The sequence below is a fragment of the uncultured Bacillus sp. genome (assembly GCF_958411575.1).
Lineage (GTDB): Bacteria > Bacillota > Bacilli > Bacillales > Bacillaceae > Bacillus > Bacillus spizizenii.
In genome coordinates this window covers 1-56,731 of record NZ_CATYRA010000007.1, presented here as the reverse complement: position 1 = coordinate 56,731, position 56,731 = coordinate 1, and the positions used below count along the sequence as shown (strand labels likewise).

Genomic DNA, 56,731 nt, shown 5'->3' with positions numbered 1-56,731 from the left:
CGCCTCTGCTTGCTGTCTTGCTTTTTGCGTTGCTGCTTTTGAAGGTTTCGTCTGGTATTTCAGCGGAATTTTTCCGTAATGCGTGAAGGTATTCCCTTTATTCAGCTGTTCCATGACATATTCACGGTAGTATTTAGATTTAGATATTAAGGTTTGCTTTGTTTTAGCCCCGACAAGGCCGTCAACCTCTTTTAACCCGAATTGATCCTGAAAGTTTCGAACTGCCCAGTACGTTCCCCATCCATAAACCCCGTCAATTTTTCCGTTGTAGTATCCGTTGTACTGAAGGCGCGCCTGGAGTTCGACCACATCGTCCCCAGTTGCCCCTCTTTGAATGACCTGATTCGAAAAGGCAGAGATGGTTTCAGTATTGATAAACGTCATTATTGTAAAGGAAAAAAGGATGAGACATGCCATAATCGATCCTTTGGACTTCATCTTTTCAAGCCTCCTACAGCAAATTTTTAAGTGTAATCGTATTTTCTGTAACGAGGTTATTTTTATACACTCTTTCCTTGTTATCCCTCAGAACATAAAATCTGTTTTGATAAATCGACACACAAAAAAGCCGCACGGTTACTGTGCGGCTTCTATACTTGCATCATATTGACGGAACGGGCTTTTTTCGCTTTTCGCAAACCAAACCACCATAAAAATAACATAAATGGAAACATATAATAAATCCAATTGCTGAGTGCTGTCAGGATAAAATCATACGATCCATGCAAAAGTGACGGGAGAGCTAAAGAAAGAATAAGCCACTTCACACGCGCCTTATCAGTGGAAAAACGGGCTTTCCCAAGGTAAAATCCCATAATAACTCCTATTAAGGCATGGCATGAAACAGGCAGGAGCGCCCTGACGAACGCATGCTCCACACCGTGGCCAATTAAATAAAGAATATTTTCGAGGGTTGCAAAACCGAGCGATACACTTGCCCCGTATACAATCCCGTCATAATGCTCATCAAAGTGGGCGTGCGGGTAAACACTGACCATCAGAATAAACCATTTTAATGATTCCTCCAAAAACCCTGAAGATAAAAAAGAAACGAAAAAGCTTCCGCCTCCCACATTCTCTTTTTCAAGCACGTACTGGATAAACATTGTGGGAAATACAAGAACAACCCCTAGAAAAAACGACCGAAGCACCATATGTACAGGTTCATTATCATACTGATCTTTTAAATAAAAATAACTTAACAGCGCGATGCCGGGAGCAATTCCTGCAGAGATGATTGCAAACATCAGGCAACCTCTTTCCTTTATATTCCTAAGTCTATCCTACCATGTTGTTTATGATTTTACATCTGTCTAACCTAAAAAAACAAAAAGAGCATACGAATTCATCATATGCTCTCTTCTTTAATGATTTTCTCTTTTTGCGATTTCCGCTGCGATATGTCCTCCGTGAAATCTGCCGTTTTCAATAAATATTTCATTTGCATTGTTCCCTGCAGCAATGACCCCGGCAATAAAAATACCTTTAACGTTCGTTTCCATCGTTTCTTCATTGAAAAACGGGCGTCCTGTTTCTTTATCAATTTCAACACCCATTTTTTCAAGAAATTCATGGTCAGGATGATAGCCTGTCATGGCAAATACAAAATCATTTTTAATGGTGATGAGTTTCTTTTCACCGGAGCGGAATACAACTTCACCCTCGGTGATTTTTTCGACACTAGCGCCAAATTCCATACGGATTGTACCGTTTCTGACGAGCGATTCAAATTCAGGCAGAATCCATGGCTTAATGCTTGGCGAATACTCCTTGCCCCTGTATAAAACTGTGACATGCGCTCCAGATTTTACGAGTTCAAGGGCAGCGTCTACGCTTGAATTTTTCCCGCCGATGACGACAACATCTTTATCAAAGTATGGGTGGCCTTCTTTAAAATAATGAAATACTTTTGGCAAATCCTCACCGGGTACATTCATATAGTTTGGATGATCATAGTAGCCAGTTGCAATAATACAATATGGCGTCGTGTAGGTTCCTTTTGACGTCTCTATAACGAATGTATTGTTTTCCGCTTTCGTCACTTTATGCACCATCTCAAACGCATTTACACGGATGTTTTTCCTTTTGACGACTTCCCGGTAATACGACAAAGCCTGAATTCTGACAGGCTTTCTGTTTTCCGTAATAAATGCCACGTCTCCGATTTCAAGCTTTTCACTTGAGCTGAAAAAGGTTTGATGCGTTGGATAATTGTAAATACTGTTAACGACATTTCCTTTTTCGATGACGAGGGCATCAATGCCAATTTGTTTTAGGTGAATGGCAGCAGATAGTCCGCAAGGTCCTCCGCCTATAATTATTGCTTTTTCTTGAATCATTTCCGTCAACTCCTGCGATTGGCAATTCACTTCATATTTTTCTATTTCCGAATAAAAAAATCTCCTATTTTATCATAGGAGATTTTTTATTTTTATGCAAATCATCAACTTATATCCAGCCTCTAAAACGCGAAGCTTCAGCCATTTTGCGAACGCCGACCATATAAGCAGCGAGTCTCATGTCAATTCTTCGGTTTTTAGCCATTTCATAAATATTGTTAAATGATTTGACCATCATTTTTTCTAATTTTTCTTCTACCTCTTCTTCACTCCAGTAGAAACCTTGGTTATTCTGAACCCATTCAAAATAAGAAACTGTTACGCCCCCGGCACTTGCCAGCACGTCCGGTACAAGCAGAATGTCCCGGTCTGAAAGAATTTTTGTTCCTTCAAGCGTTGTTGGCCCATTTGCCGCTTCAACAACAATTTTAGCCTGGATATTATGGGCATTTTCTTCTGTAATTTGATTTTCAATCGCAGCAGGAACGAGGATATCACAATCCAGCTCCAACAGCTCTTGGTTTGTAATGGTATCGTTGAAAAGCTTTGTTACGGTACCGAAGCTGTCGCGGCGGTCGAGTAAGTAATCGATATCGAGGCCTTCAGGATCATAAAGTCCGCCATACGCATCTGAAATGCCGACAACCTTTGCCCCTGCATCATGCATAAATTTCGCCAAATAGCTTCCCGCGTTTCCGAAGCCTTGGACAACAACACGCGCGCCTTTAATATCGATGCCTTTTTTCTTAGCCGCTTCCTTAATACAGATGGTTACACCTTTTGCTGTCGCAGATTCTCTCCCATGAGATCCGCCAAGCACAAGCGGCTTGCCTGTAATAAATCCAGGCGAATTAAATTCATCAATTCTTGAATACTCATCCATCATCCAAGCCATGATTTGTGAGTTTGTAAATACATCCGGCGCCGGCACGTCTTTCGTCGGGCCGACAATTTGGCTGATTGCTCTGACATACCCTCTGCTCAGACGCTCCAGCTCTCTAAACGACATATCCCTTGGATCACAAACAATTCCGCCTTTACCACCGCCATATGGAAGATCAATTATGCCGCATTTTAAACTCATCCAAATAGAAAGCGCCTTCACCTCTTTTTCTGTTACGTTCGGGTGAAAACGTATCCCGCCTTTCGTCGGACCGACAGAGTCATTGTGCTGCGCACGATAACCTGTAAAAATCTTTACTGAACCGTCGTCCATACGAACAGGTATTTTTACCGTTAATAACCTCATCGGCTCCTTTAACAGTTCGTACACTTCTTCGGGATATCCCAATTTTTCCAGAGCCTTATGTATTACGGTTTGGGTTGATTTTAATACATCAAGTTTGTCCTCTTCTGTATGACCGGTGTTTCGATCGGCTGCCATTTGAGTTAACCTCCTAGAATCTTCTGTTTCTCACATGCTCCCTTTCAGAGAATAGTATACACCTTCATATGATCTGTGCATAGAATAAACGTTATGTTTTTCCATGTTTTTTAACGAAAAAAACTGCTGTGAAATCAGCAGTTTTCCGTTGCATTCTTATGAAAAATGAGTCTGTATCGTCTCAACGGCATTACCGTCCATTATGAGCTTACCATACTCTTGCAAGCGATAAATCGTTAAAGTTGTCGGATTGCCGTATTCAGCCAGAACCGCCACAACCCCCTCAGCCGTATGTGACCCCAGGTCTTCAAGGCTTAAAAAGTACTGTCCGTCATAGTGGTAGACAGTTCCCCCATTGATACCGATTCGCTGTAAGCTTTCTGAAAGCTGAATGATATCTTCAAAGGAATGGAATTGATAAATGATGTCCGCACTTTCATCAAGCTTGACTTGCATTTCGATGTAATCATCATCATACTCATCGTCTTCTGAATCGGCGTCTTGGTTCTTTGTTACGATCACAACCATCCCTTGTGCTTGGAGAGAATACACTTCCACTGCAATCGGTCCATTCGCTTCAAAGCCGAGCTCTGTATTAGCTTCATTCATCATATCTTTAAATAACTGGTGGACTTTAAATGAGTCCTTCCAGAGGTCTTCTTTTGTCAATCCCCGGTCTGTCAAATCATCGAGGGTCAAAAAGATTTTGATCTTATTATAATTCAGACGCTCAAGCCGCATAACGTTCCCTCCTGCCTCTACTTGCACACAAATCATATAACACATTATATGAGATGATGAGTCATAGGTTCTTAATTGTTATCAGTTTACACTGAGTTCACTAGTAAGACAAGCACAATGCAGTTTTTATTACCTTATGGATTTTTTGCTTTTGAGAAGTTATTCCGGTGCACAAAGCGTCACAATGTGTGTTTCCGGCTTAGCACCTAAACGAAGAGGCACTTTTGTTGTTCCATATCCGTTGCTGATGAGATACGCTGCATTTTTAACAATGCCTGTTTTCCCGAGTTCATACGGGCCGAATTTTCCAAACCTAATCTGACCGCCGTGGGTATGTCCGCTGAATATCGCATCAATGCCGTCAGCTTCATTGATTTGTTCATGAATCTCCGGGTTATGACATATCAGAATATTCAGCTTGCCTTTGTCGAGTTCTTTAATGGCTTCCTCATAATGATCCATCTCCATCCTGATATCATCAACTCCGGCAATCGCAATCGTATGGCCGTTGTACGTAAACGGAACTGACTCATTCCTCAGAGTGATGACACCGTGCGCTTTGAATATGGAATACAGCTTATGCTGCCTGACTTCATAATCGTTATTCCCCCACACAAACACGACAGGGACCCCGAAAGCCGCGAGCCTTTTGATGTTTTCTTCGATTCTAGTACTAGGCACCCCGCCCTCGGCTAAATCACCGCCGATGATAACTAAGTGAGGGGTATGGCTTCGCGCTTTTTCTAAAAGGTCTTGATCGATGAGACGTTTGTGAATGTCCGAAATAAAAAAGATTGTAAGAGGCGGCTTGCCCTTCATTTTTGATAAAGGAAACGTATGTGTTTTCAAATGGTTTCCTTTTGCTGTTGAGTACATCTTTGCCGTCATTGCCGCTGCCGCCACAGTTAGCACACCGGCAAATTTCACTGATAGCTTCATAAAAACTCTCCATTCTTTTAGAACTTATCAATAAGACGGACAATAAAAAAAGACGTTTCTATCGTTTGAGAAAACGCCCGATTTTATTTACTTTCAAAATATAGATTAATGTCATATTTGTGCTTCATCATTTGAAAAACAGATTCTCTTGCCTTCCATTTATCCGGCTGCGGCCAAAGATCAGTGCTTTTCTGAATAATTTCGCATCTCAGTTTATGAAAATCGCCCTCAGCTTTTTCTTCCTTTTTCTTAAAATAATATGAAGTGCAGTATGCAAAAGCGGTTGCCATCATCCAAAATAAATAAAAGATATGGCTAAGCATTTCTTGAAGAACGAGCTGAGGCTCCGGGCTTTTGATCATGAGCATAATACATAATAGGCCTAAGCAAATGAGTGAAGTCCATCGCCATCTGCGGCATTGCGTTGCATAATTTTCAAATTTTTGTTTTCGTTTCACCAGCGCTTGGAGCATCTGTTTGGTCGGCGCGTCTGTAAACTGATCCAGCTGATTCCATAAGGTTTCCATACGCTTCACACCTTGTCCATTTTCATTGCTACAATATATGAGCGTAAAATTAAAAAAATACCCTATTCATCCATTAAGGGGATGTCCAAAACTTGTCCGGTGTAAACTTCATTTCCATTCAGATGATTATACGCACGAATTTTTTCTTCTCCCGACCGGCTTTTATAATACTTCATAGAAATGCGGTACAGCGTTTCTTTCTTTTGGACAGTGTGCTTGACAACGCGTTTTGGCTCAGATTGAACTGGTTCAGCCGGCTGCTGCTCTTGCGGTGCCGCTTCTTGTTGAGAAGAGGAAGCAGCCGCGGCGGTTGCTTCCTCCTTATTTGCTGAGTCTTCATTTTCCTCTACAGCAGGCTGTTTCTTACCAGTTGTTGTTTTTGCAGGGTCTTTTGCCTTTGTATCCTCAGACTTTTTTTTTGACTCTTGCTGCAATGCGGTCTCATTAGTTTCTTTGGTCTTTTTGGTATCTGCGGTGTCATTTTTATCCTCTGATTTCAGCACAACCTCATATTTGCTTTGACTGCTGTCGATAAAAACATCTTCATAATCGTCATGATTATCCGGGTGGTTTTTTAGATAAAATAAGCTGACTAACACGATAACCGGCACAAATACAAATAATACAGCGAGTACAGTGAATAATGGTGTTTTTGTTTTGCCTTGCTTTTTTTTCTGTTCTCTTTGATTTTTTACAGATTGTCTTGTCGGAAGGCTTTCTCCATCATCATCGAAATAATCGTCCGCCAATGCGGCGTTTTGATCTTCATAAAGATTCTGGGCTTTTCTTCTCTCTACTCTCGACATGTTCGTCATGTTTATCCCTCCTCACATGTTCAAAACGAATCTGACAGGCAAACACAGCATCAATGATAAAATGCGCCGTCACCGGAACAAATAAGTTACCGGTCCATTCATACATCAGACCGAGCAAAAAGCTGATTGCTGTTACCATGAAAAATAACAGCCATTTTGACAAATACCGAAAGTGTAGAACGGCAAATATAAGGCTGGCCGCCCATAGACCGATATGAGTCTGCAGCACTCCTCTGAATAACATTTCTTCCGCGAAAGCAATCAGAAGCGTTAAAAATATAATATGAGGGATTGACCTCTTACTGAATATTTTTTTATTGATTCCTCCGTCATCATATAAATGAGGCGGACACCATTTCATCACTGCCATATCGGCTAAAATAACAATAACCGAAATAGAAACGCCATACCATATGATTCGCATATCGCGAATATCCCAGAGCTTTAGTACGTCTCTTACATCCTCAAAAAAGAACAATCCCACTAAGGCTGCTGCGATAATGATCAAAAGCTGCGTCAAATATAACTGCTTGAGCATGTCACGATCAGAGATATGCTGAATGAAATCCTTTTGCTGTTTCAGTTCAGCTCACCTACAGTCTGCAAGCTGAATATCCGATGCAATTCCGAACTCCAGCTGTCTAATGGCGCCATTTTACTCCGTTCTCCTTTTTGTTCATACAAGGATAGATCAAAACCGCAATGTGAACAGCACGGAAAATTTCCGTCATCAGGCTCGTATGATTCATCAAAATAGGTTAACAGTGATTGCCTTAAACAGCCGTTACGCTGAAGCAGAAAAGATACACGGTGCATTTTTTCCAGCTTCAGCTCCATGCGATATGAAATTTCCTGTTTCATCAGTTCAATTGATGTTTTCCCCTGCATAAAGAGATGTATCATCATACGGGCCTGTGTCTCTCCGACACCATACTGCATTAATACGTCACGCAACCTTCTCTCATCCTGCTCATCCGTCTTTTCAAGCAAACGGATCCCATCGGCGATTTCTGCAGCTGTGACACTCTCCATTTGGATAATCTGCTCCTGTAATTCAAAATCACCTGGCGCCCGCAGCAAAATGCTGACACTCGGTTTTCCGTCGCGTCCCGCTCTGCCGATTTCCTGCATAAAAGCTTCAGCCGTCTGCGGGATGTGGAAATGAATCACATATCTGATATCAGGTTTATCGACACCCATTCCAAACGCATTCGTACAACATATCACATCAAGCTGATTATGGATAAACTGCTGCTGTATTAAAATCCTGTCGCCAGACTCCATACCGCCATGGTAAAAGTCGGCTCTGCTGCTCGTCTTGCTTTTAATTTCCCCCGCTAATTCTTCAGCCCATTTCCGTGTCGGACAATAAACAATTCCCGGTCCTTGCAGGTTTTCAACCAGCTGAATGACCCTATCTATTTTTTCGGCAGTATCCGCGGCATTTTCTACCCGAAATGCGATGTTTGGGCGGTTGACTGAGTTGAGATGCCGTTCGGCATGCTGTAGCTCCAGCAGGTTCGTGACATCTTGCAGCGTATCCTTTGTAGCTGTAGCAGTCAATGCCAGAACCGGAGGATGCCCAAGTTTTTTTCTCAGTTGTCCGAGCTTTGAATAGTCAGGCCTAAAGTCATGCCCCCATTCAGATATGCAATGAGCTTCATCAATAACGAAGAGGCTGATTGGGACGTTTTTCAATTTTTCCAATACATATGGCGATTGCAAAGCCTCAGGAGACAAGTACAAAAATTTATAACGATGAATATGTTCCAAAACGAATTGTCTTTCCTGCCTGCTAAGCATGCTATTCAAAGCGGCCGCACGTTTTTCCCCCCGTGCTTTTAGCTGCTGTACCTGATCCTCCATTAAAGAAAGCAATGGAGAAACGATTAATACCATACCGTCAAGCATGTAGCCAGGCAGCTGGTAGCAAAGCGATTTTCCTCCCCCAGTCGGAAGCATTGCAATGGTGTCCTTCCCGCTAAGTATGCTTCTAATAATGTCCTCCTGCCCTTTTTTAAAGGAAGTAAAACCAAAAAACTGATATAACGTTTGCTGTAATTTAGTCATATTGCTGCACCTGCTTTGTCAATGCCAGTCTGATTTGAAAGTAGCTGAACCGCTGCTCCAGCCCGTCTCGAATTTGTTTAATTTTGTTCGTCCGCATCCGTTTGGCAAACTCTGCAATTTGGAGCTGGTCCTCCGCTGATACATAGTCATCAATCATAAACGCAGGCTCGTGAAGAGAAATCTCGACAATATGGTCTTCGATCGTCGCTGTTTTCAGCTTTCTGATTTCAGCAATTCGATGTATGGGGATTCCTTGTTTGACCATCTGCCATGTTTTCCTCGTTGACTCTGTCAGGGCATTATCTAAATGCACATCAGAGAGGAGATCCTTTAACAAAGTATCTTCACACTCCGGGAGAGAATGAATAAAATAATGTACCGAAGCCCAAAACATGATGTAAACATACCATTCATCTTCTTTCAGCGTGTCAGCAAGCTGCCTGCTCGTATAACCGATCCTATCGTGCGAGGTTAAGGAGTAGACAAAAATTTGCGCTGCTTTGTCATCAACCTTCTGCAAATGCGCCTCCAGCATGGCAAAAAGACTGCTTGCCATCTCTATATGATCCGTATGCCGGGACAGGTATTTCTTGACCCAGTGATGTGTCTTAGAATCCTTTGTGACAGGGATATACTGCCTGCTCCCTTGCAGTTTATGAGATAAGACCTGCACAAGCAGCGAAAGCCTCTTCCAAAGCACGCCGGCAGCCTGCTGATAATAAGCGCCGTGGCAATGAACTGGCCAAGGCCGCTCACTAAGGGCGTGCCTTAATGCTGCTGCGCCGCTGGCTGTCACTTTGTATGTATCTGTTTCAGACATTGGTTCGAGATATGAAAGCTGTTCAAGCTTGGTGAGCGACGCTGAAATACCGGTTCTCGAACATTGCGCCGCCATTCCAAAGTATTTTGCAGTCTGAAATAAGCCGGCATCTTGAATGGTTTGTGACGATCTTTTGCCTTTGAATAGGTGAAAAACAGCGCTTCCCGACCGTTCTCCGTTTATTTTAAAAAGGCAATCGAGAACCATAATATCGAAGTAATTTAATGACAACCTATCCACCCACATTCTTTCCTGACAAAAATCGTTGATTTGCTCTCTTTATTTTAACAGATTTTAAACAGAAATCGACGTTTAAAGTCATCATTAAGGGGGATGTTATGTAGATAACCCCTTATGTGATAAGCATTCTCAATCATTTTTCTGTTGAAATGTGGCAGCAACATCATTACAATAAGTAAGAGGAATAGGTGTTAAATTGATTAAATATAAAGATTGATCCATTTGTTCCACCAAGAACAATCTGGGAGGTTTTATTCATGGCAAAGTACACAATCGTAGACAAAGATACATGCATTGCATGCGGCGCTTGCGGAGCTGCTGCACCAGACATTTACGATTACGATGATGAAGGCATCGCGTTCGTAACGCTTGATGAAAACAAAGGCGTTGTCGAAGTTCCTGAGGTACTGGAAGAAGATATGATTGATGCATTTGAAGGATGTCCTACTGATTCCATCAAAGTGGCGGATGAGCCATTTGAAGGCGACCCGCTTAAATTTGAATAGAAGAAACAAAAAAAGCTCCCCTGCGGGAGCTTTTTTATTTAATGGATATGTGCGCGTTGCTGTTCAATCCATGGCTTGAGCTTCATGAAAATAAGTGAGAATACAATCGTAATCACAATGCCTTTTATGATGTTAAAAGGAAGGATACCAGCGACGACCGCTGTTTTCAGCGCGCTGTCGGATAATGCCGGCGAATGTAAAAACCACGTGTATGCCGGGAGAATCAGAACATAATTTAAAATACTCATCAAAATGGTCATTGCTGCAGTGCCTAGAAGCAGGCTGACAGCCAAGCCCTTTGCTGAGTTCAGCTTTTTAAATAAGAAAGCAGTCGGCAATATAAAGAGTGTTCCTGCGATAAAATTCGCAATTTGCCCTACAGGAACTCCGGCCATGCTGCCCTGAATGATATATTGAAGAACGTTTTTTATTGCTTCTACGGCAATACCCGCCAAAGGTCCGTAAATCAGAATAGCAATAATAGCAGGCACGTCGCTAAAATCAATTTTTAAATAATCCGGAAGACCCGGAAACGGGAAATTCAACAGCATCAAAACAAATGCAATGCTGCTCAGCATACTGATCACAACTAATTTTTTTACTTTCACTTCACTCTCTCCTTTTCGATCACATCTTACTCGAAAACGGAAAGGTTCTTTTCCAGCCAATAAAAAAACCGCTTCATGTATAAAAGCGGGGTTTCAAAAATTAGGCTAGGCAAAGAAACGTTTGAAAATCCAATTTCAAAACGCTTATGAACCTCCATCTTCTCCCATCCAGACTGTACTGTCGGCTCCGGAATCTCACCGAATCCTGCTGTAAAAACAGCTCGCGGGCTTAGAGCCATTGGCCCATCACCGCCGGTAGGGAATTTCACCCTGCCCCGAAGATTGATCATATGAATTTAGCTCCATTATAAACGATAACTGGTTGGCTGTATAGAGAATTGCTTCAAATTATATATAATACCTGAAAGCTATAAAAACATTGATTTTTAAGCTTTCCTTTTATCCTTTACTGCGGCAATACACGTTGACACTCTATTGAGAATATGTTAAATTATCAGATATTTAGTTTGTCAATTTAGGAGGAAATCTAACGATGTTTCGAGTATTGGTCTCAGACAAAATGAGCAACGACGGCTTACAGCCACTTATTGAATCAGACTTTATTGAAATTGTTCAAAAAAACGTAGCAGATGCAGAAGATGAATTACATACTTTTGATGCTCTTTTGGTGCGAAGTGCGACAAAAGTAACAGAAGACCTTTTCAAAAAAATGACTTCTTTAAAAATTGTCGGAAGAGCGGGTGTCGGTGTGGATAATATCGATATTGACGAGGCGACTAAACACGGGGTCATCGTGATTAACGCTCCGAACGGCAACACCATTTCGACAGCTGAGCATACATTTGCAATGATCTCTTCTTTAATGAGACACATTCCTCAGGCTAATATTTCTGTAAAATCCAGAGAGTGGAACCGCACAGCTTACGTCGGTTCAGAGCTTTATGGAAAAACGCTTGGGATTGTCGGATTAGGCCGAATCGGAAGCGAAATTGCACAGCGTGCGAGAGCGTTCGGTATGACCGTTCACGTTTTTGATCCTTTCTTAACTGAAGAAAGAGCGAAAAAAATCGGCGTAAACAGCCGTTCATTTGAAGAAGTGCTTGAAAGCGCGGATATTATTACCGTTCACACGCCTTTAACAAAAGAAACAAAAGGCTTATTGAATAAAGAAACGATTGCAAAAACGAAAAAAGGTGTTCGCTTAATTAACTGTGCGCGAGGCGGTATTATCGATGAAGCAGCACTTCTAGAAGCTTTGGAAAGCGGACATGTTGCCGGAGCAGCGCTGGACGTTTTTGAAGTTGAACCGCCAGTAGACAATAAACTCGTTGATCATCCATTAGTCATTGCCACTCCTCACTTGGGAGCATCGACGAAAGAAGCTCAGCTGAATGTCGCGGCTCAAGTGTCAGAAGAAGTTCTGCAGTTCGCAAAAGGTCTACCTGTCATGTCAGCTATCAACCTCCCTGCCATGACAAAAGATGAATTCGCTAAAATTAAGCCTTACCATCAAATCGCAGGAAAAATTGGCAGCCTAGTATCCCAATGCATGAAAGAGCCCGTACAGGATGTTGCCATTCAATACGAAGGCACAATTGCCAAACTTGAAACATCGTTCATTACAAAAAGCCTTCTGTCAGGCTTTTTAAAACCGCGCGTGGATTCAACTGTTAACGAAGTCAATGCCGGGGGTGTCGCAAAAGAACGCGGCATCAGCTTCAGTGAAAAAATTTCCTCTTCTGAATCTGGATACGATAACTGCATCAGTGTAAAAGTGACAGGAGACCGCAGTACCTTTACTGTAACGGCTACGTATATTCCTCATTTCGGAGAACGTATTGTCGAGATCAACGGATTTAATATCGATTTTTACCCGACGGGCCACCTGGTATATATCCAGCATCAGGATACAACAGGTGTCATCGGCCGAGTAGGACGTATTCTCGGAGATAACGATATTAATATTGCAACCATGCAGGTTGGCCGTAAAGAAAAAGGTGGAGAAGCCATCATGATGCTTTCCTTTGATAGACATCTTGAAGACAAAATTGTGAAGGAACTAACAGAAGTTCCTGATATTGTGTCTGTGAAGCTCATTGATCTCCCATAATCCCAAAAAACTCAAGCTTTATAAGCTTGAGTTTTTTATTGTTCTATTTTCGTATGTTTTTGTGCAAAATCTCTAAGACATTCCTCAGCTCAGAAACAGGAATTTGACCAGGTGCCGATGCCTCTTCTCCCGCACCAAAAGTGCAAGCTGATCCAAAAACCTCACCGCTCAGCCTGCTGATCAGCCCTGTTTCAGCCATTGACATGGTAATAATCGGTCGGTCTGCATATTCTGTTTTCATTGTATACGTCGCATCAAGCAGCGTTAAGAGATCACCTGTATCCTTCGGCATGACAGCCATTTTTGGTATATGTGCCCCTAAATTCTGCATTTTCCGAAGTCTCGAAAGAATCTCATCTTTCGCAGGCGTTTTCTCAAAATCATGATTTGACATCACCACATAGACATTGTTCTCTTCCGCCAAGGATACTAACGCTTTGACATTTTCATCTCCTGAAAATAATTCAATGTCAATTAGATCGATGTCTTTTGTTTGGACTGCCGTTTCCAGCAAAGCGATATAGGAGCTTTCATCCATTTCCATGCTTCCGCCCTCTTTATGGGTTCTGAATGTAAATAGAAACAGCTTGTCCGCCAATGACTTCCGAAGCTTAGAAATCATCTTTTTGACGGCATCTCTGTCTTTTGCTTTTTCAAACACGTCGACTCGCCACTCCACAATGTCTGGATTCAGTAATTTTACTGCTTCTGCTTCATTCAAAATTTGTTTTTCTGTTTTTCCCATCAGCGGAACGATGATTTTCGGCATCCCTTCACCGATGGAAACTCCTTTGATTGTTAACACGCTCACTCATCTCAAATCCTTTCAATCGTTACCTTGTTTTATTATACATGCACAACTATTTTTTTGAAATTTCTATTATATGAATAGTAACTAAAAAAGAGCCTGAAAGGGCCCTTTTTTAGTTTAAGGAAATCGGATTTGGAGCAGCTGGTACCGGAATTGCATCCGATACGTCATATCTGCCGATTTTTTTTGTTCTGGTTTCCGTAAAAGTCACTTTTGTAAAGCCAAACTCTTTTGCAGTTAAAAGTAGTCCCTCAATCATTAAGATACCGGCAAGGGAATCCTCAACTTCTGAGCCTTTTGAGAAGTGAATATATAAGTGTTTTTCTTTCTTCGTTACAGATTGGACAGCCCCCGTTTGAATCAGAGGAATTGTATCTGCATCATTGTTCGATTCCATATCCTTAATCGCTTCTTTTACCGTATCAAATGTTTTTTCTGACGGAACGAGAAAGTTCCCTTGTTCATTTTGGTACAAGTAGTAAGCTCTTTTTGACTGTTTGGGAATCGTAATTTCTGTAAAGGTGCCATATGAGCCAATACGGACTCCACTCTCGTTTTGATACGATAAAAATTTGATTTTTTCATAAGGACTCCATTTTAAGGATTCTTTCAGCAGTTTTTTTAACAGTTTATCATCCTTTACAGAAAAAGCCTGAATAGGTTGATGTACTCGTATACTTAATTCCTTCTCGTTTGGTTTTTCTTTTACCTCAAGTTCATCTATGAAGGACGGAATCGTAATAGCATGATCAAGGATACCTAATTCACTGCTTTCAGACAGCATGTCCTGGATTGTTTGGTCTGCTTTTGTTTTTTTGATGCTGATGGGTATGATTGCGGATGTATCGGCATCAGCAACCGCTACAGTGATGTAGTTTTTCTGTTCCTTTTCAGGAACAACAAATGATGTCTGATCCAAGGATGATACAGCTTTTGGGCTGTCTGCTGTCTCAGTTTTCGTTACAGCGTTCTCTTGGGACGCTTCTTTTTGTTGAGGCTGTGCCTGGTCAAAGAAATGAGGAGAAATAATGAAGGCGATAAAAACCGCAATTGCAGCGGCACACGCGGGGCCAATCCACCTAACAGCGGGCTTTTTTTTGCTTTTTGCCATCGTCAGCCGCTTGTAAATATCCTGAGGCGAACGATGGTCTTTAACTGCCGGAAGTTGACTTAACAACTCCTTTATCTGTTCTTCGTTCCATTCTGACTTCATCATCCATTAGCTCCTCCCTCAAAAGCTCCATATGTTTCCGAAGTACTTTGAGCCCTCTGTGTTGGGTCGTTTTGACTTTGCTTTCCGAGAAGCGCAGAGCATTGGCTGTTTCCTGAATTGAATATCCCTGAATAAACCGCAAGATAATCACAGCTCTTTGATCGATCGTGCATTGATCAAGCGCAGCATAAATTTCCCGGACATTTTCATGTTGAACCGCAAGTTCGTCCGGTAGCAATTGCTGATCTCTGACATCCTGTGTATCCCAATCAAATGTGCCGAGTATACGCTGTCTGATCGTCTGCTGTTTACGGAACCAGTCTATCGCTACATGGCGTGCGATCGACAAAAGCCATGTCTTTTCACTGCTTCTTCCTTCAAACGTATGATAAGAGTTTAATACCCGGATATAAACCTCCTGAAGAAGATCTTCTGCCTGGCTTTTATCCTTTACCATATAAAATAAAAATTGGTACAAATCTTGATGATATGTGTCATATAATAATTGAAAGGTTTCTTCCATTTGAAACCCCTCCGTTCACTTTTTTGTCGTATTAATAGCTTGAAAAGTTACATTACAACTATATTACGAGAAACTGGAATTTGGAAGGGAATTTATATTAACATATCCTTAAATTTTATTAATATTGGCTTTTAAAAAAACACCCGCTCGATTAGCGGGTGTTTCTTATGGAACAAGATTCTTCGGCAAATTCAGACCCAATTTTATGGTTTTGTCGGAATATAAAATGTAAATGTCGTTCCTTTATCCATTCGACTGTGCACCGTAATCGATCCGTTGTGGGCTTCCACGATATTTTTAACGATAGCCAGCCCAAGACCGGTTCCTGCTCTGCCTCTTGTCCGCGCTTTATCTGCTTTATAGAACCGCTCAAAGATAAATGGCAGATCTTCTTCCGGAATGCCGGATCCAGAGTCTTTGATATCAATTTTCAATCCATCCTTCACAGAATGGACTGCAATGGAAACACTGCCTTCGGATGAAGTATGCCGCAGCGCGTTATCAATCAAGTTGGTAAATACCTGCTCCATCTTGTCTTCATCAAACATAAATTCTTCTTCAGTGAGAGAAATATCTTGATGTAAAGTAATATTTTTTTCTTTAGCAACACCGGAAAATTTTCGAATGATTTTCTCTAAAAATTCATTGACATTGACTTTTTCATAATGCAAGCCTGTATGGCCTGATTCCATTCGGGCTAGATCAAGCAAATCATTGACTAGACGGCCCATTCGCAACGATTCGTCATAAATGATTTGAGCAATTTCTTTCCGGTCTTCCTCGGAGCTTGCAATGTCATCGACAATTGCTTCACTGTATCCCTGAAGCATAGAGATCGGTGTTCTCAACTCATGGCTGACATTTGCGATAAAGTCCTCCCGCAGCTTATCAAGACGGCGTTCTTCAGTCATGTCGCGCAGCACGGCAACCGCTCCTCTGACATGCGATTCCGCATAAAGCGGCGACATCAAGAGCACCCATGATCTGCCTTGCAGCGTCATCTCAATCATTTGCTCTTTTTCAGTGCTGACAGCGTTTTGGAACAGCTCTTTTGCTTCAGGCGGAAGGTTATCGCCTTCTTTGATATTCATATTCTGCTCATAATACCAAGCCTGAAGAAAACGTTCAGCCGGAGGGTTTGTCACAAGAATCGTGCCGTCGATATTAATGGTAATGACCCCGTCAGCCATACTGCTCAAAATGTTAGAAAGCTGCTCTTTTTCTTGATTGAGCGCATTAATATGAAAGTTAAGCTGCCGGCCCATTTGATTAAAAGCTGTTGCTAGTTCACCAATTTCATCCTGGGTTAAAATCGGGATTTTTGTATCGAACTTGCCCTTCGCCAAATCCTGTGCGCCTTCTCTCATTTTTCGGAGCGGATACGTGACCCTGCTTGATAAGAAGAAAGCAAAAAACGTGGTCAGTACAATCGCAATTCCCGCGGCCAGGAAAATATAGCGGGTCGTGTGTTTTGTTGTATCTTTAACGGCAAGCAAAGACTGAGATAAAAAGACCATGCCTTTCTTTCCGTCTTTTTCATACGGGACACCTACAATCAGTCGTTCATTATCCGTATCTGTATCGCTCAGCCCCGTTCGTTTGCTTACTTTTTTATGGTCTTGGAGAGCTTTATTCAAGTCTTTGTCATGCTGTATTTGCTCAACCGTAATGGACGACAGCCGATTTTTATCATTCGGAGAATACCAGTACTTTTTCTCATCCTGAATAATGGCGATGCTTGTTAAGTTATCAGCGAGCTCCCAAGTGATTGATCTTGCCAGTGCCTGGTCCTCGTGATTTTCTAAGATGACAGCAACTTTATTCGCAAGCTGTGTTAAATCATTCTCGGCTTCTTCCACATGATAATTCTCGATAAATTCCAGCAAAAGAACCGTTAAAATGAACAATACGATCAAGACAAGTGAAAGGATCGTAAACCACAGCTTGCCTACTACGCTTTTCCAAAATTTCATTCAGCGCCTACCTCAAATTTATAGCCTACACCCCATACGGTGACAATTTTTTTCGCAGCTTCCGGAGATACCTTGTTCAGCTTCTCTCTCAGGCGTTTGACGTGAGTGTCTACTGTCCGCAGATCACCAAAAAACTCATATTGCCATACTTCTTTCAGAAGCTTTTCCCGATCATACACTTTGTCAGGTGTTTTCGCTAAGAAGTATAAGAGCTCATACTCTTTCGGCGTCAGGCTTACTTCTGTTCCATCAGCCGTTACGCGATGGGCATCATGGTCAATGGACAGATGTGAAAACACGAGCACATTTTTCGTCGGTGTATTGGCATTTAAATAAGAGGTTTGGGATGCTCTTCTCAAAAGGGCTTTTACCCGCAGCACCACTTCTCTCGGGCTGAACGGCTTGACAATATAATCATCTGTTCCCGCTTCAAATCCCTGCACCCGGTTTGCTTCTTCTCCTTTTGCAGTCAGCATGATGATCGGTGTCGCTTTTTTTTCCCGAACTTGCCGGCACACTTCAATTCCGTCAGTCCCCGGCATCATCAGATCAAGCAAAATTAAGTCATAATTGGCTTCAAGCCCTTTGGCAATGGCTTCATCACCATTTTCTGCTTCGTCTATGACATAATTTTCACGTTCAAGGTACATTCTTAAAAGGCGGCGAATTCTGGCTTCATCATCAACTACTAATATTTTGGTTTCGTTCGTTTGGTCCATCGTTTTCCCCCTGCTTTCCTTCTGTTACTTTCATTTTATCAAATCATGAGAAAGTTTGAGAACTGTGTCGCTTTCTAAGGACTATGCATAAGAATGAAGTCCGGCAAGCACTAGATTTACGAATATTAAATTAAACATAATAATAGCAAAACCGATTACGGCCAGCCATGCTGACTTCTCACCGTGCCAGCCTCTTGACAGTCTTAAATGCAAGTAAGCGGCATAGAACAAAAACGTGATCAGCGCCCATACTTCCTTCGGGTCCCAGCCCCAAAATCTGGTCCACGCGAGCTGAGCCCAAATCATCGCAAAGATTAGCGCGCCGAGCGTAAAGATTGGAAACCCGATTGAAACGGCCCTGTACCCAACTTCATCCACCAGATCAAGATTGACGTTTTTCACCAGCGGATGTAACAGAGCGCTGATTCTTTTTCTGATGATCAGACGAAGCGCGCCATACAAAACAAGCCCTGCTCCAAATGACCAAATGACTGTGTTCACCTTTCTGCCTGAGAAAAGGGCAGGAAGCTCAGCAAGCGGCTCCATTCTTCCCTCGGTCAAAAGCTCCCCCTGATGCGGGCCGACAAGCGCAGGCATTTCGTACACCATCACGCTTTTTTCTTTATTTTTATCCACCCAGTTAAACTCCGCTTCATAGCCTGCAATACGAAATGCTGATGTGATCGCAATAAAGGCGACAGTTGTGACCATGATAAACATAATCGCTTCAAGCCAAGACGTTTTTTTGCTTGGTTTTGTCTGGTCTACATGCTTCAAAAGAAAGATGACTCCTGCGACAAAGCTGATGGCAAGTATAGCTTGCCCAAGCGCGGCTGTTGTTACGTGAATATACAGCCAATTGCTCTGCAGTGACGGAATTAAGGGTGAGATATCCGTCGGAAACATGCTTGCATAAGCGATCAGCAATAAAGCAATCGACAGCGTAAACAGGCCCAACGAAGGCAATCTATAGATAAAATATAGAATAATAAACGCCAAAACAAGCATCATGCCAAAGGCAGTGGTGAATTCAAACATATTGCTGACAGGCGCATGGCCGCTGGCAGCCCACCTTGTAATGAAATATCCCAAGTGGCAGAGAAAACCAATAATAGAAAGGGTGATTCCAATGTTGGCCCATCGGTTTGGCTTGCCCTTTTTATCTTTATTTCCGCGTATGGCCCCGCCGAAAATCGGGACAGCGATTAAATACACAAGAAAGGCCGCATAAAGAAAATTTCCGCTCAGCTCTGCCATGACATCACTCCCTTTTCGCCTATTTCTTTGTTTTGATTAATTCTTTTTGGTCCTCCGGTTCAGTCAGTCCGGAATCAGCCAGTACAAAGGCTAAATCCTTCTTCAGGCCATACCAGTTTTTATTCGTATGCCCCGCCACCATGACTGTGCCGTCCTGCGAGTGTAGCCAGATTCTTCGGTGCTGCCAGTACATACCTTGAATGACACCGATCATAAAAATGGCTCCGCCGACGGCAAGCACCCAGAGCGTCAAATCCTTTCTGACTGTGAGTCCGGTAATGTTTTTCGTTTCGACATGGTCAAATTTCAGCTTGTATTTATTGCTGCCGGAGCCTTCGATTGTTTCTTGGATGGCAACAAAGCTTTTTTCACCCTTCGGTTTGTCCGGCGTTATGATATTAAAGACAAAAGCCGGGTTGTTAGGGATTTTTGTTTTTGTGCTCGGCTCTCCATCCTGATTAAAATAGAAGTCTGGCAGGTAGCTGGCAATTTCAACTTTGTAACCGTTACCAAGATCATAAACCGAATCTGGATCCAGAAGGTTGATCTTCAAGCTCCCAAAGGATTTTTTTGTTTTTTTGTCTATTAGCTGGAACACCATTTGATCAAGCTGATTCTCTTTATAATCCACCTGGTAAACCGAAAAGGAATCAAAACGCAACGGTTGATTGACACGTATGTCCTCTTCTGTTACTTTTTTCAGGTTCGGTTTCTCGCCATAAACAATTTTTCCTTCTCTCTTGTAGAGTACGGCATCTGTTTGGAAGTTCTTTGCTACTCTCCCGTCCCCGACTCTGTCAATGGCATCTGCGAATACCTTTTTTTCTGTTTTGCTGTTATAGGTCTCTACGCTGAATTGATTGTTTTTCAAATAATATTTTCCGTCTGTTCCCGGAATTGCTGCAGTTTCGCCTTCTCTGACCCAAAGCGTCTCATCGACGTACATGCCAGGAACAAATCTCAGCATCGCACCGATCAGAAAGATAATCAATCCAATGTGGTTAACATACGGGCCCCAGCGTGAAAAACGCCCTTTTTCGGCAAGAATGCTACCCTCTTTTTCTCTGATTCTATAATGCTTTTTCTTTAAGAGAGCAGCAATCTTTTCTTTTGCTTCCCCGTCCAGTACAGTATCCGTTTCACTGAACAAGCGCTGCCTTCTTAAAAAAGCAGGACTCCTTCTGACACCTTGGTTTTTTAACGCTCTGTACAATGGAATGACCCGGTCGAGGCTGCAAATCACGAGAGAAATGCCGATCGAGGCAATGAGCAGCAAATACCACCAAGATCCATATAAATGGTGAAACCCGAGCAAATAATAAAGCTGGCCGAACGTGCCGTACTGCTCTTCGTAATAAGTATCAGCCTGTGCGCCCGGAGGCAAATAAGCTTCTTGGGGAAAAATGGTGCCGAACGCTGATGCGGCAAGGGTTATGACGATAAGCCATATTCCCACCTTAACCGAAGAAAAGAAATTCCAAATTTTATCGATGATCGTTTTGTTATAGGTTTGTGAACGTCTTGCACTTCCGTCATATCTCATATCAGCAAGCGGAGGCTGAGTTTCTTGGAGAGCTCTTCCGCACGATTCACATAGAACGGTTCCGACCGGGTTTACATGTCCGCATTCACATTTGACTTGTTTCATCCCGAAGTCTCTCCGGGTTTTATCAGATTCATATAGTCGTGTATCATGCTTTCTGTCATAGTGCCGGTCACCACCTTGACAACTTTTCCTTCCGGATTGATTAAAAAGGTTGTCGGAAGCGGAGATACGTCATAGGCATCAAGCACTTGGCGATCTGTATCCAGAACAACCGGGAAATTGACTCCGTAGGATTTCATAAAATTATGTACTGCTATCTTTGACTCCCCAACATTTACCGCGACAATTTCAACACCTTGGTCTTTAAAATGCTTATATTGGTTCGCCATATAAGGAAATTCTTTTTTGCACGGTTCACACCATGTACCCCAGAAATTCAAAAAAACACCTTTCCCCTTTAAGTCACTGAGCTCGATACGTTTCCCATTCGTATCTTCAAGGACAAAATTCGGTGCATCGGACCCTTCGGATATACTCTCTTTACCGGCAAATACAGCGTTGTAAATGGTATAGCCAAGTGCACAGATTAAAACGAGAAGGATGCCGGTCCGAATGAATAAACGCCTTTTTTTCTTCATTGTCCACTGCCCCCTTCCCCCTATTGCAGATCCATTCAATTATATCATTGCACGTTCATTTCACATTTCTTACTTTTTGAAGGTTATGTGAAATTTAGAAAGCGTTTTTACCGTGATCCGCCAGCGCTCTGAGCCTTTTGACTTCATGCGGTGTTAGCTCTCTGGCATCTCCCGTGTGCAAGCCTCGCAGGTTTAAAAACGCGTATTCTTCACGCTTCAGCTTGATTACCTCATGCCCGATCGCTTCGAACATGCGGCGCACCTGTCTGTTGCGTCCTTCATGAATCGTCAGCTGAATAATGCTTGTTTGCTTTTTCTTATCCAAAGACAGCAGCTTCGCTTTAGCAGGCGCCGTTTTGCCTTCTTCAAGCCTGATGCCGCGCTCCAGCTTTCTGAGTAGCTCCTTAGGTGGGATGCCTTTTACCTTCGCCACGTATGTTTTGTCTATTTCATACTTAGGATGCATCAGCTTATTGGCAAACTCGCCGTCATTGGTTAAAAGCAAAAGACCGCTCGTATCATAATCCAGACGCCCAATCGGGTAAATGCGCTGCGGGACTTCTTTAAAAAAGTCCGTCACGACTTTGCGCCCTTTGTCATCTTGGGCTGCAGAAATAACGCCTCTTGGTTTATATAAGAGAAAGTAAACCGGCTCTTCACGTTCAACCTTTAACCCGTTTACCTCAATCTGATCAGAACCGGTAACCTTTACACCAAGCTCTGTTACTACTTTGCCATTCACCTTTACTTTTCCTTCTTTAATCAGCTCTTCTGCCTTTCTGCGCGATGCAACTCCGGCATGAGCAATCACTTTTTGCAGTCTTTCCATGTCTTTCACCTCAAGTATTATCTTACTTTTTTCAACCTTAACAAACAAGCTTTTTCAAATTCCTATGCCAAATCCAAAAAAAACGCCGTTTTCAGGCGCTCCCAAATAATAACGTAACGATGATGATAGATGCAACTACGCCGATTAAATCAGCAAGAAGTCCCACCTTTAATGCATCACCCATTTTTTTAATACCGACCGCTCCGAAATACACAGTCAGTACGTAAAGCGTTGTATCTGTTGATCCCTGCATGACCGAAGCCAGCCTGCCGATAAAGGAATCGGGTCCGTATACTGCAATTAAATCTGTCGTCATGCCGAGTGCGGCCGTACCGGAGATCGGGCGGATCAGCGCAAGCGGCACTACCTCAGCGGGGATGCCGATAGCGGAGAAAACCGGTTTTAAAAGGTCCATTATAAAATCAAGCGCGCCTGATGATCTGAAAACAGTTATGGCGACAAGCATTCCGACTAAGTAGGGGATAATGGAAAAAGCGATTTCAATCCCTTCTTTTCCGCCTTCGACGAACGATTCATATGTGGGAACCTTTTTAATAGTTCCATAAAGAAGAATTCCGGCAATTATGATCGGAATCATGGCTAAAGACAGCCAGTTGATGATTTCCATCCGCTCACCTTCCCTTCTTTTTGCGGCGGTAGTAAAAATACCGGTCAATGATAATGGCGCCAATTCCGGAAATGAGTGTCGCTAAAATACTAGGTCCGACGATATCTGTCGGCGTTTTGGAGGAATAAGCCATTCGGACAGCGATTACGGTTGTCGGAATGAGAGTGATGCAGGACGTATTCACCGCTAAAAAAGTAATCATCGACCGGCTTGCTTCCGGTCGGTTTCCATTCAGCTTTTTCATTTGCTCCATTGCTTTAATGCCAAGCGGAGTTGCTGCATTCCCGAGACCGAAGAAGTTCGCCATGAGATTAGATAAAATGTAGCCCATCGCCGGGTGATCCGGCGGTATATCAGGGAACAGCTTAGATATAAAAGGCCTGCACATCCGGCTGAAAATATCCAAAAGCCCTGACTGCTCGGCTATTTTCATTAAACCAAGCCAGAAAACAAGTACGCTCATCAGTCCGAATGAAATTGTAACAGCTTCCTTTGCACCCTTAAATACGGCTTCATTTACATCTTGCAGGGTTCCGTTGCACATCGCAAAAACAAGTCCGATCACAGTTAAGCTGACCCAAATTATATTGACCATTTTGCCCCGCCAGCCGCATTCAAAAAAATTGATTTAAACGTTTCAAAAAATTGTTTCTTCGGTTTTTGATGTCGTTCATTTTCATAATAGATCGGCACTTTTGCGATAGTTTCACCGTTGAACATGATCTTCATATGCCCTACAATGTCGGGAATTTTTGAGGCGTCTTTTTCCCATGTTTTTTTCGGCTTAAGGAGCGTGGTTTGAATGTTGACATCTTCTTTTTCCTCTTCGGTTAGCAAATAGGTGATGTCACGTTTGATAAAAGCCTTCGATTCATAAAATGTGCCTTTCAGCTTTGGAATGTCCCCTTTTTTCGCAATTAAATAGGTTTGATAATGATCAAATACATAGTTAAACATCTTCATATGATCATCCCAATCGTCAGGGTCATTTATGGTGACGGCTATCAGATCAATGCCGTCCTTTGAAGCCGTTGAGACCAGTGTCCGTTTTGCAAGTTTTGTATATCCTGTTTTTCCTCCTGTACTGTATCGATAAAGCATAGTCAGCAGTTTATTTTTGTTTTTCCAGACGCTTTCCATCGTTTCTGCTTTGTATATTTTCGTGCCAGAAATCTTTTGATAGTCTTTCAGCTTCATAGCGTATTTGGTTAATAAGGCCATGTCATAAGCTGTTGAGTAATGATTTTCATGGTCGTCCAATCCGTGCGGGTTTTGAAAACGGGTATTCTCCATGCCAAGCTGCTCGGCTTTTTGATTCATCATATAAACAAATCCATCGAGGCTTCCACCGACATGCTCAGCAATTGCGACAGCGGCGTCGTTTCCTGATCTCAGCATTAGGCCATACACAAGATCTTTTAATTTCACTTTTTGACCTTCTGTTAAATAAATGGCAGAGCCTTCTGTCCTGACAGCATTTGCCGAAACCGTCACCGTTTCATCCATTTTGCCGGATTCGATAGCGAGAACAGCCGTCATGATTTTTGTGATGCTTGCAATCCGCCTTTTTTCATGCTCATCCTTGGCAAATAACACTCTGCCTGACGCTCCGTCAATAACGATCGCGCTTTTTGCACTGACATCTATAGCAGCATGTGCTGTGTTCACATTTACATTTGCAATCAGAAAAGAAATCATGACCATGAATACTGCTTTTTTGAAAATGCGCATGTTTGCTCTCACGTCCTTGTGGTGGTTTGTACAAGTTTATGCGCATGTCCACCAGTTATGAATAACAATTATGTATCTGCAGACAAACATAAAAAAACTCTCCCTGAAAAAGGGAGAGTAAAAGTTATCTGATTGGCGCCATGCTTGATCCGGACGCTTCGTAATGAGCCAGTTCTTCCCTCATCTTCAGAAAGGCTGCGCTCAGCGGCAATAATAATTGCTCAAGTGACGCAGGAACAGCATGGTAAAACTCAATTGCGCTGACCCCGGTATAAGATGCCCGGCTATTTTCACACCACGTGTCTTTTTTCGGCATAAAGAACTCTTCAATGCATTGGTGATACACATTATAAAGTGTTTTTTCCGCTCTGGATTCCTGAAAAGGCTCCTGCATCAGGAGACGGCGGCACGCTTCTGCGCCTCCTTCACAAAATACTGTCATTCTTCTCAGAGTGCTCAGCACATCACAGCAATATCCTTTCTCAGTAGGCAATTCAGCCTGTAAGGACTCCAGCGTCGTTTGATTTAGGTAATCGTTAACGGTATTGACAACCATTGATAAGAATTCGCCTGTTTTTTGAGTCTGCGCTCGCACAATCGAATGTCCCATTTCGTTTGGTATCTTCCCCTCATGTCTTTGTCTCTCACATTTTGCTTCTTTCATGATAGCTTCTTCCTTATATCTTATGATGATGAAAAAGCGCGATTCATTAAACTTCTATTTTATATCTTCGAAGGTTTGGTTAAAGTTTTCAAAAAATAAATCTGCTTCTTCTTGAAGAACGTCTTCTTCCGCATTTTCAGGCAGCGGCGGAAGCTCGTCCAGCGTTTTTAGACCAAATTGTTCAAGAAAAGTCGGCGTTGTGCCGTATAAAATAGCCCGTCCCGGGCCGTCTGCCCGTCCGACTTCACACAATAGCGCCTTCGCGACAAGGCTGTGTAAAATCCGTTCTGATTTTACACCTCTGATTTCTTCAATTTCTGCTCTCGTAATCGGCTGTTTATATGAAACAATGGCCAACACTTCCAAAGATGCTTGAGAAAGGCCCTTTGATGGCACTTCAATCAGTTTTTTCAAGTATGGCGCAAAATCTTTTTTGGTAGAGAGCATGTACGTATCTGCATATTCAATAAGTTCAATGCCCCTTGTATCCCCGCGGTATTCGTCCGCTACATCCGCCATGATGGTATTCAGTTCTGGCTCCTCGATTTCAAGCACTGTTAACAGCTGCTTTTTTGTGAGCCCTTCATCGCCTGCCGCATAAAGAAGGGCCTCCACTATAGCTTTCCAATTCACGATATCAAGCCCCATGAATGGATTCACTCCCCGTAATGTAAATATCTGAAAAATTGTGTTCCTGTTCAATGAGAACCAGCTGATTTTTCATCAGCTCGAGAACGGCTAAAAAAGTCACAACCAAATGGTCTTTTTGCTCATACGGAAACAGGTCCATAAAGTTGATTCTCGTTCCTCTTGATTTCAGGCTGTGCACGATTTCGTTCATTCTGTCTTCGATTGGTATTTCTTGTCTGGTAATTGTTGTTTCCATCGGCCTAGTTATTTTTTTGCGTTTCAGCACTTTTTGAAAAGCCCCGATCATATCATAGACCGTGACAGAGAGCTTTTGCTCAGACTGTTTTACTTCTTTTGCATATTCGCTCAAATCACTCGGCGGTTTTGTGAACGATTTTTGTCTTTCTTCTTCCCGTTCTTTTAAATCCTTCGCCGCATCTTTATATTTTCTATACTCGATCAGCTTTTCAATCAATTCTTCCCGTGGATCTTCTTCTTCAAGTAATTCATCTTCAAAAAGCTCCTCCTCTTGCTTCGGGAGCAGCATTCTGCTTTTAATGCTGAGCAGCGTGGCAGCCATGACCAAATACTCGCTGGCAATATCGAGCTCAAGCACACGCATCGTATGTACATATAATAAATATTGTTCAGTGATCTTCGCCACAGGTATATCATATATGTCAATTTCAAGACGATTGATTAAATGAAGCAGCAGGTCCAATGGGCCCTCAAACGTATCAATTTTCACTTGATATTCTTCCATCATCTCACCATTTTCAAGTATCACTCTCATTGCCAGATAAACTGGCTACCCTTTAGTATAAGCCACCAAAAAGCTCTCGTCCAATACTATTTCATTTCCTGTTTTAAAGCATTTGTACAGAATATTCAAAACAAAAAAGGCGTTCGCTCAGACTATAACAAAGGAGGCGGAAAAAAAGTCTTAGCGGCGGTTCCCCTTTCATTACCGGGCTAAGCGTTCTTTTTTCCTTTGCTCCTTCCTGTGTTACACTAAAGACAGATTAAAGGAGGAAGCATCTTGTATCCGAAAGCTTATATCGATTATCTCGTTGAATTTCACGCGACACGGGATTATTTTGAATGCCATGAAATATTAGAAGAATATTGGAAGGAAGATCCGCCAAATAATCGAAAAGTTTATTGGGTCGGCTTTATACAGCTTGCGGTTGCTTTGTATCATCACAGAAGGCAGAATACAGCCGGGGCAAAAAGACTGATGGCGAACAGCATCCGGATTCTTCAAGCAGAAAAACAAGCGGTCGAAGGCTTGGGGCTTGATCATAGTCGCTTACTCGAGCTTATGCAGTCGGTTTACGAACAAATCGAAACGGGCTCTTCCTATAAAAGCATTATGCTGCCGATCATAGATGAGAAGCTGGAGGAAGCATGCCGAATTGAATGCAAGAAAAAAGAGTACACATGGGGGCAGCCCAGCACACTCACCGATACGTTTCTTATCGACAAGCACCGTTTGCGGGATCGGACTGACGTCATCCTTGAACGTGAAAAAGAAATAGAACGGAGAAAAAAAAGCAGAGGCTGACTTCAGCCTCTGCTTAATTATTGTATGAAATGTCTTGATCCTGCTGACCTTGACAACGTTCGAAAAAGCTCTGCGTTAATTCATTTGGAACCAGTACCTGCGTTTTGAATAAATGCTTTAAAGCATCCATCATTTGTTTTCCGATTCCTTGATGGCGATGAGAAGGATTCACACTGATATGCCGGATCTCTACCTCAGAATCCTTTTTTTCGACTCCGATTGCTCCGACGATATCCTCGTCCTCTTTCCAAAGAAAGAGCTGGCGGTCTGTATCCGTTTCGTAGTCCTTAATTGTCTGCTGAAGCTGCTTAAGGTCTTTTTCATTCGGCATGAACGAAAGAAGTCCCATCGCAATCTTTTCAAACGATTTTTTATAACGAATTAACATAAAAACCCCTCTATATCCAAAATGTCCAGTCTGCTATTAACGGATACGAATAGGTGATCCGTTTTCTCACATTATATCATTTTCGCCATATTTTTAAACTATTTTCAGCAAATTATTCAAATGAACGGTTTAAATTTGCCATTTCTATGGCAGAAACAGCACAATCTACACCTTTGTTGCCCGCTTTTGTGCCGGCACGCTCGATCGCCTGTTCGATGTTTTCAGTTGTCACAATTCCAAAGATGACAGGCACACCAGTAGTGTTTGCTGCTTGCGCGATGCCTTTTGCAGCTTCATTGCAGACATAGTCGTAATGTGTCGTCGCGCCTCTGATGACAGTGCCCAATGTAATAATAGCGTCATATTTTTTTGTTTCCGCCATTTTTTTCGCAGCAAACGGAATTTCAAATGCGCCTGGCACCCAAGCCACATCGATATCATTTGTGTCTACGCCGTGTCTGAGCAACGCATCTTCCGCACCGCTCAGGAGCTTGCTTGTAATAAAATCATTAAATCTTCCTACTACGATTCCGATTTTAAGACCTGTACCAACTAAATTTCCTTGTATGATATTCATATGATTCCCATCCTTTTTTGTGATATTTGTGATTAGAAATGAAGTAAATGACCCAGTTTGTTCATTTTGGTTTGCAAATATTTTTTATTATGCTCTTTTGCCTCCATTTGAAGGGGCACTCTTTCTGAAATGCTGAGCCCATAACCTTCAAGGCCGGCGATTTTTCGCGGATTATTCGTCAAAAGCTTCATATTCCGCACACCGAGGTCGCGTAACATTTGCGCACCGATGCCATAGTTGCGAAGGTCAGGCAAGAATCCAAGCGCCTCATTGGCTTCTACGGTGTCATAGCCTTGTTCCTGAAGCTTATAAGCTTTTAATTTATTGATTAAACCGATGCCTCGGCCTTCTTGGCGCAAATACAAGAGCACTCCCCGGCCTTCTTCGGCAATTTGCGTCAGCGCGGCGTGCAGCTGCGGACCGCAGTCACAGCGATGAGATCCAAACACGTCACCTGTGAGACATTCTGAATGCACCCGGACCAATACCGGTTCTTCACCGAACGGCACATCTCCCATCACAAATGCGACATGCTCTTTTCCGTCTACCTCATTTGTATATCCGTAAACCTTGAATGTGCCAAAATCAGTAGGCAGCGTAATGTCGACTTCACGCTCGACAAGTGTTGTTAGATTGTATCGGTATTGAATCAAATCTTTAATGGTGATCATTTTTAATTGATGCTTTTTCGCAATTTCAATGAGCTCAGGCACTCTCGCCATCGTTCCGTCTTCATTCATAATTTCACAAATGACGCCTGCTCCTTGAGATCCGCAGGCTTCGGCAAGATCAACAGCAGCTTCTGTATGACCCGCTCTTTTCAGGACACCTCCTTTTTTCGCAATCAGCGGAAAAATGTGCCCGGGACGCTGAAAATCAGACGGCACGGATTTACTGTCCAGCAATGCTTGAACGGTAAAGGATCTTTCTTGAGCGCTGATACCCGTTTTCGTTTTACGGTGGTCAATGCTTACCGTAAATGCAGTATGATGAGAATCTGTATTATGCTCAACCATAGGGTGAAGATCAAGCTTGTCTGCGATTTCCTCACTGAGCGGCGTGCAAATCAGCCCTCTTCCGTGTGTCGCCATAAAGTTAATGACTTCTGGAGTTGCATGCTCGGCAAGAGCCACGAAGTCTCCTTCATTTTCTCTGTCTTCATCATCTACAACTATGATGACTTCGCCTTTTTTTAAAGCGTCTAGTGCTTCCTCTATCGGATGAAACATGCAAATCTTCCTCTCTAAAAGCCGTTTTCGCTTAAGAAGGCTTTTGTTATGGTTTGTTGGGTCTTATTTTCATTGGCTTTATGCAAAAATCGATACATATATTTTCCGATCATATCGCATTCGATATTCACTTTAGAGCCGATCGTTTTTTCTGAAAAAGTCGTTTCGCTGATCGTATGCGGTATTAAAGAAATTGTCACTGTGTCTTCTGTCAGCCCGAAAATGGTTAAGCTCACGCCGTCCACGGTAATTGATCCCTTTAAGACCAGTGTTTTTGTTAAAGAAGGGTCCATCTTTACATCATAGTAAACAGCGTTGCTTCTCTCTTCAATTCGTGTAATTTCAGCAGTTCCGTCGACATGGCCTGAGACGAAATGGCCTCCGAAACGGCCGTTTGCCGCCATCGCTCTTTCCAGATTTACTTTGCTTCCTTTTGATAAATCATTTAGTGACGTAGCTTTGACTGTTTCGGGCATAACATCCACTGTGAATTGATTTTTTGTAAAATCAGTGACAGTCAGACAAATGCCGTTCACTGCAATGCTATCGCCCAGATGAACATCCTCTAAAATCTTTGAGCATTTGATTGTTAAGGCCATTGAATGCCCTGCTTTTTTCATGGATTCGATTGTGCCTGTTTCTTCAATAATTCCTGTAAACATGGTCACCATCCTACTCGTTTATCGGTTTTGCCGTCAGTTTGATATCACGGCCGATTTGGGTTATATCAGTGAATTGTAATAAGGGGACATCTTTCATTGATTGAAAACCTTCACCGGAGATTAAGCTGGGAGAATGCGTTCCTCCGATTAGTTTAGGGGCAAAATAGAAGATGATTTCTTGAAAACAGCCTTCTTTGACAAAGCTTCCGTGAACAGCCGAACCGCCTTCCACGTACACCGACATAACGCCTTCTTCCGCAAGGATTTTCAAAACATCGGGAACTTGAATGCGCTCAGTTTCAAGCGTAAATATGTTCACACCGAAAGCTGAAAGCCGTTTTTTCTTTTCTTCGTCTGCACGCGCTGTTGTAAAAATCCATGTCGGCGCTGCTTGATCGCAAATTACTTGAGTGTCCTCAGGAATCGAGAGTGCGGTATCAAGTATCACCCGAACCGGCTGCTTTGTCACATCCGGCAGCCTGCAAGTTAAACTCGGATTGTCAGCTATTACAGTGCCAACTCCGACTAAAATGCTTTGGTGTGTTTTCCTGTATTGCTGAGCATCCTGTCTTGCAGCCTCTGACGTGATCCATTTGCTGTCGCCCGTGCTGGTAGCTGTCTTTCCATCAAGGCTTGCAGCAGCTTTTAGTGTGACGTAAGGGAGACCTGTCCTCATGAAGTGCAGAAATTTTTCATTCAGCTTCTCCGCCTGGTCAGCTAGGATGCCTTCCTTTACTTCAATACCGGCTTTTTCAATCATGCTGATCCCTCTTCCAGCCACAAGCGGGTTAGGATCTCTCATCGCCACGAACACTCTTTTGATGCCAGAGTTGATAATCAGTTCTGCACATGGCGGTGTTTTTCCGTAATGGCTGCACGGTTCGAGTGTAACGTAAATATCCGCACCCTTTGCATGGGATCCGGCCATATGGATGGCATGAACTTCTGCATGTGCTTCGCCATATTTTAAATGGGCGCCCATTCCGACAATTTGTCCGTCCTTTACCACTACAGCGCCGACAAGCGGATTAGATTCGGTCTGTCCTTCGCCCTGCTTCGCAAGATCTAATGCCAGCTTCATATAATACTCTTCCATTTGTTTCCCTCCCCTCTTTTGTTATTTACCGTCAAAAAAGGCCCCGAATTTATGAAAAATCCGGGGCTTTAGGTATTTTACGCAATAGGAAATAACACTATGCATTTTTGATACAATTGCATAGCGGCACATCATCCTTCTCCCATCCAGACTTTCACTGTCGGCTTCAGCTTAAACTGAATCCACCGCGCGCTTATGCACACGGGTCACGGGCTCTAAAGCGAATTCGCTTTACTACCGCCGGTCGGGATTTCCACCCTGCCCCGAAGGATACAATCTTTATTCATTTGTCCTTATTGGCTATTATAGCGATCCTTTTTAAAGTACGCAATGAAATAAACTTACAATTTGAGAAAAACAAAACATCACCCTTCGATCTGAAAGGTGATGTTTTGTTAATCATTCACTTTGGCAACCTTGATTAATCCATCGATCCGCTTTGATTTGCTGAAGTATGCCTTAATCTTGTCGCCTTCTTTTATATCAGACAAATCCTGATTTAATTTTTTTCCGTTGAAGATGATTTTCGTACCGTTTTCTGCTTCTCCATGATACTCTGAGCCGTCAATTTCCGTCACTTTATATTCCTGGATGGTGTATTCCTCTTCTTCCGAGGACAAGGTTTGTCCAATTGCTGTCGGAACATCCTTCAGCTCAACATCATTTATGTACATATAACCGCCTGCAAGTAAAAGCAAAAGCACTAACAGAATGGTAATCTTGGTTTTTATTCTTCCCATTTTTAAACCTCCAGCCAATATGAATCTATTCATTCATATGAGTTATTCCTTTTTTTCATGAATAAAAAACCGTAAATTCTCGTAAATTATTAATATAACGATGCATAACGGGAATATGTTTCACATTTCTGCAAAAAATTCTTTTCTATAGTTATACGAATTTATGTTCTGGTTTAGGGGGATGAACGAAAAAAGAAATAAAAAAAGCAGCCTCCTGTTCAGGAAACTGCTTGATCCTAATTTGTTTTGCGCATGTCGTTAAACGGGTAGAAAACAAACTTAGACTTGCCCGCAATTTGTTTTTTCGTGAAGAGGCCAAGCCCGTTTCGGCTGTCCATTGAGTTCCGCCGGTTGTCACCCATCACAAAATACTTGTCATCAGGCACTTTGATCGGGCCGAAATCATCGGTTAAATTGTCAAAACCTTCATTTTTGGCTTTCTTTTTATATGCCTTCAAATAAGGCTCAGCCACTTTTTTTCCATTGATATAAAGCTGGTCGTTTTTCATTTCGACTGTATCACCGGGCAAGCCGATCATCCGCTTAACATAGTGAACATCATCCCCGTTTAGCACGATGATATCCCCTCTCTTAAACTCACCTATGTACTTGACTGTCATATTGACAAATACTCTTTCATGGTTATGAAGGGTAGGCTCCATTGACTCTCCATCAACGACATACGGCGCAAAAATAAAATGGCGGATGAGCAAAGCGAGAACGACAGCAATTACAATTGCTTTTGCCCATTCTAACATTGTTTTTTTCTTCGAAACATTTTCTGATTTCAACTGATTTCCTCCAATAAACAACGATCTTCAATTTATGTTATCACGAATCAAAAAGAAATCCCATCAGGACCATTGAAGTGATTTTACAATCTGTTAATCTTCATTTTCTACCCAAATCATGCTATCTTTTTCTTGTCGATCACAACCAGTCCTGCATCAAATATCGCTTGGAAATTGGACTCCAGCTGCTTAGTTCAACATAACCGGGCTGAACGTCAATATCAGCATTCGTATCATACACAGGATCATTAAAAATAACGAAAGAAATAATCGCATAGTTCAGAAGCGATGGGCTCAGAAGAAAGAGAGTACTCGTATGCTAAATCTTTAGATAGTATATAAGTCAAGAGGTTACGGGCAGTCTGTTCTCTACCCATGGTGCTTGACAAAGTGATTCACGCCATGAAGGTTATTGGAATGTTTGCGGCAGCCTATTTCACAGGTGACATAAACGGCATCCCGTTTTGCTTTCATGATATGCTTAAAATCATTGAAGCTCGAATACATGGATCAGCCTCCAAAAAACAAATCCAATATATTGCCGGCTGTTGAAGATTCTTTATTATAAAACTCTGAATATCCGCAATTCTTACAGTACACCACAAGAAAACGATTGTGCTGCACGTCAAATAACTTTGATAATCCCGTGCCGGTTGTGGCTATTTCTTTTTGTCCCGCTTCAGTACTTCCGCATTTTATACAGCCTTTGTTGTTCATAACGCCAAGCTCCTTTTCATAACATCACGTTTGTTTTGATTCATTTTACTACAAAATCCCATTTTCCATGAACCATGTAACTTTAAAGTTTTCTTAATTTTACATATGAAATCCACATTATAAGCCGATTTTGCCAGCTTGAATTTGAACGAATACCCATGACTGGCTAAAAAGATGCAATGCTTAAAGAATCAAAGATAAATGTTTTTACCAATAAGAGTTTGCGCTTATCGACTCTAGCTAAATCTGTGTTTGGTTCAGGCGGCTTGAATACGGGAATTGTCATTGAAAATAACTTTGTAAGCCCAAGCTAAAATGATTAACCATCAATTAACTGATCAGAACGTGACCAAAACATTTTCATCTCATATCATCATCAAGCGAAAAGACGAGGAAACACCCGCCACAATGTCTCACTTTAATCTAATAAATGCCTGTTTATTTACCGCCTCCAACACTAGGGGGGGTTTTTATTGGTTTATTTTTTTAAATAAAAAAGCTCCCCCGATACGAGGAAGCTTTTCGTCTGCCTATTAGCCTTCTACACGAACTTCTTTCATGACGTCGCCGTTAGACATGTTTTTCGCGAATTCTAGTCCGCTTGTTACTTTTCCGAATACAGTGTGAACACCGTTCAAATGAGGCTGCGGCTCATGAACAATGAAAAATTGGCTGCCGCCAGTGTCTTTTCCAGCGTGTGCCATAGAAAGTGCGCCCGCTTCATGTGTATGCGGGTTTCCTTCTGTTTCACATTTGATTGTGTATCCCGGACCGCCTGTGCCAGTTCCGTGAGGGCAGCCGCCTTGGCTCACGAAGCCTGGAATCACTCGGTGGAATGTAAGCCCGTCATAAAAGCCCTCGTTCGCAAGCTTTTCAAAGTTTGCGACAGTACCTGGTGCAGCTTCAGGATAAAGTTCAAATTCAATTTTGTTACCATCTTCTAATAAAAAGTAACCTGTTTTCAATTGTATGCCTACTTTCTTTATTTTAATTTTCAAAGGAGATTATGTATGATAGGTTATAGCCTGTCTCTCCTTGTCGCGGCTATTATACCACACCTTTCGGGGGAAAACGAATCTCCCGGCTTTACAAAAAATAAAAATGAAACCTGGATCTCTTTATCTCCGTCTAACCTAACGGAACTGTATTTTCATCATGATTCAGATCCTCGCAAAGCAGCTCTATCCAGCTGCTTGTGAAATTGAAGGAGGTCAAACTGCTTTGAAAAAAATATGGATTGGAATGCTGGCAGCGGCCGTTTTGCTGCTGATGGTTCCGAAAGTCAGTCTCGCGGATGCCGCAGTTGGAGATGTCATTGTAACACTTGGTGCTGATTTGTCAGAATCAGACAAACAAAAAGTGCTTGATGAAATGAATGTCCCTGATAATGCCACAACGGTAACTGTGACCAATAAGGAAGAACATGAATATTTAGGTAAATATATATCGAGCGCTCAAATCGGATCAAGAGCGATTTCTTCATCATCGATAACCATTGCTAAAAAAGGCTCTGGACTGAATGTTGAAACACATAATATCAGCGGCATTACAGATGAAATGTACCTAAATGCTCTGATGACAGCCGGTGTTAAAGATGCGAAGGTGTATATTACAGCACCGTTTGAAGTATCCGGGACTGCGGCTTTAACTGGATTGATTAAGGCGTATGAAGTTTCTTCTGATGAAGCGATTTCGGAGGATGTTAAGCAAGTAGCCAACCAAGAGCTTGTTACGACATCAGAGCTTGGAGACAAAATCGGTAACGAAAATGCGGCTGCGCTGATTGCAAAAATCAAAGAAGAGTTTGCTAAAAACGGTGTGCCTGACAATAAAGCTGACATTGAGAAACAAGTGGATGATGCAGCTTCTGATTTAAATGTTACACTTACAGACAGCCAAAAGGATCAGCTTGTCTCCCTATTTAATAAAATGAAAAATGTTGACATCGACTGGGGACAGGTCGGTGACCAGCTTGATAAAGCGAAAGATAAGATTACGAAATTCATAGAATCAGATGAGGGCAAAAACTTTATCCAGAAAGTTATTGATTTCTTCGTATCTATCTGGAATGCGATTGTTTCTATATTCAAATAATAAAAGAGCGCCGAGAAATCGGCGCTTTTTTATTGCTTTACACTCGTTTTAAAGGGCAGGTCAAGTTTCACAATATCCTCGTATGTTTCTCGCTTCACGACTAAATGATCCTCGCCATTTTCTACAAATACAACAGCAGGTCTCGGAATTCGATTGTAATTGTTGGCCATGCTGTATCCGTAAGCGCCTGTACAAAAAACAGCAAGAAGATCGCCTTCTTTTACTTCCGGCAGGTCAATATCCCAAATCAGCATATCGCCGCTTTCACAGCACTTTCCGGCAATAGAAACCGTTTTGTCATGCGCTTCTCCGATACGGTTGGCTGTCGCAGCTTCATACTTAGCCTGATAAAGGGCAGGACGAATATTGTCGTTCATGCCTCCGTCTACAGCCACATACTGGCGGACGCCCGGCACTTCTTTTTGAGAGCCAACCGTATAAAGGGTTGTACCCGCATCTCCCACGAGAGAACGTCCCGGTTCGATCCAAATTTCCGGAATGTTAAAACCGTAACGGGCAGCATTTTCTTTCACAGCTTCGATAATTTTTTCAACGTATTCAGTTGCGTGAAGCGGTTCATCGTCTTCCGTATAGCGGATGCCAAAACCTCCTCCAAGATTCAACACCTTGGATACAAACGAATATGATTCTCTCCACTCGTCCAGCTTTTTGAAAATTTTTTCCGCGGCTAACACAAACCCGGCGGTATCAAAAATTTGCGAACCGATATGGCAATGGACACCGAGCAGCTGAATGTGTTCTGATTGTAATACTTGCTCAATCGCCCGTTCAGTTTGTCCGTTATGAAGGTCGAAACCGAACTTTGAATCTTCCTGACCAGTTGTAATGTAATCATGCGTATGCGCCTCTACTCCGGGCGTGATCCGAAGAAGAACATCGATAGAGTGTCCCGTTTCTTCACATAGGTCTTCCAAAAGCGAAATTTCATAGAAATTATCCACCACAATGCAGCCGATGCGATGCTCAAGTGCCATCCGCAGTTCTTCTCTGCCCTTGTTATTTCCATGAAAGTGAATGCGTTCTGCCGGAAAGCCTGCGGCAACAGCTGTATAAAGCTCTCCCCCGGACACGACATCTAAAGAAAGTCCCTCTTCCTCAGCCAGCTGAATCATTGCAACTGATGAGAACGCTTTGCTCGCATATGCCACCTGTGCTTTCAGCCCTGCAGTAATAAATGCCTGCTTAAAGCTTTTAGCACGCTCACGTATTAAAGCCACATCATATACGTAAAGAGGAGTGCCATATTTTTCTGCTAAATAAAGAGCGTCCACACCTCCGATTTCTAAATGCCCATGTTGATTTTGTCTGCTTGTGCCATGTAAGAACAATGTCATTCCCTCTTTCTCCGCTTATGGGTGAAAAGGACAGCCTTATGGACTGTCCCTTCATAATTAAGACATACATTATCATACTCTTCAGGCAGTTTCAATGCGATTATGAATTGGTAGGCTGTCTTAAGCGATTTCTTGGGTGAACGATACTGGGTCTTACTTTTGCGCCAGGTTTTGCTGTACGGATCAGCACCTGCCACAGCGCCTTGCCGTTAAAGGGAATCAGCGGCCACAAGTAGGGTGTCTGAAGAGATTTGATGCTGGCCATGGCAATAATTAACACTGTAAATCCGATAACGAGCCCTTTTACATGAAATATAGCAACAAGTATCATGAGAGTGAGACGGCCCATTTTGTTTGCCAAACTTAATTCATAACTAGGCGTGGCAAAGGTTCCAATCGCTGCAAGTGAAACGTATAGAATAACCTCTGGCGAAAACAGGCCGACCTCAATGGCGATTTGTCCGATCAGCACAGCGGCAATGATACCCATCGCTGTGGATAAAGCTGTCGGGGTATGAATGGCGGCCATTCTGAGAAACTCGATCCCTAAATCAGCTAAGAATATCTGCAGGATGATCGGGATATGCGTATTCTTATTCAAACCAATAAATTCCATATTCTCAGGAAGCAGGTCCGGCTGCAGGACAAAGAGAAACCAGATCGGAAGAAATATAGTGGATGCAATGATACCGAAGAATCTTACCCATCTTAAAAAAGTGCCGACTGCAGGCGCCTGTCTGTATTCTTCAGCATGCTGGACATGGTGGAACAAAGTCGTCGGGGTGATAATCACACTCGGTGATGTATCAACCATAATGATGACATGGCCTTCAAGTACATGATTAGCCGCTACATCCGGCCTTTCTGTATAGCGGACGAGCGGATACGGGTTGTAGCTTTGTTTAATGATAAATTCCTCTACTGTTTTGTCTGCCATTGTTAATCCGTCAACATCAATGGCAGCAATTTCTTTTTCCACGATGTCAACAAGATCAGGATCTGCAATATCTTCAATATAACAGATGCTAAGATCCGTTTTTGATCGCTCGCCGACCTTTGTCATCTTGATGCGAAGACGTTCGTCCCTGATCCGCCGTCTGAGAAGAGCCGTATTGACGACAATATTTTCAACAAATCCGTCTCTGGCTCCCCTGACCACCTTTTCTGTATCAGGTTCCTCCGGATTTCTGCCCGGATAGCTTCTGACATCAATAATAAATGCGAAGCCTGCGCCTTCAACAATGACTGCAACTAGTCCGGACAGCACTTGGTCAGTTGTTTCATCCAGCGTTTTTACTTTTTCAACCTGGGCATTAAGAAGCCTGTTTTCGACAATATCAACCAGACGATCTGGATCCTCATCCCGATTGTTAATGAAAACAAGTTCTCTCATTAAATGAATGATATAAGCGGTGTCGGATAATCCATTCAGATAGTAAAGCTGTATTTCCTTGTCTAAGATATTAAGCTTGCGAACCCCCACATCATAGCTAGTTCCCATTCCGACCCGATTTTTAAAATACGCTTCATTTTTTGCTGGATCTCGATAGACCCGAATTTTCTCTTCCTTGTGATCCGGCATGATACCCGCTCCTTTCTAAAATAAACTCGACCGCTTTCATGGTGATTGGCGACCCTTTTGAGATATCGTCTTTTCTGCCCATTTTGCCGATATCCCCGATACCGACAATAAGCGGGAGATCAAGTTTATCAAGGCAATAGACTGTATCTCCGCTCATTCTGTGTTCATCAAATTCCCTTTCACCGACTTTATCCACGCCGTATTCTGTTATTTCTCCATTGCGGTCAATGCTTACGTCAACCCTGGTCCATTCAGCCTGATGGGTTTTGGACGCGACCGCAATCACTCCGAGCACTTCAATTGATGGATGGGTGGCAACATAGGTTAGAGCGGATTCTCCCGGACCCTCTCCTTGAAGGCCAGAGTCGTCAAACATGACAAAGACAGGATCATACGGTGCGGAGGTGATCAGCTTGACAAGCTCCGCGCCGCTCCGGATGGAAGGGTTGCCTTTCGATTGTGAAATACATCGCCCTCCCACTTGGCTTGCGGCGTATTCAATTGTTTTAGCGGCATACACATCTCCGTCTGTTACCAGTATGACCTTGCGTTTTATCGTCATGTCAGCATTATCCTTTCGGTTTGAAAATAACAGCTACAAGAAAGGCGAAGAGAATGGCGGCTGAGATACCGGCAGAGGTCAGCTCAAAAATCCCCATTCCGATTCCGATAAATCCGTGTATATGCGCCTGGTGCATGGCGCCGTGCAGAAGACTGTGGCCGAAGCTGACGATCGGAACGGTGGCGCCGCCTCCGGCAAATTCAATAAATTTATCGTAAATGCCGAAACCATCTAAGATCGCGCCGATCACAACAAATGATGTCATGACGTGGGCTGGCGTCAATTTAAAAATATCCAAGAGTAGCTGGCCGACGATACAAATGGCCCCGCCGCATACAAAAGCCAAAAGGTAGTCCATGTTAAGATGCACCTCCTGCACGCTCAAATACAACCCCGTGGGCGATGGTCGGGATGGATTCTTTTTGCTGGATCATCGTCGGGCTTAACAGCGCCCCGGTCGCCACGACAAATACACGGTTTAATTTTCCTTCTCTCAGCTGCTTAAAAATGTGAGAGTAGGTGACAACCGCTGAACAAGCGCAACCGCTTCCTCCCGCAAAGACCTGCTGATCCGGAGTGTAAATCAGAAGCCCGCAATCATCATGCTTTGTGCCGACCGGATAGCCATCTTCTTTTAAGATGTCTTTTACGATGGGAGATCCGACGCCTGACAGGTCACCTGTCAGGATGAGATCGTAGTCATCCGCAGTTCTGTTGAGATCTTTAAAGTGCTGCTTAATCGTATCAGCTGCAGCCGGAGCCATGGCCGATCCCATATCAAACGGATCTGTAATTCCTAAGTCAGAAACCTTTCCGACAGTCGCGCTTGTGATTTGGATATCACCCGGTGTCTGACTGATGACAACTGCTCCGCTTCCGGTGACAGTAGAGGTGGCAGTGTCCGGTTTTTGGCCTCCGTATTCCGTAGGATAGCGAAACTGTCTTTCCGCTGTGGCATTATGACTGCTGGTGGCAGCGAGCGCCCTCTTGGCAAACCCGCCGTCAACTAAGGCAGATGCGACAGCCACTGTTTCCATTGATGTTGAACAGGCGCCAAACATACAAAGAAACGGAATGTTCAAGTGTCTTGCCACATAGTTGGCCGTCACGTTTTGGTTCAGCAAGTCGCCTGCCAGCAATAGATCAATATCATCTTTTGTCAGATTATTTTTTTGAAGCGCTGAACTAATAGCATCTTCCATCAGCTGGCGTTCAGCCATTTCCCAGCTTTTTTGATTACAGTGCATCTCGTCATAGGTTTTATCAAATAAAGAGCCGAGCGGCCCGTCTTTTTCCTTTGGTCCGGTTGCCGTTCCCGCCGAGTTGACAAATAAGGGATGTTCAAATACCCAGGTTTGCTTTCCTGTTAATTTCATTTTCTTCTCCTCCTATGACATCAGTTTCTCAAAAGCAAACCGAATCATTCCGACGATGTAAGCAGCCACAACTCCGAAAACAATGACATTTCCCGCCAGTTTAAACATGTTTGTCGCTACTCCAAGAACTAACCCTTCGCTTTTATATTCAAGAGCCGCGCTTGCCATACTGTTGGCAAAACCTGTGACCGGCACGGCTGAACCGGCGCCTGCAAACTGTCCGATTCTGTCATAGATACCGAACCCGGTCAGCAGGGCTGAAATTAATATCAGTGTTGCCGCCGTTGGATTACCTGCTGTTTTTTCATTAAAATCAAAAAAATGGATATAAAAATTCTGCAGACCTTGCCCGATCGCACAGATCAGACCGCCTACCAGAAAGGCTTTTACACAGTTCCAGACGTAAGGCGGCTTAGGCTGATATGTTTTTACTTTTGATTTGTAGTTTTCCTTTATGTTTGTCATCTTGAAACCTCCTTATGAATGATCAATAAAATACAGCCAGTGAAATAAAGATCCTGCGATTTTCCCAATCACGATGGCCATTAAGAGAATAATGATTTTACTTCTGAGTCCGATTCGTTTTGCTAAAATCGGCAAGACATTTAAAACCTCTGTAAGGGCAGCTGCAAGCATCCCGACAAACACACCTGCCAGCAGCCCGACCGGCACAGCAATCCATTTTGTTAAAAAAAGATGGTTCATATGAAGCGTCTCCCATCCCCCGCATACCGCGCCAAGAATAACAGCTGCTTCATAAGCTTGAACAAATCTCATTGTTTTGGTGAGCTGCATCAGCCGCGGAATGATTCCCATTACGGTTAAAAAAGCAACGAAGCCAGCCCCTACCGTGATGCCTCCGCCGAGCCCGACAAAAATAATGAACAATACACTAACGATCATGCAAGTCCTTTATTGTTTCTTGATTCTCATGCATGGCCACATATTGGTCGAGATCAAGCTGGTAGTTAAACATCTCAACCTCCAGCGGGCTGGGCTCTTCATTAAGGCGCTTTTTAAATATGTGGTTAAAAAACACGATCATCCCCAGTCCCAAACCGATGCTGTATGGGATTTGAAGCAAATATGGATAGTCATTTCTCTCTCCGGTTATGATTTCATATAGTGCGATATGAACATCTCTCATGCTTACATCCTCATGAAAGTTCATAATGGCAAGACACGATCCGATAAACAGAAGCAGCCAGACACCGATAAACAGAACCGTTGATAATTGCCGTTTCCGATACTGAATTTCAACAATGGTTTCTGCTCCGCCTACCGTTTGAACATCAAGTGTCGGATCTTGTAAATGAATGGCTTTGAGGACTTGTATGATATCCAGAATTACAATATTTTTATCTTTTTCGCTCACCTGATAAAGCGGCATAGCCGACAGTTTCTTTTTCAGCTGAAGCTGTCCTTCAATTTGCGCGGCATCTCCAACCGTGATGATATCTCCCGGGTGGGCCAGCACCCTGTGGCGAAGTCGGATAAATATACGTCGTTCCATCATTGATCACCATCTTTCGGTGGTTATATATGTAGTATGTGGTTCGATTTTGTTCTCATTCATCCGCTCGAAAAGACCATAAATTACCACGCTTTTGCACACAAAAAAGCTAGCCTGCATTGCAGACTAGCTATCCGTATGATCCATTTGAACCTTGATCTGTTTTAATATTTTCTTTTCAAGCCTGGAAACCTGAACTTGAGAGATCCCAAGCCGCTCAGCCACCTCGGACTGTGTCTGGTCTTTATAATATCTGAGATAGACGATTAGTTTTTCCCTTTCCTCCAAATCGCTGATCGCTTCTTTAAGGGCAATCTTGTCAAACCATTTTTCTTCTGAGTTGTCAGCGATTTGATCAAGCAGGGTAATCGGATCTCCGTCATTCTCATAAACGGTTTCGTGAATCGAAGACGGAGCCCTTACCGCCTCTTGGGCGAGTACGACATCTTCTGCTTCAATTTCCAAATGGTCGGCGATCTCCTGCACCGTCGGCACTCTGCCTAGTGTTTTGGAAAGCTCATCCTTCGCGCGCCGGATTTTGTTTCCGAGCTCTTTTAAAGACCTTGACACCTTTACGGTTCCGTCATCACGAATAAAGCGCTGGATTTCACCGATAATCATTGGCACTGCATACGTTGAAAAACGCACATCATAGGTTAAATCAAATTTGTCCACAGATTTTAACAGCCCGATGCAGCCGATCTGAAAGAGATCGTCAGGCTCGTATCCTCTGTTTAAAAACCGCTGTACGACAGACCAAACAAGACGCATGTTTTTTTCTATGAGGAGGTCTCTTGCCTGCTGGTCGCCATTTTGGCTTTGTTTGATTAATTCCTTTACTTCATGATCCTTCAGCTGAGCGTTTTTGCCGTTTTTCTTAACCTCCACATCCATAACAAATCTCCTTAATTACAAAGCGCTTTGCTTTTTGATAAGTGCTTTGTTAAGCGAATCGTTGTGCCCATCTCAGGTGATGAATCGATACTGACATCATCCATGAAATTTTCCATAATAGTAAAGCCCATTCCAGAGCGCTCAAGCTCAGGCTTAGTCGTGAATAAAGGCTGGCGGGCTTCTTCGAGATCTGTAATGCCCCTGCCTTCATCACGAATGGTCATATATACGACATGATCTTCCAGCGTCACTGAAATGTAAACTTTTCCGTCACAGTTCTCTTCATATCCATGGATAATAGCATTCGTCACAGCCTCTGACACGACTGTTTTGATTTCGGTCAGTTCGTCCATTGTCGGGTCAAGCTGGGCAATAAACGAAGCAACTGTGACCCGGGCGAACGATTCATTCTGGCTGAGGGCAGAAAATTCAAGATGCATTTCGTTTTTCATGATGCCACCCCCAGCGTCAGCAGCGCCTGCTGCTCAGATTGTTCAAAACGGATAATTTTAAACAGGCCCGACATATCAAACAGCCGCTTCACCGCAGGAGAGATAGCGCAAACGACCATTTCCCCGCCAATTTGCTTAATTTGCTTGTATCTTCCTAAAATGACGCCAAGCCCAGAGCTGTCCATAAAGGAAAGGTCCTCCAGGTTCAGCACGATATGGCGAATATCATCCTTCTCCAATGATTGAGTCACTTTTTGTTTCAGGGTTTCAGCCGTATGGTGATCGAGTTCACCCGTTAATCGAATACAAAGCACAGATTCTTTGACATGCATGTCAATTCCAAGGCTCATGTTCATTCCTCCTTGATATGATCGGATAATGAGTGTTTCGATTTCGACGGAATGAATTCCTTCACCGTGACAAAACTAGTGGTCATTCGGCATAATTACTTAAATTTTGTCCAGTCTCCCATCGTCCGCTTCAAGAATGTTAAGAACCCGGCTTTCTTCATATCTTCTTTAGCAGCAACAGGACTTTCAGCGAGCACTTCTCCGTCCTTTTTCAGAACGAGCGTGCCAAGCTCTTGGCCTTTTTGAACAGGAGCACTTACATTGTCATTCAATTTGATTTCTTTTTTCACATTTTTCATATCCTCGCCTTTTTTCGTCAATATTGAAATCGGCTCAGAAGTAGTGAGTTCGATAAATTTTTGTTTGCCTTTTTTCACCTTTACTTTTGCTACTATTTCATTTCGTTTATATAAAGGATGTGTTTCATATTGACTAAAAGCGAAATCAAGCATCTTTGTCACTTGCGCGTTTCTATCTTTAGGTGTGCTCGCTCCGAATACAACCGCAATGGCCCGCATGTTTCCTTTTTTAGCCGAAGCTGTCAGACAATATTTCGCTTCACCTGTATAGCCTGTTTTTACGCCGTCTACGCCAGGATAAAACTTGATCAGCCGATTTGTATTCACTAGCCAAAACTTTTTATCTGTATTTTCGCGCAGATAGTCTTCATACGTACCGGTAAACTTCGTTATTGATTCGTATTTCAATAATTCCTTAGCCATGATTGCCATGTCATACGCAGAGCTGAAGTGTCCTTCCTCGGTCAGCCCGGTCGGGTTTTTAAAGGATGTATTTTTCAAGCCCAGCTCTCTTGCTTTTTTGTTCATTTTCTTCACAAATTCTTCTTCAGAGCCGGAAATGAATTCAGCCATCGCTACGGAAGCGTCATTTCCCGATGCGATTGCGATGCCTTTCAGCATTTCTTTGACAGTCATTTCCTCACCGGGTTCAAGGAAAATCTGTGAGCCGCCCATTGAAGCCGCATGCTCGCTCGTACGGACCTTATCACTCATTTTGATTTTGCCTTCATCTAAAGCTTCCATAATTAAAAGCATCGTCATAATTTTCGTCATGCTGGCAGGCGCCAGTCTCTCATTACTGTTCTTGTTGTAAAGCACTTTTCCCGTGTCACGTTCTATCAGCACCGCAGACTTCGCTTCATGAGCAAGCTCCGATGTGCCTTTTCCGTCTTGTTTTGCAAATGCAGACGGTGCAAAAGTAAGCAGCATTATACCAATCAACAAAGTGGATAAAAGACGTTTCATCTCAAAAGCCCTCCATTTCATAATCCTTTTTATTTTTTCCAAGCGGGATGGTTTTATACGCCACTGATGGAAAATGTTTCGTATCTTTTTTCGGCATAAAAAAAGACAGCTGCGTCATATCAGACACAGCTGTCTTTTGATCTTGCTATCATTCAATTTTTATTCGTACTGAGCGACGACTGCTTTTACAAGCTGCAAGAATCCTGCTTTTACTTTTTCCGTCACTTCCATTACTTCATCGTGACTTAAAGGCTGATCCAGAATTCCGGCAGCCGCGTTAGAGATGCAGGAGATGCCAAGGACACGCATTCCCGCATGATTCGCCACAATGACTTCCGGAACAGTAGACATGCCGACTGCGTCAGAGCCCATTGTTCTTAAGAAACGGACTTCTGCCGGTGTTTCGTAAGATGGTCCTGTCACAGCGGTATACACGCCTTTTTGAATTGGAATGTTAAGGTCTTTCGCAATCTTTTCAGCCAAGCTGGAAAGGTCTTTGTCATAGGCTGAAGACATATCTGGAAATCTGGCGCCGAAATCGGCTTCATTTGGCCCGATCAGCGGGTTTGTTCCCATAAAGTTGATATGGTCAGTAATGATCATTAAGTCTCCCGCACGGAATTCAGTGTTGACACCGCCAGCGGCATTTGTCACGATCAATGCTTCTACGCCGAGCGCTTTCATCACGCGTACAGGGAAAGTGACTTTCTCCATTGAATAGCCTTCATAAAAATGAAAACGGCCCTGCATTGCTATGACGGACACTCCTTCAAGGGTGCCAAGCACAAGCTGGCCGGCATGTCCCTCAACAGTGGATACCGGGAATTCAGGTATGTCTTCATATTTCAGCTTGACCGGATTTTCGATTTCTTCCGCCAAAATACCAAGTCCTGAGCCTAAAATAAGGCCGATCTTCGGAGATTCCGGCAGGTTTTGCTTAATAAAAGCGGCTGCGCGTTCGATTCTGTCTTTCAAGAAACAGTCCCCCTATTGTAATAAAGATAAAAAGCTTTTCCCGTATTTCGGTTTATTCGTTTGGAAATTATCAGCGATCGTTGCGCCGATATCAGCAAATGTATCTGCAAGCGGCAGCATTTGCGCTTTCTGATGTTTTTTGCTGTAAGCGAGAATCGGCACGTACTCGCGTGTATGGTCGGTTCCGTGATGAATCGGATCATTGCCGTGGTCAGCTGTAATGATTAACAGATCGTCTTCTTTCATTTTCTCAAATACTTCCGGAAGACGCGCATCAAATTCTTCAAGCGCGCGTCCGTAGCCTTCTGGGTCACGGCGATGTCCAAATAAAGCGTCAAAATCAACAAGGTTTGCAAAGCTTAGACCAGTAAAATCTTCTCCCAGCGTATCGATCACCTTGTCCATTCCGTCCATATTGGATACTGTTCTCCGTGAAGAAGTAATGCCTTCTCCGTCATAAATATCAGAGATTTTTCCGATTGAGATCACATCTAATCCGCTGTCTTTCATTTCATTCATGACAGTGCGGTCAAATGGCTTAAGCGCATAGTCATGACGGTTTGGTGTCCGTTTAAATTGTCCTGGCTCTCCGACGAACGGCCGTGCGATAATGCGGCCTACCATATACTTCGGATCAAGCGTCAGCTCTCTCGCCGTTTCACAAATGCGGTACAGCTCTTCAAGCGGCACAACCTCTTCGTGAGCGGCAATTTGCAGAACAGAGTCAGCAGATGTGTATACAATTAAAGCCCCTGTCTCCATGTGCTCCTGGCCAAGTTCATCCAAAATCGCTGTGCCGGAAGCCGGCTTGTTTCCGATAATTTTGCGTCCAGATCTCTTTTCCAGCTCCTGAAGCAGTTCATCAGGGAAGCCTTCCGGGAACACTTTAAACGGTTTATCAATATACAAGCCCATGATCTCCCAATGGCCGGTCATGGTATCTTTACCGTTAGACGCTTCTTGCATTTTTCCATAATACGCAAGCGGATGTTCTGTTTTTTCTACACCTTTGATATCTCCGATGAGACCAAGGCCGAGTTTTGCCATATTCGGCATATGTAATCCATTCATATGCTCGGCAATATGCCCGAGCGTATTGGCGCCTTCGTCATTAAAGTCAGCGGCATCCGGCGCTTCGCCAATTCCGACTGAGTCCATCACAATTAAAAACACTCGATTATATTTGTATGCAGGCATCTCCTGAAAGCCTCCTTTTTTTCTATACGTCTATTGTATCGCTAAGAGGTCAGACAACTCAAGTATAAACCGTTTTCATTCCCGTTGACAATGCATTCGGAAATAATGAGAAACTTCAATATTTTCTGTCGTCCTAAACAAAAAAGCCGCAGCCACCTGCGGCTAGGCGCGCGGATGAAACTGCTTGTACACATCCTTCAGCCTTGTTTTCGTCACATGCGTATAAATTTGCGTCGTGGATATATCCGCATGGCCGAGCATTTCCTGCACCGCTCTAAGATCAGCCCCGTTCTCAAGCAGATGGGACGCAAAGGAATGCCTGAGGGTATGCGGGGTCAGCTCTTTTTTTATCCCCGCTTCCAGTGCGATTTTCTTTAGGTTTTTCCAAAATCCCTGGCGGCTGATCTGTTTGCCGTGATGATTTAAAAAGAGAGCGTCAGACACATTGTTCTTAAGCAGTTTCCCCCTGGCTTTTGTTATATATTCCTCAATGGCGGAAGCGGCCGCTTCACCGATTGGCACAATTCGTTCTTTTCTTCCTTTCCCGAAGCAGCGGACAAAACCCATGGATAAGTGAACATCTGCCGTTTTCAATTCTATCATTTCACTGACTCGTATGCCTGTCGCATAGAGCAGCTCCAGCATTGCTTTATCCCGATAGCCGAAAGGGCTCGTCAGCTTAGGTGTGTCCAATAATCGTTCGACCTCATTGAGCGCGAGCACCTTCGGAAGCGCCCGTTCGGTCTTTTGTGTTTCGATATGAACGGAAGGATCCTTGTCCGTCACCTTTTCCCTGAGCAGAAATTGGTGAAAAGAGCGAATCGATGCCAAATGACGCGCCGATGTCTTGCCGGATTTCCCCGAGTCCTTCAAGTGCTTTAAATATTGAATAATATGTATACGGGTTACGTGATTCCAATCCGTAACATGAAGGGTTTCTGTTAAATAGAGAGAATAGCTTTTCAAGTCACGTTCATAGGATACCACTGTGTTTTGGGAAAGCCCTCTCTCTACCATGACGTAGTGGATGAAATCCTTTATTTGATCTTTCACTATTGATCTACTCCCCGTTTTGGTAAAAAAAGATCAACCGGTCGAACCATCCGCCTTTTTCATCCTGATCCATTTCAACAACTTTTACAGCGGAGCCTTCCGGTTTATCGTACCGATGATAGTTTTCATACTCTTGATTCACCCATATCATAGCATAATAGAACAGAGCGGTAAAACCGGTAAACAGGATGAAAACTTTCAATGCATCGAGAGCTGTTTTTAGGAATCTTCCCATGTCCTAATCGATCCTTTCCCTATGGTTCCAGTTATTTAAACCATATGCCAAATCAGAAAGGTTTTATACATAGAAACAGCAAAAAACCCTTTCCCTATGAGAAAAGGTTCGCGCTCGGCACCGTCTATTCAGTTTCTTTTCCGTTACAGCGGTGGCATATGCCGTGAAACGTCAATCTATGATCTTTAATCTTAAATTTCCAATCACGTTCAATGATTTCTTCCACGTCTTCAAGCAAATCTTCTTCAATTTCATCAACGGCTCCGCACTCCATGCACACCAAGTGGTGATGAAAGTGAGCTGCGCCCTCTTTACGAAGGTCGTAACGGGACACGCCGTCTCCAAAGTTAATTTTATCAACGACTTTTAATTCAGTTAATAATTCAAGCGTACGGTATACTGTTGCGAGACCGATCTCAGGAGATTTCTCTTTTACGAGGAGGTATACATCTTCTGCGCTTAAATGGTCTTCTTCATTTTCAAGCAGCACTCTTACTGTCGCTTCACGCTGAGGCGTAAGTTTGTAGCTGGATGAGTGCAGTTGTTTCTTAATTCGATCAATACGGTTTTCCATGTCTTTCCCTCCTACGCCGCATTCCATGACTCATTATAACAAAATACGCGCGGAGTTCCAACTATAATTATTATAAACTGATAAATAAAACGATTTTCTTTTAATAATGATTTTAAAAAAGTCTCGATGTAAGCTTTTCCATTAAAACTGGAGATAAATAGGCTTCAAAGAGAGATGAGATCAGCGCTAAAAACAGAATGACCAGAAGCACAAAGGCATACCGCCCGAACCACTGAATCGGCGCGTCATGAAGGCTTCGTTTCACGAACAGCTGCCTGATTAACTTTAAAGAAAACGCAATCGCACACGTGCCCATTATGAGATAAGCCGGAATCAGCAGCACATTTTGGGGCAAAACGGAGACAAAGGATAAGAAAAAACCGCTGACTCCCATCTGATTGACAAGGAACCCGACCGTAAAGCCGACGACGATGCCTTTCAGAAAGATCATGATAAAAATAATCGGCATCCCAATGACGGAAATTCCCAATATCCACATCAACCCTAAATACTTTGCATTATGAAAGATACTTTGCCCAAACATATCAGTTGAACTTGCCTGTTTTCCATCCGAAAGCTGTCCGAAAAATTGGCTTAAATAGTAGTATAAATCTTCTTTTTGGCTGATGGTCATGCTGTTGACAATAATCGCGCCAAAGATGACACCCATGAAAAACAGGACTGAGACAAATATATAAAGAGAGAGATGATCTTTGACATGTCGGAGAAACATGTCCTTATAAGAGATTTTTCGCATACCGTTTCCTCCCGCCCGCTCTAGTGATTTGATTTAATAGATTGTATGAAAGAAACGGAAAAACATGCCCTTTTTCAAAAAAGAAACAATAGAGAAGAATGCTAGGCGGCTTTTTGAAGCACAAAAAAATCCTTCTCATCAATTGCCGTATGATGATAAGGATTCTTATGCTTCCGTTTATTCAACATCTCTTTTTTGCTTTTTGCCATTCTTTCATGTGTGCTGAACGATGGTGTGCTGCCTCTTGATAATAAGACGTCACGTCCGCCATTTCTAAGCAAATGCCCCCGCTTCTTTTTCGCTCGGCTTTTTGCCATGCTGATCACTCCCTTATTTATTTTCACAGCAATTATAGCAAAGATATCATATGATGAGAAAAAAACAGCACCTGTTTATGCCAGGTGCTGTTTGACTTCATTTATTTTACTGCTGTTAGAGCTGCATGCTCGACCGCAGCTGCTACCTCATGATGGACTTTCGAATCAAGCGGCTGAGGGACTACATCGCCTTGTTTTGTGCAGGCTGCGATGGCCTCTGCTGCTGCGACAAGCATATCATGATTAATCTCCTTGCTTTTCGCGTTGAGCGCTCCCCTGAAAATCCCCGGGAAACCGAGCACATTATTAACAGAACGTCCGTCCGCTGCATATGCGGCGCCAGCTTGCAGCGCGGCTTCCGGCTCAATTTCCGGCTTCGGATTCGATAAAGCCAAAATCACTTGACCAGAACGTACAAATGCTGGTTTAATTAACCCCGGAACGCCCGTTGTAGCGACAATAATGTCACAGGTTTCCATGAGCTCCTCAATGCTGGCAACTGCCTGTCCGCCGTATTGTTCGAGACGGTTCATTGCTGCCTCCGATTTGTCTGTTCCGTACACAGCTTTCACGCCGTAGGCCATAAACATCCGGCAGATGGCAACACCTGCTGCACCCAGGCCGATTTGCCCCACTTTCGCTTCTTTCAGGTCAACCCCCGCACTCCTGCATGCCGAGATGGCAGCTGCCAGCGTGACAACAGCTGTACCATGCTGATCATCGTGCATAACAGGGATGTTCAGCTCCTCTTTTAGGCGGTCCTCGATTTCGAAGCAATGCGGCGAGCCGATATCTTCAAGCAGGATGCCGTTAAACCCCGGAGAAATATGCTTTACCGTTTTGATGATTTCTTCAGGATCACTCGTATCAAGCAATATTGGAATGCCACTAATACCCGCCAGCTGATCAAACAGAGCAGCCTTTCCTTCCATAACAGGCATGCCTGCCACAGAGCCAATATTTCCAAGACCGAGAATTGCCGTTCCATCCGTTACAATCGCGACAGAATTACTGATCGTTGTATAAATAGACGCTTTTTCAGGTTCTTTTTCGATCAGCCTGCACACGTCTGCAACACCTGGTGTATAGACACGTCCGAGCTCTGCCAGTGATCGGATTGGCATTTTGCTTTTCATTTGGATTTTTCCGCCTTCATGTGCGGACAGGACCTCATCAGATACGGTGTGAAGCCTGATCCCTTCTCCCAAGGCCTGTACAGCCGCGATCACTTCCTGAAGCTGTTCTTCATTCTCCACTTGAACGGTAATATTCCGCATTGTGTAATTGGGACCGACTTTTACCGTCTCCACTTCACCAATATCCCCGCCCAGAAGGCCGATTGCCGTAGCTACCCTTCCAAGATTTCCGGGAACCGAAGGCGTTTCGATCATTAGTGTCCGAATCATGTGTTTCGCTATCATTCAGTGATCCTCCCCTATTAGCCTAGTTTTTCGGCTTTAACTGTATTGTTTTTCGTATACCATATAAATTTTCCTGTATAACCATAGATAATAGCAAGACCTATTGCAACAAAACTGAGCCACATAAACGGCAGATAAGAGAAGGTAGAAACTCCTAGTATCCCCGCCATGTAAATACCGTTATCAGACCAAGGCACCATACCTGAAGTTAATGTTCCTCCGACCTCTGAGTTACGGGATAGCACTCTTCTGTCGAGATTTAATCGATCATAGCTGTTTTCCATAATCTTCGGTGTCAAAATAAGAGATACATACATCGCACAGCCGAAGATGTTCGCTAAAAACGCTACAATCAGCGTAGACAAAGTGACGTTGCCCGGTGAAGTTAATTTCTTTTCAAACATAGAGACGATCACTTTTAAGACGCCAAGCTTTTCAAGCAATCCGCCAAATCCGAGACCAAAGATAATGACGACAAGGGAACCGAGCATTCCGACGATGCCTCCGCGATTTAACAGGCCGTTCAAGAATTCAACATCTGTTTTAATCGAGAATCCGTTGTAGGCAGTTGCAATCGCATCCGCTGGATTCATACCTTGGAAAACAACAGCCCAGACAGCGCCAAGCAAAGCGCCAATTACGATAACCGGCATTGACGGCTTTTTCATCGCCAATAAGATAATCACGATAGCAGCCGGGATCAGCATCCAAATATGAATGTCGAACGTATTTTGCAAAGATGATTTCAAGAATTCAACTTTATCAAGATCAATATTTTTCCCGCCGTACATAAAGCCGGTAATTGTAAATAAAATTGCTGTAATCACATATGCTGGCACAGATAAAAAGAGCATTGCTCTGACGTGATCTAAGACATCCACTTTAGATAGTGAAGAAGCCAGAACTGTGCTGTCAGATAGAGGAGACAGCTTGTCCCCGAAATAAGCGCCTGATAGAATAGCTCCAGCTACAAGAGGAAGCGGAAGGCCTAATCCCTCTCCAATTGCGATCATGGCAATGCCGGCAGTTCCGACTGTTCCCCATGACGTTCCTGTTGCTACTGACATAATTGAACAAATAATTAACGTAGCAAGCAAAAAGATGCTAGGGTGAATAAATTCTAAACCATAGTAAATCAGAGTCGGTACAATTCCTCCGGCGATCCATGTTCCAATTAATGCTCCTACTGAAACAAGAATCAGAACGGCTTCAAGACCGTTTGATATTCCATTCAGGATGGCATTTTGCATATCTTTATAAGAATAACCGAGTCTAATTCCGAGAATCATTGCGATAAACCAGGAAATGAAGAGCGCGAGCTGTATCGGCAAGTCTAAAAAGACTGTAAACGACATGACAAGTGCTAAAAATGATCCTAGTACAATAATAATTTCGAATAGTGTTGGCAGTCTTACATCCTTCAAAAGAAGTCCCCCTTCATGTAAAAAGCTAAAACGCTTTCAATAAATAGTGCAACACGTATACTATACTTCCTCATCCCTATGTTGTAAACAGCTTATTCATCTGGGCTATACGGGGATGAATAAGCTGTATTTTGTTTAAATTTTATTTTTCTAATAGTTCTTTCCCTGCAATACCTGGTTTTGTCATCTCATATGGGTTTAAAATAAGATCTAGCTCTTCTTCTGTCAGCACATCATGCTGCAGGCATAGATCACGGACTGATTGGCCTGTCATAATTGCTTCCCGGGCAATTCGGGCTGCCGCTTCATACCCAAGGTGCGGATTGACTGCAGTGATCACTCCTGCGCTTTTTTCCACGTATTGTTTCAAGCGTTTTTCGTTGGCTTCGATGCCTTTTAAGCAATAGTCAGTGAACGAACGGAAGCCGTTGTTCATGATACTGATGGATTGAAGCAAGTTAAAGACAAGCACTGGCTCCATGACGTTCAATTCAAGCTGGCCGGCTTCTGAAGCAAGGCAGATTGTATTATCGTTTCCAATGACCTGGAACGCAATTTGGTTGATTAGCTCGGCCATAACCGGATTGACTTTCCCCGGCATAATGGATGATCCCGGCTGACGTGCTGGCAGAGAAATTTCCGCAAGTCCGGCGCGCGGGCCTGATGCCATCAAACGAAGGTCGTTTGCGATTTTAGACATGTTCATCATGCAGACCTTTAATGAAGCCGATACCTCTGTATAGGCATCTGTATTTTGTGTCGCATCAACGAGATGATCAGCACCGACAAGGGGAAGACCGCTGATATCAGCAAGGTGCTTTACAACCTGTTTGATATATTCAGGATCGGCGTTCAGGCCTGTACCCACAGCAGTTGCGCCCATGTTGACTTCATACAGGTGCTGGCGTGATTGCTTGATCCGTTTGATATCACGCTCCAGAACACGGCTGTACGCTTCGAATTCCTGGCCAAGACGAATCGGAACAGCGTCTTGAAGATGTGTCCGGCCCATTTTAATAACAGAATCAAATTCCTGTGCTTTTTGTTTGAACACACTATGCATATCTTCCATTGTTTTCAGCAGTTTTTCCAACAGCTTCAATGTGGAAATATGAATAGCGGTCGGGAACACATCATTTGTAGACTGTGACATATTCACATGTGTGTTTGGGCTTAAATGGATATAGTCTCCCTTTTGATGTCCCATGATTTCAAGCGCCCGGTTTCCGATAACCTCATTCGCATTCATGTTCATAGAAGTTCCGGCACCGCCCTGAATCGGATCGACGATAAACTGATCGTGCCATTTGCCTTCCAGAATCTCATCAGCGGCTTGTACGATAGCTTGGCCAATTCCTTCATACAGCCGTTTCACGTCCATGTTGGCAAGAGCCGCAGCTTTTTTTACAATCGCCAGCGCGTTAATCATTTCTTCATGGATCTTGTATCCCGTAATCGGGAAGTTTTCAGAAGCACGAAGCGTCTGGATTCCGTAATAAACATCAGCTTCAATTTGTTTTTCTCCAAGGAAATCTTTTTCCACGCGGTATTCTTTTTGGCCGTTTAACATAATCTTTAACCTACTTTCTCTTTGTTGGTCATAGTTTCTGTAATGTTACAGGACAACGTCATCAGCAATTGGCGTTTCCATAATTCTCTTGACGACTGGAAGATCCGAAGACTGGCCGAGTGCCCACATCAATTTTGGCACGATTGCTTCTGTGTTCATATTTCTGGATCGGATAATTAAGTCTTGGTTGACTCTGCGGCCGACCTCGTAAATACTCATATCTTCGCCTTCTTCCAGACATTGAGTTGTGATCACGACGACTATGCCGCTTTCGATCAGCTCATTCACTTTTGACAAAATGTCTCTGCCTTCAAAAGGGACGCCCCCGCTGCCATAACTCTCAATGACAATTCCTCTGTACATGCTTTTCAGGGCATCAAACATTTCAGGCTTTAAGCCTGGATGAAGCTTGAGCAGACATACATCAGTGCATAGTGAAGTATCAACTGTGAAGGTGTCGTTCTCAGGTTCCGTTACTTGTTTGTTGTATTCGATCCCGTCTTCATTGATAAAAGCGATATATGGGTAATTGATGCTTTCAAATGCGTCGTAGCTTTTCGTTCTTAATTTGATCGCGCGCGTTCCTTGGATGACTCTGCCGTCAAACACAACATAAACGCCGCCCACGCCTTCACAGGCAAAGCGAATCGCGTCTGTAATATTTTTTTTGGCATCGGTTTTTTGGAACGTGATCGGGATCTGCGAACCGGTGATGACAATCGGCTTTTTGGCATGCTGCAGCATATATGATAGTGCAGCAGATGTATAGGCCATTGTATCTGTACCGTGTGTAATAACAAACCCGTCATAGGCATCATAATTTTCCTTAACGGCTTCCGCTATTTCCACCCAGTATTCAGGCTGCATATTGGTGCTGTCTATATTCATAAGCGACTGAGTTTCCATCGTGTAATCGTTATCAAGTTTTGATACGTAACTTAATAATTCATCAGCCTTGACTCCGGGAGCCAGCCCATTTTCCCCTTCAACTGAAGCAATCGTTCCCCCAGTTGTCAACATCAATAATTTTTTCATACCATGCACCTCTTCACTGTATCTAAAGATGGGTTGCGAGAAGGCATTCGCTTTTCGCATACTTTTAATGCAATTATAGACACGGAAAATAAAATACGCAAGACATTATTATTCAATTCGCGTACACTTCCTAATACCTATATGATATAATCAGCTCAAGGTGAAAAAGGAGCGGAAGTTCATGAATCTAGATCGTTTAACTGAATTGAGAAAAAAGAAAAATTGGTCGCTTCAATATACTGCTGACCTTCTGGGTATCGCAAAAAGCACATATGCCGGCTACGAGTCAGGCTACCGCCGGCCTTCGCTTGAGGCACTTGCCATGCTGGCTGACCTCTTTGACACAACCTGCGATGAACTTTTGGGCCGCGAGAAACAAAAGCAGACTGCTCCTCAGACCATTGAATTGACCACGTGGAGCAGCCTTAACTTTAACATTTCTGTTGATGGCAAGCCGCTGAGTGAAGACGAAATCATCCAGTTGATCACCTTTATCCGGACAAAAAGAAAAGTACAGGAGGAACTTAGTTAATCTTTCACTCACCGTTTAATTTTCCCGTAGGTTCCTCCTCCTCCGGCTTTCAATTCCAGCTTTCCAGATCTCGCTTTTACAATAAGAGCCGCGGTTTTCGGCGGGACAACGCGAACCAAATCTTCTTCTGCAGCCTCATGAAGAACAGCCATTTCTGTTGGGACTGACCCCATAATATGAGACAAATAAAAAACACCTTCTAGTTTGAAAAC

The 56,731-nt window shown here is 43.2% G+C and carries 64 protein-coding genes, 3 pseudogenes and 2 riboswitches (1 of these 69 cut by a window edge); of the genes and pseudogenes, 7 read left to right on the top strand and 60 right to left on the bottom strand.

Annotated elements, in window-relative coordinates; translation table 11 throughout:
- The 11 genes from sleB to Q5C82_RS12665 all read right to left on the bottom strand — a co-directional run.
- Nucleotides 1–438: the 5' end (the start) of a spore cortex-lytic enzyme gene (sleB, locus tag Q5C82_RS12715; RefSeq protein ID WP_003225485.1), read on the bottom strand. It extends 474 nt beyond the left edge of the window; only the first 438 of its 912 coding nucleotides appear in the window; the start codon lies at nt 436–438; its stop codon lies off the left edge, out of view.
- A gap of 152 nt (nt 439–590) precedes the next feature.
- Nucleotides 591–1,247 carry a glutamic-type intramembrane protease PrsW gene (prsW, locus tag Q5C82_RS12710; RefSeq protein ID WP_003225483.1) on the bottom strand — a complete coding sequence of 219 codons (657 nt, stop codon included), beginning with the start codon at nt 1,245–1,247 and terminating at the stop codon, nt 591–593.
- A gap of 117 nt (nt 1,248–1,364) precedes the next feature.
- Nucleotides 1,365–2,339 carry a YpdA family putative bacillithiol disulfide reductase gene (locus Q5C82_RS12705; protein ID WP_003225481.1) on the bottom strand — a complete coding sequence of 325 codons (975 nt, stop codon included), beginning with the start codon at nt 2,337–2,339 and terminating at the stop codon, nt 1,365–1,367.
- A 109-nt stretch (nt 2,340–2,448) separates the two neighbouring features.
- Nucleotides 2,449–3,723 (bottom strand): NAD-specific glutamate dehydrogenase, encoded by a 1,275-nt coding sequence (gene gudB, locus Q5C82_RS12700; RefSeq protein ID WP_003225477.1) that lies wholly within the window; start codon nt 3,721–3,723, stop codon nt 2,449–2,451.
- 156 nt (nt 3,724–3,879) lie between these two features.
- Complete coding sequence (locus Q5C82_RS12695; protein ID WP_003225475.1) at nt 3,880–4,464, bottom strand: genetic competence negative regulator; 585 nt, start codon at nt 4,462–4,464, stop codon at nt 3,880–3,882.
- A 159-nt stretch (nt 4,465–4,623) separates the two neighbouring features.
- The gene (locus tag Q5C82_RS12690; RefSeq protein ID WP_003225472.1) at nt 4,624–5,403 is read right to left on the bottom strand and encodes a metallophosphoesterase; all 780 of its coding nucleotides are present in this window, start codon (nt 5,401–5,403) and stop codon (nt 4,624–4,626) included.
- Nucleotides 5,404–5,486: 83 nt separating this feature from the next.
- Nucleotides 5,487–5,930: a YpbF family protein gene (locus tag Q5C82_RS12685; protein ID WP_003225471.1), complete on the bottom strand. Its 444-nt coding sequence runs from the start codon at nt 5,928–5,930 to the stop codon at nt 5,487–5,489.
- A gap of 62 nt (nt 5,931–5,992) precedes the next feature.
- A complete protein-coding gene (locus tag Q5C82_RS12680) occupies nt 5,993–6,745 on the bottom strand; it encodes a LysM peptidoglycan-binding domain-containing protein (RefSeq protein ID WP_003225469.1) in 753 nt (250 codons plus the stop codon).
- Entirely contained in the window at nt 6,696–7,283 is a 588-nt protein-coding gene (locus tag Q5C82_RS12675) for a CPBP family intramembrane glutamic endopeptidase (protein ID WP_044428590.1), read from the bottom strand. The genes Q5C82_RS12680 and Q5C82_RS12675 overlap by 50 nt, the downstream gene beginning before the upstream one ends.
- 41 nt (nt 7,284–7,324) lie before the next feature.
- The gene (locus Q5C82_RS12670) at nt 7,325–8,815 is read right to left on the bottom strand and encodes an ATP-dependent DNA helicase RecQ (RefSeq protein ID WP_003225465.1); all 1,491 of its coding nucleotides are present in this window, start codon (nt 8,813–8,815) and stop codon (nt 7,325–7,327) included.
- The gene (locus tag Q5C82_RS12665; protein ID WP_003225463.1) at nt 8,808–9,866 is read right to left on the bottom strand and encodes a helix-turn-helix domain-containing protein; all 1,059 of its coding nucleotides are present in this window, start codon (nt 9,864–9,866) and stop codon (nt 8,808–8,810) included. Before Q5C82_RS12665 ends, Q5C82_RS12670 begins: the two co-directional genes overlap by 8 nt.
- 266 nt (nt 9,867–10,132) lie before the next feature.
- Here Q5C82_RS12665 and Q5C82_RS12660 point away from each other — a divergent pair, with 266 nt between their 5' ends.
- A complete protein-coding gene (locus tag Q5C82_RS12660; RefSeq protein WP_003225461.1) occupies nt 10,133–10,381 on the top strand; it encodes a ferredoxin in 249 nt (82 codons plus the stop codon).
- A gap of 38 nt (nt 10,382–10,419) precedes the next feature.
- On the opposite strand, the gene fmnP is transcribed toward Q5C82_RS12660, so the two are convergent.
- Entirely contained in the window at nt 10,420–10,989 is a 570-nt protein-coding gene (fmnP, locus tag Q5C82_RS12655; protein ID WP_003225460.1) for a riboflavin transporter FmnP, read from the bottom strand.
- 152 nt (nt 10,990–11,141) lie between these two features.
- Nucleotides 11,142–11,276, bottom strand: a riboswitch (FMN riboswitch).
- Nucleotides 11,277–11,482: 206 nt separating this feature from the next.
- On the opposite strand from fmnP, the gene serA reads away from it, so the two are divergent.
- Nucleotides 11,483–13,060, top strand: a complete 1,578-nt coding sequence (serA, locus tag Q5C82_RS12650) for a phosphoglycerate dehydrogenase (protein WP_013308010.1) — start codon at nt 11,483–11,485, stop codon at nt 13,058–13,060.
- 43 nt (nt 13,061–13,103) lie between these two features.
- Here the strand turns inward: serA and aroD are convergent, their stop codons facing one another.
- The 15 genes from aroD to scpA form a co-directional block, all read right to left on the bottom strand.
- Nucleotides 13,104–13,871, bottom strand: a complete 768-nt coding sequence (aroD, locus tag Q5C82_RS12645; RefSeq protein WP_003223875.1) for a type I 3-dehydroquinate dehydratase — start codon at nt 13,869–13,871, stop codon at nt 13,104–13,106.
- A 112-nt stretch (nt 13,872–13,983) separates the two neighbouring features.
- Nucleotides 13,984–15,087, bottom strand: a complete 1,104-nt coding sequence (locus tag Q5C82_RS12640) for a hypothetical protein (protein WP_003223877.1) — start codon at nt 15,085–15,087, stop codon at nt 13,984–13,986.
- On the bottom strand, nt 15,023–15,607 hold the full coding sequence (gene sigX, locus Q5C82_RS12635) for an RNA polymerase sigma factor SigX (protein ID WP_003223881.1): 585 nt from the start codon (nt 15,605–15,607) through the stop codon (nt 15,023–15,025). Before sigX ends, Q5C82_RS12640 begins: the two co-directional genes overlap by 65 nt.
- A gap of 203 nt (nt 15,608–15,810) precedes the next feature.
- Nucleotides 15,811–17,580, bottom strand: a complete 1,770-nt coding sequence (gene resE / locus Q5C82_RS12630) for a sensor histidine kinase ResE (RefSeq protein ID WP_003223883.1) — start codon at nt 17,578–17,580, stop codon at nt 15,811–15,813.
- On the bottom strand, nt 17,577–18,299 hold the full coding sequence (gene resD, locus Q5C82_RS12625) for a DNA-binding response regulator ResD (RefSeq protein WP_003223886.1): 723 nt from the start codon (nt 18,297–18,299) through the stop codon (nt 17,577–17,579). The genes resE and resD overlap by 4 nt, the downstream gene beginning before the upstream one ends.
- Nucleotides 18,300–18,380: 81 nt before the next feature.
- Nucleotides 18,381–19,556, bottom strand: a complete 1,176-nt coding sequence (resC, locus tag Q5C82_RS12620) for a cytochrome c biogenesis protein ResC (protein WP_003223889.1) — start codon at nt 19,554–19,556, stop codon at nt 18,381–18,383.
- A 19-nt stretch (nt 19,557–19,575) separates the two neighbouring features.
- Nucleotides 19,576–21,204, bottom strand: a complete 1,629-nt coding sequence (gene resB, locus Q5C82_RS12615) for a cytochrome c biogenesis protein ResB (RefSeq protein WP_003223890.1) — start codon at nt 21,202–21,204, stop codon at nt 19,576–19,578.
- Nucleotides 21,201–21,740, bottom strand: a complete 540-nt coding sequence (gene resA / locus Q5C82_RS12610) for a thiol-disulfide oxidoreductase ResA (RefSeq protein ID WP_003223892.1) — start codon at nt 21,738–21,740, stop codon at nt 21,201–21,203. The genes resB and resA overlap by 4 nt, the downstream gene beginning before the upstream one ends.
- A 94-nt stretch (nt 21,741–21,834) precedes the next feature.
- The gene (gene rluB, locus Q5C82_RS12605) at nt 21,835–22,569 is read right to left on the bottom strand and encodes a 23S rRNA pseudouridine(2605) synthase RluB (RefSeq protein ID WP_003223894.1); all 735 of its coding nucleotides are present in this window, start codon (nt 22,567–22,569) and stop codon (nt 21,835–21,837) included.
- 91 nt (nt 22,570–22,660) lie between these two features.
- Nucleotides 22,661–23,197 (bottom strand): spore maturation protein SpmB, encoded by a 537-nt coding sequence (gene spmB / locus Q5C82_RS12600; RefSeq protein WP_003223896.1) that lies wholly within the window; start codon nt 23,195–23,197, stop codon nt 22,661–22,663.
- Between the two features lie 4 nt (nt 23,198–23,201).
- Complete coding sequence (gene spmA, locus Q5C82_RS12595) at nt 23,202–23,792, bottom strand: spore maturation protein SpmA (protein WP_003223898.1); 591 nt, start codon at nt 23,790–23,792, stop codon at nt 23,202–23,204.
- Nucleotides 23,780–24,928 carry a D-alanyl-D-alanine carboxypeptidase DacB gene (gene dacB / locus Q5C82_RS12590; RefSeq protein ID WP_003223900.1) on the bottom strand — a complete coding sequence of 383 codons (1,149 nt, stop codon included), beginning with the start codon at nt 24,926–24,928 and terminating at the stop codon, nt 23,780–23,782. The genes spmA and dacB overlap by 13 nt, the downstream gene beginning before the upstream one ends.
- Nucleotides 24,929–25,052: 124 nt before the next feature.
- Entirely contained in the window at nt 25,053–25,592 is a 540-nt protein-coding gene (locus tag Q5C82_RS12585; RefSeq protein WP_003223903.1) for a YpuI family protein, read from the bottom strand.
- 54 nt (nt 25,593–25,646) lie between these two features.
- Entirely contained in the window at nt 25,647–26,240 is a 594-nt protein-coding gene (gene scpB, locus Q5C82_RS12580) for an SMC-Scp complex subunit ScpB (protein ID WP_003223904.1), read from the bottom strand.
- Complete coding sequence (gene scpA / locus Q5C82_RS12575; protein ID WP_032727417.1) at nt 26,230–26,985, bottom strand: segregation/condensation protein A; 756 nt, start codon at nt 26,983–26,985, stop codon at nt 26,230–26,232. Before scpA ends, scpB begins: the two co-directional genes overlap by 11 nt.
- 276 nt (nt 26,986–27,261) lie before the next feature.
- Here scpA and Q5C82_RS12570 point away from each other — a divergent pair, with 276 nt between their 5' ends.
- Nucleotides 27,262–27,786, top strand: a complete 525-nt coding sequence (locus Q5C82_RS12570; RefSeq protein ID WP_003223908.1) for a DUF309 domain-containing protein — start codon at nt 27,262–27,264, stop codon at nt 27,784–27,786.
- A gap of 13 nt (nt 27,787–27,799) precedes the next feature.
- On the opposite strand, the gene ribT is transcribed toward Q5C82_RS12570, so the two are convergent.
- The 7 genes from ribT to sipS all read right to left on the bottom strand — a co-directional run bounded on the left by ribT (nt 27,800) and on the right by sipS (nt 33,269).
- The gene (gene ribT / locus Q5C82_RS12565) at nt 27,800–28,174 is read right to left on the bottom strand and encodes a GNAT family N-acetyltransferase RibT (protein WP_003223910.1); all 375 of its coding nucleotides are present in this window, start codon (nt 28,172–28,174) and stop codon (nt 27,800–27,802) included.
- Between the two features lie 112 nt (nt 28,175–28,286).
- On the bottom strand, nt 28,287–28,751 hold the full coding sequence (ribH, locus tag Q5C82_RS12560; RefSeq protein ID WP_003223915.1) for a 6,7-dimethyl-8-ribityllumazine synthase: 465 nt from the start codon (nt 28,749–28,751) through the stop codon (nt 28,287–28,289).
- Nucleotides 28,752–28,783: 32 nt separating this feature from the next.
- Complete coding sequence (locus Q5C82_RS12555; RefSeq protein ID WP_003223917.1) at nt 28,784–29,980, bottom strand: bifunctional 3,4-dihydroxy-2-butanone-4-phosphate synthase/GTP cyclohydrolase II; 1,197 nt, start codon at nt 29,978–29,980, stop codon at nt 28,784–28,786.
- A gap of 14 nt (nt 29,981–29,994) precedes the next feature.
- On the bottom strand, nt 29,995–30,642 hold the full coding sequence (gene ribE / locus Q5C82_RS12550) for a riboflavin synthase subunit alpha (protein WP_003223919.1): 648 nt from the start codon (nt 30,640–30,642) through the stop codon (nt 29,995–29,997).
- A 10-nt stretch (nt 30,643–30,652) separates the two neighbouring features.
- Nucleotides 30,653–31,738, bottom strand: coding sequence for a bifunctional diaminohydroxyphosphoribosylaminopyrimidine deaminase/5-amino-6-(5-phosphoribosylamino)uracil reductase RibD (gene ribD, locus Q5C82_RS12545; RefSeq protein ID WP_003223921.1), 1,086 nt, complete (start codon nt 31,736–31,738; stop codon nt 30,653–30,655).
- Nucleotides 31,739–31,868: 130 nt separating this feature from the next.
- A riboswitch (FMN riboswitch) is annotated at nt 31,869–32,013 on the bottom strand.
- Between the two features lie 120 nt (nt 32,014–32,133).
- The gene (locus Q5C82_RS12540; protein WP_003223922.1) at nt 32,134–32,478 is read right to left on the bottom strand and encodes a hypothetical protein; all 345 of its coding nucleotides are present in this window, start codon (nt 32,476–32,478) and stop codon (nt 32,134–32,136) included.
- 236 nt (nt 32,479–32,714) lie between these two features.
- A complete protein-coding gene (gene sipS / locus Q5C82_RS12535) occupies nt 32,715–33,269 on the bottom strand; it encodes a signal peptidase I sipS (RefSeq protein WP_003223924.1) in 555 nt (184 codons plus the stop codon).
- A gap of 375 nt (nt 33,270–33,644) precedes the next feature.
- Between sipS and Q5C82_RS12530 the strand changes: the two are divergent.
- Nucleotides 33,645–33,837 (top strand): annotated as a pseudogene (locus Q5C82_RS12530) (hypothetical protein).
- Here the strand turns inward: Q5C82_RS12530 and Q5C82_RS12525 are convergent.
- Nucleotides 33,780–33,986, bottom strand: coding sequence for a zinc ribbon domain-containing protein (locus tag Q5C82_RS12525; RefSeq protein WP_003223929.1), 207 nt, complete (start codon nt 33,984–33,986; stop codon nt 33,780–33,782). The pseudogene Q5C82_RS12530 and the gene Q5C82_RS12525 sit on opposite strands and share 58 nt — an antisense overlap.
- Nucleotides 33,987–34,207: 221 nt before the next feature.
- Between Q5C82_RS12525 and Q5C82_RS12520 the strand changes: the two are divergent.
- Nucleotides 34,208–34,346, top strand: a pseudogene (locus Q5C82_RS12520) (spore germination protein); the annotation flags it as partial.
- A 173-nt stretch (nt 34,347–34,519) separates the two neighbouring features.
- Here Q5C82_RS12520 and Q5C82_RS12515 read toward each other — a convergent pair.
- The gene (locus Q5C82_RS12515; protein WP_003223931.1) at nt 34,520–34,951 is read right to left on the bottom strand and encodes a peptidylprolyl isomerase; all 432 of its coding nucleotides are present in this window, start codon (nt 34,949–34,951) and stop codon (nt 34,520–34,522) included.
- A 256-nt stretch (nt 34,952–35,207) separates the two neighbouring features.
- Here Q5C82_RS12515 and Q5C82_RS12510 point away from each other — a divergent pair, with 256 nt between their 5' ends.
- The gene (locus Q5C82_RS12510; RefSeq protein ID WP_003223933.1) at nt 35,208–36,080 is read left to right on the top strand and encodes a DUF1002 domain-containing protein; all 873 of its coding nucleotides are present in this window, start codon (nt 35,208–35,210) and stop codon (nt 36,078–36,080) included.
- A gap of 29 nt (nt 36,081–36,109) precedes the next feature.
- Here Q5C82_RS12510 and lysA read toward each other — a convergent pair whose 3' ends face one another.
- From lysA to ansA, 23 genes are all read right to left on the bottom strand, one after another.
- Nucleotides 36,110–37,429, bottom strand: a complete 1,320-nt coding sequence (gene lysA, locus Q5C82_RS12505) for a diaminopimelate decarboxylase (RefSeq protein WP_003223935.1) — start codon at nt 37,427–37,429, stop codon at nt 36,110–36,112.
- Between the two features lie 106 nt (nt 37,430–37,535).
- The gene (gene spoVAF, locus Q5C82_RS12500) at nt 37,536–39,017 is read right to left on the bottom strand and encodes a spore germination protein SpoVAF (protein WP_003223937.1); all 1,482 of its coding nucleotides are present in this window, start codon (nt 39,015–39,017) and stop codon (nt 37,536–37,538) included.
- Nucleotides 38,962–39,579: a stage V sporulation protein SpoVABEA gene (gene spoVAEA, locus Q5C82_RS12495; protein ID WP_003223939.1), complete on the bottom strand. Its 618-nt coding sequence runs from the start codon at nt 39,577–39,579 to the stop codon at nt 38,962–38,964. The genes spoVAF and spoVAEA overlap by 56 nt, the downstream gene beginning before the upstream one ends.
- Before the next feature lie 7 nt (nt 39,580–39,586).
- Nucleotides 39,587–39,937 (bottom strand): stage V sporulation protein AE, encoded by a 351-nt coding sequence (gene spoVAE, locus Q5C82_RS12490; protein ID WP_003223941.1) that lies wholly within the window; start codon nt 39,935–39,937, stop codon nt 39,587–39,589.
- Between the two features lies 1 nt (nt 39,938).
- The gene (gene spoVAD, locus Q5C82_RS12485; RefSeq protein WP_003223944.1) at nt 39,939–40,955 is read right to left on the bottom strand and encodes a stage V sporulation protein AD; all 1,017 of its coding nucleotides are present in this window, start codon (nt 40,953–40,955) and stop codon (nt 39,939–39,941) included.
- 12 nt (nt 40,956–40,967) lie between these two features.
- Entirely contained in the window at nt 40,968–41,420 is a 453-nt protein-coding gene (spoVAC, locus tag Q5C82_RS12480) for a stage V sporulation protein AC (RefSeq protein ID WP_003223947.1), read from the bottom strand.
- A gap of 12 nt (nt 41,421–41,432) precedes the next feature.
- Nucleotides 41,433–41,858, bottom strand: coding sequence for a stage V sporulation protein SpoVAB (spoVAB, locus tag Q5C82_RS12475; RefSeq protein WP_003223948.1), 426 nt, complete (start codon nt 41,856–41,858; stop codon nt 41,433–41,435).
- Nucleotides 41,848–42,468: a stage V sporulation protein SpoVAA gene (gene spoVAA / locus Q5C82_RS12470; protein ID WP_003223950.1), complete on the bottom strand. Its 621-nt coding sequence runs from the start codon at nt 42,466–42,468 to the stop codon at nt 41,848–41,850. Before spoVAA ends, spoVAB begins: the two co-directional genes overlap by 11 nt.
- 126 nt (nt 42,469–42,594) lie before the next feature.
- Nucleotides 42,595–43,362 carry an RNA polymerase sporulation sigma factor SigF gene (gene sigF / locus Q5C82_RS12465; protein WP_003223952.1) on the bottom strand — a complete coding sequence of 256 codons (768 nt, stop codon included), beginning with the start codon at nt 43,360–43,362 and terminating at the stop codon, nt 42,595–42,597.
- Between the two features lie 11 nt (nt 43,363–43,373).
- Nucleotides 43,374–43,814: an anti-sigma F factor gene (gene spoIIAB, locus Q5C82_RS12460; RefSeq protein WP_003223955.1), complete on the bottom strand. Its 441-nt coding sequence runs from the start codon at nt 43,812–43,814 to the stop codon at nt 43,374–43,376.
- Nucleotides 43,811–44,164 (bottom strand): anti-sigma F factor antagonist, encoded by a 354-nt coding sequence (gene spoIIAA / locus Q5C82_RS12455; RefSeq protein ID WP_003223957.1) that lies wholly within the window; start codon nt 44,162–44,164, stop codon nt 43,811–43,813. Before spoIIAA ends, spoIIAB begins: the two co-directional genes overlap by 4 nt.
- A 95-nt stretch (nt 44,165–44,259) precedes the next feature.
- Complete coding sequence (gene dacF / locus Q5C82_RS12450; protein WP_003223959.1) at nt 44,260–45,429, bottom strand: D-alanyl-D-alanine carboxypeptidase DacF; 1,170 nt, start codon at nt 45,427–45,429, stop codon at nt 44,260–44,262.
- 159 nt (nt 45,430–45,588) lie between these two features.
- Entirely contained in the window at nt 45,589–46,404 is an 816-nt protein-coding gene (locus Q5C82_RS12445; RefSeq protein ID WP_003223963.1) for a purine nucleoside phosphorylase I, inosine and guanosine-specific, read from the bottom strand.
- A 12-nt stretch (nt 46,405–46,416) separates the two neighbouring features.
- On the bottom strand, nt 46,417–47,601 hold the full coding sequence (gene deoB / locus Q5C82_RS12440) for a phosphopentomutase (protein ID WP_003223966.1): 1,185 nt from the start codon (nt 47,599–47,601) through the stop codon (nt 46,417–46,419).
- Between the two features lie 162 nt (nt 47,602–47,763).
- Nucleotides 47,764–48,654, bottom strand: coding sequence for a site-specific tyrosine recombinase XerD (xerD, locus tag Q5C82_RS12435; protein ID WP_003223968.1), 891 nt, complete (start codon nt 48,652–48,654; stop codon nt 47,764–47,766).
- 7 nt (nt 48,655–48,661) lie between these two features.
- A complete protein-coding gene (locus tag Q5C82_RS12430; protein WP_003223970.1) occupies nt 48,662–48,889 on the bottom strand; it encodes a YqzK family protein in 228 nt (75 codons plus the stop codon).
- Nucleotides 48,890–49,013: 124 nt separating this feature from the next.
- Complete coding sequence (gene fur, locus Q5C82_RS12425) at nt 49,014–49,463, bottom strand: ferric iron uptake transcriptional regulator (RefSeq protein ID WP_003223972.1); 450 nt, start codon at nt 49,461–49,463, stop codon at nt 49,014–49,016.
- 112 nt (nt 49,464–49,575) lie between these two features.
- Complete coding sequence (gene spoIIM, locus Q5C82_RS12420; RefSeq protein WP_003223975.1) at nt 49,576–50,220, bottom strand: stage II sporulation protein M; 645 nt, start codon at nt 50,218–50,220, stop codon at nt 49,576–49,578.
- 101 nt (nt 50,221–50,321) lie between these two features.
- Nucleotides 50,322–50,537 carry a hypothetical protein gene (locus Q5C82_RS12415; protein WP_003223977.1) on the bottom strand — a complete coding sequence of 72 codons (216 nt, stop codon included), beginning with the start codon at nt 50,535–50,537 and terminating at the stop codon, nt 50,322–50,324.
- Nucleotides 50,538–50,638: 101 nt separating this feature from the next.
- Entirely contained in the window at nt 50,639–51,958 is a 1,320-nt protein-coding gene (locus Q5C82_RS12410; protein ID WP_003223979.1) for an NAD-dependent malic enzyme, read from the bottom strand.
- A 17-nt stretch (nt 51,959–51,975) separates the two neighbouring features.
- A complete protein-coding gene (gene mleN / locus Q5C82_RS12405; protein ID WP_003223980.1) occupies nt 51,976–53,382 on the bottom strand; it encodes a malate-H+/Na+-lactate antiporter MleN in 1,407 nt (468 codons plus the stop codon).
- 142 nt (nt 53,383–53,524) lie between these two features.
- Nucleotides 53,525–54,952 carry an aspartate ammonia-lyase gene (aspA, locus tag Q5C82_RS12400; protein WP_003223981.1) on the bottom strand — a complete coding sequence of 476 codons (1,428 nt, stop codon included), beginning with the start codon at nt 54,950–54,952 and terminating at the stop codon, nt 53,525–53,527.
- Nucleotides 54,953–54,997: 45 nt separating this feature from the next.
- Nucleotides 54,998–55,987, bottom strand: coding sequence for an asparaginase (ansA, locus tag Q5C82_RS12395; protein WP_003223983.1), 990 nt, complete (start codon nt 55,985–55,987; stop codon nt 54,998–55,000).
- 181 nt (nt 55,988–56,168) lie between these two features.
- Here ansA and ansR point away from each other — a divergent pair, with 181 nt between their 5' ends.
- Complete coding sequence (gene ansR / locus Q5C82_RS12390; protein ID WP_003223985.1) at nt 56,169–56,519, top strand: HTH-type transcriptional regulator AnsR; 351 nt, start codon at nt 56,169–56,171, stop codon at nt 56,517–56,519.
- A gap of 8 nt (nt 56,520–56,527) precedes the next feature.
- Here the strand turns inward: ansR and Q5C82_RS12385 are convergent.
- Nucleotides 56,528–56,731: pseudogene (locus tag Q5C82_RS12385) on the bottom strand (endonuclease Q family protein); the annotation flags it as partial.

Coding starts and splice junctions, on each gene's coding strand:
- prsW (WP_003225483.1), bottom strand. CDS start 1,247: ATGTTTGCAATCATCTCTGCAGGAATTGCTCCCGGCATCGCGCTGTTA.
- Q5C82_RS12705 (WP_003225481.1), bottom strand. CDS start 2,339: ATGATTCAAGAAAAAGCAATAATTATAGGCGGAGGACCTTGCGGACTA.
- gudB (WP_003225477.1), bottom strand. CDS start 3,723: ATGGCAGCCGATCGAAACACCGGTCATACAGAAGAGGACAAACTTGAT.
- Q5C82_RS12695 (WP_003225475.1), bottom strand. CDS start 4,464: ATGCGGCTTGAGCGTCTGAATTATAATAAGATCAAAATCTTTTTGACC.
- Q5C82_RS12690 (WP_003225472.1), bottom strand. CDS start 5,403: ATGAAGCTATCAGTGAAATTTGCCGGTGTGCTAACTGTGGCGGCAGCG.
- Q5C82_RS12685 (WP_003225471.1), bottom strand. CDS start 5,930: ATGGAAACCTTATGGAATCAGCTGGATCAGTTTACAGACGCGCCGACC.
- Q5C82_RS12680 (WP_003225469.1), bottom strand. CDS start 6,745: ATGACGAACATGTCGAGAGTAGAGAGAAGAAAAGCCCAGAATCTTTAT.
- Q5C82_RS12675 (WP_044428590.1), bottom strand. CDS start 7,283: ATGCTCAAGCAGTTATATTTGACGCAGCTTTTGATCATTATCGCAGCA.
- Q5C82_RS12670 (WP_003225465.1), bottom strand. CDS start 8,815: ATGACTAAATTACAGCAAACGTTATATCAGTTTTTTGGTTTTACTTCC.
- Q5C82_RS12660 (WP_003225461.1), top strand. CDS start 10,133: ATGGCAAAGTACACAATCGTAGACAAAGATACATGCATTGCATGCGGC.
- serA (WP_013308010.1), top strand. CDS start 11,483: ATGTTTCGAGTATTGGTCTCAGACAAAATGAGCAACGACGGCTTACAG.
- Q5C82_RS12640 (WP_003223877.1), bottom strand. CDS start 15,087: ATGATGAAGTCAGAATGGAACGAAGAACAGATAAAGGAGTTGTTAAGT.
- sigX (WP_003223881.1), bottom strand. CDS start 15,607: ATGGAAGAAACCTTTCAATTATTATATGACACATATCATCAAGATTTG.
- resE (WP_003223883.1), bottom strand. CDS start 17,580: ATGAAATTTTGGAAAAGCGTAGTAGGCAAGCTGTGGTTTACGATCCTT.
- resD (WP_003223886.1), bottom strand. CDS start 18,299: ATGGACCAAACGAACGAAACCAAAATATTAGTAGTTGATGATGAAGCC.
- resC (WP_003223889.1), bottom strand. CDS start 19,556: ATGGCAGAGCTGAGCGGAAATTTTCTTTATGCGGCCTTTCTTGTGTAT.
- resB (WP_003223890.1), bottom strand. CDS start 21,204: ATGAAACAAGTCAAATGTGAATGCGGACATGTAAACCCGGTCGGAACC.
- resA (WP_003223892.1), bottom strand. CDS start 21,740: ATGAAGAAAAAAAGGCGTTTATTCATTCGGACCGGCATCCTTCTCGTT.
- rluB (WP_003223894.1), bottom strand. CDS start 22,569: ATGGAAAGACTGCAAAAAGTGATTGCTCATGCCGGAGTTGCATCGCGC.
- spmB (WP_003223896.1), bottom strand. CDS start 23,197: ATGGAAATCATCAACTGGCTGTCTTTAGCCATGATTCCGATCATAATT.
- spmA (WP_003223898.1), bottom strand. CDS start 23,792: ATGGTCAATATAATTTGGGTCAGCTTAACTGTGATCGGACTTGTTTTT.
- dacB (WP_003223900.1), bottom strand. CDS start 24,928: ATGCGCATTTTCAAAAAAGCAGTATTCATGGTCATGATTTCTTTTCTG.
- Q5C82_RS12585 (WP_003223903.1), bottom strand. CDS start 25,592: ATGAAAGAAGCAAAATGTGAGAGACAAAGACATGAGGGGAAGATACCA.
- scpB (WP_003223904.1), bottom strand. CDS start 26,240: ATGGGGCTTGATATCGTGAATTGGAAAGCTATAGTGGAGGCCCTTCTT.
- scpA (WP_032727417.1), bottom strand. CDS start 26,985: ATGGAAGAATATCAAGTGAAAATTGATACGTTTGAGGGCCCATTGGAC.
- ribT (WP_003223910.1), bottom strand. CDS start 28,174: ATGTTAATTCGTTATAAAAAATCGTTTGAAAAGATTGCGATGGGACTT.
- ribH (WP_003223915.1), bottom strand. CDS start 28,751: ATGAATATCATACAAGGAAATTTAGTTGGTACAGGTCTTAAAATCGGA.
- Q5C82_RS12555 (WP_003223917.1), bottom strand. CDS start 29,980: ATGTTTCATCCGATAGAGGAAGCACTAGACGCTTTAAAAAAAGGCGAA.
- ribE (WP_003223919.1), bottom strand. CDS start 30,642: ATGTTTACAGGAATTATTGAAGAAACAGGCACAATCGAATCCATGAAA.
- ribD (WP_003223921.1), bottom strand. CDS start 31,738: ATGGAAGAGTATTATATGAAGCTGGCATTAGATCTTGCGAAGCAGGGC.
- Q5C82_RS12540 (WP_003223922.1), bottom strand. CDS start 32,478: ATGGGAAGAATAAAAACCAAGATTACCATTCTGTTAGTGCTTTTGCTT.
- Q5C82_RS12525 (WP_003223929.1), bottom strand. CDS start 33,986: ATGAACAACAAAGGCTGTATAAAATGCGGAAGTACTGAAGCGGGACAA.
- spoVAF (WP_003223937.1), bottom strand. CDS start 39,017: ATGCCGGATCACAAGGAAGAGAAAATTCGGGTCTATCGAGATCCAGCA.
- spoVAEA (WP_003223939.1), bottom strand. CDS start 39,579: ATGACGATAAAACGCAAGGTCATACTGGTAACAGACGGAGATGTGTAT.
- spoVAE (WP_003223941.1), bottom strand. CDS start 39,937: ATGGACTACCTTTTGGCTTTTGTATGCGGCGGGGCCATTTGTATCGTC.
- spoVAD (WP_003223944.1), bottom strand. CDS start 40,955: ATGAAATTAACAGGAAAGCAAACCTGGGTATTTGAACATCCCTTATTT.
- spoVAC (WP_003223947.1), bottom strand. CDS start 41,420: ATGACAAACATAAAGGAAAACTACAAATCAAAAGTAAAAACATATCAG.
- spoVAB (WP_003223948.1), bottom strand. CDS start 41,858: ATGATCGTTAGTGTATTGTTCATTATTTTTGTCGGGCTCGGCGGAGGC.
- spoVAA (WP_003223950.1), bottom strand. CDS start 42,468: ATGGAACGACGTATATTTATCCGACTTCGCCACAGGGTGCTGGCCCAC.
- sigF (WP_003223952.1), bottom strand. CDS start 43,362: ATGGATGTGGAGGTTAAGAAAAACGGCAAAAACGCTCAGCTGAAGGAT.
- spoIIAB (WP_003223955.1), bottom strand. CDS start 43,814: ATGAAAAACGAAATGCATCTTGAATTTTCTGCCCTCAGCCAGAATGAA.
- spoIIAA (WP_003223957.1), bottom strand. CDS start 44,164: ATGAGCCTTGGAATTGACATGCATGTCAAAGAATCTGTGCTTTGTATT.
- dacF (WP_003223959.1), bottom strand. CDS start 45,429: ATGAAACGTCTTTTATCCACTTTGTTGATTGGTATAATGCTGCTTACT.
- deoB (WP_003223966.1), bottom strand. CDS start 47,601: ATGCCTGCATACAAATATAATCGAGTGTTTTTAATTGTGATGGACTCA.
- Q5C82_RS12430 (WP_003223970.1), bottom strand. CDS start 48,889: ATGGGAAGATTCCTAAAAACAGCTCTCGATGCATTGAAAGTTTTCATC.
- fur (WP_003223972.1), bottom strand. CDS start 49,463: ATGGAAAACCGTATTGATCGAATTAAGAAACAACTGCACTCATCCAGC.
- spoIIM (WP_003223975.1), bottom strand. CDS start 50,220: ATGCGAAAAATCTCTTATAAGGACATGTTTCTCCGACATGTCAAAGAT.
- Q5C82_RS12415 (WP_003223977.1), bottom strand. CDS start 50,537: ATGGCAAAAAGCCGAGCGAAAAAGAAGCGGGGGCATTTGCTTAGAAAT.
- Q5C82_RS12410 (WP_003223979.1), bottom strand. CDS start 51,958: ATGATAGCGAAACACATGATTCGGACACTAATGATCGAAACGCCTTCG.
- aspA (WP_003223981.1), bottom strand. CDS start 54,952: ATGTTAAACGGCCAAAAAGAATACCGCGTGGAAAAAGATTTCCTTGGA.
- ansA (WP_003223983.1), bottom strand. CDS start 55,987: ATGAAAAAATTATTGATGTTGACAACTGGGGGAACGATTGCTTCAGTT.
- ansR (WP_003223985.1), top strand. CDS start 56,169: ATGAATCTAGATCGTTTAACTGAATTGAGAAAAAAGAAAAATTGGTCG.